At 36.3% G+C, this 57,671-nt stretch carries 33 protein-coding genes and 1 pseudogene (2 of these 34 running past the window's edge); 6 read left to right on the forward strand and 28 right to left on the reverse strand.

Annotated features, from left to right (window positions below):
• Nucleotides 1–425 carry the 3' portion of a nucleotidyltransferase domain-containing protein gene (locus FFWV33_RS15200; RefSeq protein WP_108741696.1) on the forward strand. Its footprint begins 496 nt before the window's first position, so only the last 425 of its 921 coding nucleotides appear in the window; the start codon falls outside the window, past its left edge; it ends in the stop codon at nucleotides 423–425.
• A 719-nt stretch (nucleotides 426–1,144) separates the two neighbouring features.
• Nucleotides 1,145–3,394, forward strand: coding sequence for a beta-glucosidase BglX (gene bglX / locus FFWV33_RS15210; protein ID WP_108741698.1), 2,250 nt, complete (start codon nucleotides 1,145–1,147; stop codon nucleotides 3,392–3,394).
• Nucleotides 3,395–3,499: 105 nt separating this feature from the next.
• Here the strand turns inward: bglX and FFWV33_RS15215 are convergent, their stop codons facing one another.
• From FFWV33_RS15215 to FFWV33_RS15245, 7 genes are all read right to left on the reverse strand, one after another.
• Nucleotides 3,500–3,823 (reverse strand): type II toxin-antitoxin system PemK/MazF family toxin, encoded by a 324-nt coding sequence (locus FFWV33_RS15215; RefSeq protein ID WP_108741699.1) that lies wholly within the window; start codon nucleotides 3,821–3,823, stop codon nucleotides 3,500–3,502.
• On the reverse strand, nucleotides 3,814–4,059 hold the full coding sequence (locus FFWV33_RS15220) for an AbrB/MazE/SpoVT family DNA-binding domain-containing protein (protein ID WP_108741700.1): 246 nt from the start codon (nucleotides 4,057–4,059) through the stop codon (nucleotides 3,814–3,816). Before FFWV33_RS15220 ends, FFWV33_RS15215 begins: the two co-directional genes overlap by 10 nt.
• 402 nt (nucleotides 4,060–4,461) lie before the next feature.
• The gene (locus FFWV33_RS15225) at nucleotides 4,462–7,791 is read right to left on the reverse strand and encodes a tetratricopeptide repeat protein (RefSeq protein ID WP_108741701.1); all 3,330 of its coding nucleotides are present in this window, start codon (nucleotides 7,789–7,791) and stop codon (nucleotides 4,462–4,464) included.
• Nucleotides 7,792–8,100: 309 nt separating this feature from the next.
• A complete protein-coding gene (locus FFWV33_RS15230; protein WP_108741702.1) occupies nucleotides 8,101–9,501 on the reverse strand; it encodes a sulfatase in 1,401 nt (466 codons plus the stop codon).
• Between the two features lie 37 nt (nucleotides 9,502–9,538).
• Nucleotides 9,539–12,061 carry a glycoside hydrolase family 2 TIM barrel-domain containing protein gene (locus tag FFWV33_RS15235; RefSeq protein WP_108741703.1) on the reverse strand — a complete coding sequence of 841 codons (2,523 nt, stop codon included), beginning with the start codon at nucleotides 12,059–12,061 and terminating at the stop codon, nucleotides 9,539–9,541.
• A 95-nt stretch (nucleotides 12,062–12,156) separates the two neighbouring features.
• Nucleotides 12,157–13,956, reverse strand: a complete 1,800-nt coding sequence (locus FFWV33_RS15240) for an arylsulfatase (RefSeq protein WP_245891534.1) — start codon at nucleotides 13,954–13,956, stop codon at nucleotides 12,157–12,159.
• 452 nt (nucleotides 13,957–14,408) lie between these two features.
• The gene (locus tag FFWV33_RS15245) at nucleotides 14,409–15,389 is read right to left on the reverse strand and encodes a ThuA domain-containing protein (RefSeq protein WP_108741704.1); all 981 of its coding nucleotides are present in this window, start codon (nucleotides 15,387–15,389) and stop codon (nucleotides 14,409–14,411) included.
• Nucleotides 15,390–16,086: 697 nt separating this feature from the next.
• Between FFWV33_RS15245 and FFWV33_RS15250 the strand changes: the two genes are divergently transcribed.
• The 4 genes from FFWV33_RS15250 to FFWV33_RS15265 all read left to right on the forward strand — a co-directional run bounded on the left by FFWV33_RS15250 (nucleotide 16,087) and on the right by FFWV33_RS15265 (nucleotide 22,844).
• A complete protein-coding gene (locus FFWV33_RS15250) occupies nucleotides 16,087–17,928 on the forward strand; it encodes a sulfatase family protein (protein ID WP_108741705.1) in 1,842 nt (613 codons plus the stop codon).
• 4 nt (nucleotides 17,929–17,932) lie between these two features.
• Nucleotides 17,933–19,486: a sulfatase family protein gene (locus FFWV33_RS15255; RefSeq protein ID WP_108741706.1), complete on the forward strand. Its 1,554-nt coding sequence runs from the start codon at nucleotides 17,933–17,935 to the stop codon at nucleotides 19,484–19,486.
• 211 nt (nucleotides 19,487–19,697) lie between these two features.
• Nucleotides 19,698–20,960: a glycoside hydrolase family 117 protein gene (locus FFWV33_RS15260; RefSeq protein ID WP_108741707.1), complete on the forward strand. Its 1,263-nt coding sequence runs from the start codon at nucleotides 19,698–19,700 to the stop codon at nucleotides 20,958–20,960.
• A 342-nt stretch (nucleotides 20,961–21,302) separates the two neighbouring features.
• Nucleotides 21,303–22,844, forward strand: coding sequence for a sulfatase-like hydrolase/transferase (locus FFWV33_RS15265; RefSeq protein ID WP_108741708.1), 1,542 nt, complete (start codon nucleotides 21,303–21,305; stop codon nucleotides 22,842–22,844).
• A gap of 446 nt (nucleotides 22,845–23,290) precedes the next feature.
• Here the strand turns inward: FFWV33_RS15265 and FFWV33_RS15270 are convergent, their stop codons facing one another.
• From FFWV33_RS15270 to FFWV33_RS15365, 21 genes and pseudogenes are all read right to left on the reverse strand, one after another.
• On the reverse strand, nucleotides 23,291–24,613 hold the full coding sequence (locus FFWV33_RS15270) for an APC family permease (RefSeq protein ID WP_108741709.1): 1,323 nt from the start codon (nucleotides 24,611–24,613) through the stop codon (nucleotides 23,291–23,293).
• Nucleotides 24,614–25,537: 924 nt separating this feature from the next.
• Nucleotides 25,538–25,984 carry a DUF6896 domain-containing protein gene (locus FFWV33_RS15275; RefSeq protein WP_108741710.1) on the reverse strand — a complete coding sequence of 149 codons (447 nt, stop codon included), beginning with the start codon at nucleotides 25,982–25,984 and terminating at the stop codon, nucleotides 25,538–25,540.
• 322 nt (nucleotides 25,985–26,306) lie between these two features.
• Nucleotides 26,307–27,815, reverse strand: a complete 1,509-nt coding sequence (locus FFWV33_RS15280; RefSeq protein WP_108741711.1) for an alpha-L-fucosidase — start codon at nucleotides 27,813–27,815, stop codon at nucleotides 26,307–26,309.
• Between the two features lie 7 nt (nucleotides 27,816–27,822).
• Nucleotides 27,823–29,334 (reverse strand): sulfatase family protein, encoded by a 1,512-nt coding sequence (locus tag FFWV33_RS15285; RefSeq protein ID WP_108741712.1) that lies wholly within the window; start codon nucleotides 29,332–29,334, stop codon nucleotides 27,823–27,825.
• Between the two features lies 1 nt (nucleotide 29,335).
• A complete protein-coding gene (locus tag FFWV33_RS15290; RefSeq protein WP_108741713.1) occupies nucleotides 29,336–30,673 on the reverse strand; it encodes a family 43 glycosylhydrolase in 1,338 nt (445 codons plus the stop codon).
• Nucleotides 30,674–30,678: 5 nt separating this feature from the next.
• Nucleotides 30,679–31,932: a LamG domain-containing protein gene (locus tag FFWV33_RS15295; protein ID WP_108741714.1), complete on the reverse strand. Its 1,254-nt coding sequence runs from the start codon at nucleotides 31,930–31,932 to the stop codon at nucleotides 30,679–30,681.
• A gap of 44 nt (nucleotides 31,933–31,976) precedes the next feature.
• Nucleotides 31,977–34,514 carry a WD40/YVTN/BNR-like repeat-containing protein gene (locus FFWV33_RS15300; RefSeq protein WP_245891536.1) on the reverse strand — a complete coding sequence of 846 codons (2,538 nt, stop codon included), beginning with the start codon at nucleotides 34,512–34,514 and terminating at the stop codon, nucleotides 31,977–31,979.
• 78 nt (nucleotides 34,515–34,592) lie between these two features.
• Nucleotides 34,593–36,284 (reverse strand): sulfatase-like hydrolase/transferase, encoded by a 1,692-nt coding sequence (locus FFWV33_RS15305; protein ID WP_108741715.1) that lies wholly within the window; start codon nucleotides 36,282–36,284, stop codon nucleotides 34,593–34,595.
• 93 nt (nucleotides 36,285–36,377) lie between these two features.
• Entirely contained in the window at nucleotides 36,378–36,524 is a 147-nt protein-coding gene (locus tag FFWV33_RS19330) for a hypothetical protein (protein ID WP_159086045.1), read from the reverse strand.
• 439 nt (nucleotides 36,525–36,963) lie between these two features.
• Nucleotides 36,964–38,031: a family 16 glycosylhydrolase gene (locus FFWV33_RS15310; RefSeq protein WP_108741716.1), complete on the reverse strand. Its 1,068-nt coding sequence runs from the start codon at nucleotides 38,029–38,031 to the stop codon at nucleotides 36,964–36,966.
• Between the two features lie 438 nt (nucleotides 38,032–38,469).
• Nucleotides 38,470–40,092 (reverse strand): annotated as a pseudogene (locus FFWV33_RS19560) (ThuA domain-containing protein).
• Nucleotides 40,065–42,266, reverse strand: a complete 2,202-nt coding sequence (locus FFWV33_RS15320) for a glycoside hydrolase family 3 C-terminal domain-containing protein (RefSeq protein WP_108741717.1) — start codon at nucleotides 42,264–42,266, stop codon at nucleotides 40,065–40,067. The pseudogene FFWV33_RS19560 and the gene FFWV33_RS15320 overlap by 28 nt, the downstream one beginning before the upstream one ends.
• 92 nt (nucleotides 42,267–42,358) lie before the next feature.
• Nucleotides 42,359–43,882 carry an alpha-L-fucosidase gene (locus tag FFWV33_RS15325; protein WP_245891538.1) on the reverse strand — a complete coding sequence of 508 codons (1,524 nt, stop codon included), beginning with the start codon at nucleotides 43,880–43,882 and terminating at the stop codon, nucleotides 42,359–42,361.
• A 140-nt stretch (nucleotides 43,883–44,022) separates the two neighbouring features.
• Complete coding sequence (locus FFWV33_RS15330) at nucleotides 44,023–45,654, reverse strand: DUF5060 domain-containing protein (RefSeq protein ID WP_108741719.1); 1,632 nt, start codon at nucleotides 45,652–45,654, stop codon at nucleotides 44,023–44,025.
• Between the two features lie 12 nt (nucleotides 45,655–45,666).
• Nucleotides 45,667–47,349: a sulfatase family protein gene (locus tag FFWV33_RS15335; RefSeq protein WP_108741720.1), complete on the reverse strand. Its 1,683-nt coding sequence runs from the start codon at nucleotides 47,347–47,349 to the stop codon at nucleotides 45,667–45,669.
• A 160-nt stretch (nucleotides 47,350–47,509) separates the two neighbouring features.
• Nucleotides 47,510–48,184, reverse strand: a complete 675-nt coding sequence (locus tag FFWV33_RS15340) for a T9SS type A sorting domain-containing protein (RefSeq protein WP_159086046.1) — start codon at nucleotides 48,182–48,184, stop codon at nucleotides 47,510–47,512.
• Between the two features lie 84 nt (nucleotides 48,185–48,268).
• The gene (locus tag FFWV33_RS15345) at nucleotides 48,269–49,123 is read right to left on the reverse strand and encodes a hypothetical protein (protein WP_108741722.1); all 855 of its coding nucleotides are present in this window, start codon (nucleotides 49,121–49,123) and stop codon (nucleotides 48,269–48,271) included.
• A 182-nt stretch (nucleotides 49,124–49,305) separates the two neighbouring features.
• Nucleotides 49,306–50,958 (reverse strand): carbohydrate binding domain-containing protein, encoded by a 1,653-nt coding sequence (locus FFWV33_RS15350; protein WP_159086047.1) that lies wholly within the window; start codon nucleotides 50,956–50,958, stop codon nucleotides 49,306–49,308.
• A gap of 25 nt (nucleotides 50,959–50,983) precedes the next feature.
• Nucleotides 50,984–52,807, reverse strand: coding sequence for a RagB/SusD family nutrient uptake outer membrane protein (locus FFWV33_RS15355; protein WP_108741724.1), 1,824 nt, complete (start codon nucleotides 52,805–52,807; stop codon nucleotides 50,984–50,986).
• A gap of 42 nt (nucleotides 52,808–52,849) precedes the next feature.
• A complete protein-coding gene (locus tag FFWV33_RS15360; protein WP_108741725.1) occupies nucleotides 52,850–55,993 on the reverse strand; it encodes a SusC/RagA family TonB-linked outer membrane protein in 3,144 nt (1,047 codons plus the stop codon).
• 333 nt (nucleotides 55,994–56,326) lie between these two features.
• Nucleotides 56,327–57,671 carry the 3' portion of a hypothetical protein gene (locus FFWV33_RS15365; RefSeq protein ID WP_108741726.1) on the reverse strand. The gene runs 233 nt beyond the window's last position, so only the last 1,345 of its 1,578 coding nucleotides appear in the window; its start codon lies off the right edge, out of view; it ends in the stop codon at nucleotides 56,327–56,329.

Here is a 57,671-nt window from a genome sequence, read left to right on the forward strand (position 1 = left end):
AATCTGATATTGAAATATTAAAAGAATTAAGAGTTGTAAAGAGAAATTACAGAGAAGAAATTCTTGATGAACTACCAACATTGAGCTTCATTAAAAAGATTATACCAATTGCGAAAGCTATCGGAATAATAGAAACTGTAAAAATTGTAGATTCTCTTACATTTCAGAATATTGTAGATAAAGTTATCATCAGGAAAAAATTCAATGCTTATCAAAGATTGAGGTTAGTGGAAGGATATTATTGCTCTCAAAAATTAAACATTCCAGAACTAAAAAAAATAATTAGTAATCCACAGTTTTATGCTTCTAAAATGAAAGACAATGATTTTACTATGAATTTAATTTCGGAAATAAAAAAAAAACCTGCTGGCGCAAGTGTCCCGCTTGTGCCCACAAAAAAAACACAATACAAAAAGTCATTGTAAAAGCTTAAAAAACATTCCTTGAGATTCTTTCAGAATGACAATATTGTGGTAAAACTTTGCGTGATTGCTTCGTTCCTCGCAAAGACAATACTGCAGAAATTCTTTGCGAAACTCTGTGTTATAGCCCAGCTCTTCGAACTGTACTCGCAAAAACAAAACGCTCTAAGAACCGCTGAGCAAATGTCTCCTGACTTTGCACACACAACAGTAGCAAGTCATCAACTGGAAATAAGAAATTGGCCAAACCGTTCCTTGAGATTCTTTCAGAATGACAAGATTGCAGAAATACTTTGCGTGATTGCTTCGTTCCTCGCAATGACCAACTGCTAAAATACTTTGCGAAGCTCTGTGTTTCCTTTGTGAAACTCTGTGTTATAGCCTAGCTCTTCGAAGTGTAGTCGCAACAACAAAATACTCTTAAAACCGCTGTGCAAATGTCTCCTGACTTTGCACACACAACGGTAGCAAGTCTTCAACTGCAAATAAGAAATTGTCCAAACCGTTCCTTGAGATTCTTTCAAAAGGACAAGATTGTAGAAATACTTTGAGTATCTCTATGTTATAGCTCAATAAAGAATAACAAACCACGCGCTACGCAGTATCATTTTTAGCCGCTGAGGCGAACAAAAATTGTATTTAATAAACTATCTTTCAATTCCTAATTAGGTTCAAAAAATTAGAAATATAAGATAACTTGCAGATAAATTAAAACCAAGAAAATGCAACTAAGAAAACAACTAAAAACCTACGGATTAATTACACTATCCATTTTGATTGTTGGCTGTAAATCAGCTAAAACAGATACTCCTACGTCATCCATAACTATCTTAGACCCACAAATTGAAGCTATCCTTCAAAAACTAACGATTGAAGAAAAAGCAGGACAACTTAATTTGATTCCGATGCCAGACCTTCCCACTGAAGTACAACTAAAACAAATTCGAGAAGGAAAAATTGGAAGCATTTTAAAATCAAACGGAACCGCACAAAACTTACGTTTACAAAAAATAGCGGTCGAAGAATCCAAAAGCGGAATTCCGATTCTGTTTCAAGAAGATGTGATTCACGGTTACAAAACCATCGCTCCTATTCCACTGGCCGAAGCCGCAAGTTGGGACATGGAAGCCATTCGAAAATCGGCAGCGGTTGCGGCACGTGAAGCTTCTGCAAGTGGTATTCACCTTACCTATGCACCCATGGTTGATGTGGCCAGAGATCCACGCTGGGGACGCATACTCGAAACTGCGGGTGAAGACCCATATTTGAGTAGCAAAGCTTCTTTTGCAAGAGTAAAAGGTTTTCAAGAATCAGGTCAGCATTCGTTTCAAAATGTACTGGGTTGCGTGAAGCATTTTGCCGGTTATGGCGCTTCGTTAGCAGGACGTGATTATAATATTCAAGATTTTTCGGAAAGAGAATTACGGGAGACCTATTTACCTTCTTTTCAAGCGGCAATTGATGCAGGTGTGGCTAGTTTGATGTGTGCCTATAGTGCCTATGATGGTGTTCCTTTGACCGCCAATACGTTCTTGATGCAAGATGTGTTGCGTGGCGAAATGGGTTATAAAGGTTTAGTCATGACCGATTGGGCGACTATTAATAACTTAGTGAGCACTGGAATTGCCGAAAACGGTGAAATTGCAACAACAATGGCTCTAAAAAACGGAATTGACATGGACATGAGTTCGTATAAATATGTCGCTTTGATTCCAAAATTAGTCAAGGAAGGTAAAATCACTATGACACAAGTAGACAATGCGGTACGTCAGGTTTTGATGCTCAAGAAAAAAGCGGGATTGTTTGATAATCCGTATGCCTATTTTGATGCCGAAAGAGAGAAAAACGAACTGTTATCGGCACAAAACAAAGCGGAAACCAAAGATATTGCTTTAAAAAGTATGGTTTTGTTGAAAAACGAAAATGTATTGCCGATTTCAAATGCTATCAAAAAAATAGCAATCATTGGCCCTTTTGCGAAAGCGAAAAGAGACCTACTAGGTTGGTGGGAATGCAAAGGGAATGCAGATGATGTAACTTCTATTTACGATGGTTTGAAAGCCGAATTTGGGGATAAAATCGAATTTACATACGCCCAAGGGTGTGAGATTGATAGTTTCAAGGTAGCGGGAGAAAAATTTATTCCCGAAGCCATAGAAACGGCTAAAAAAGCCGATATGGTAATTATGGTCTTAGGCGAAGAATTCTGGATGAGTGGCGAAGGTGGCGGAACGGCTTCGTTGCATTTGCCTAGTGCGCAAGAAAAACTAATCGCTGAAATTGCCAAAACCAACAAACCAATTGTATCGGTAATCGTATCGGGACGTCCGTATGTGTTGACGCAAATTGCGCAAAATTCGAATGCTGTATTACAAGCGTGGATGCCAGGAACGATGGGCGGTGAAGCTGTTGCCGAAATTTTATCGGGAAAATTTAATCCTTCGGGGAAATTGCCTGTGACTTTTCCGTTTCACGAAGGGCAAGTGCCTATTTTTTATAATTATCGAAAAACAAGTCACTCTTTCGAATCAGGACCAAAAAACAACCGCTACTCTACCACACACCGTGATGTGCAAAACAAACCGCTGTACCCATTTGGTTTCGGACTCAGCTATACCACCTACCACTATTCGGATATTGAATTGAGCAGTGCAACAATGACTAAAAATGGCAGCCTGCAAGCGACTATCAAAGTGACCAACACTGGCAAAGTTGTAGGTCGCGAGATTGTGCAGCTGTACCTACATGATGAAGTTTGTTCTGTAACCAGACCTTTAAAAGAACTAAAGGATTTCACGATTTTGGACTTAGAGCCTGGTCAAACCAAAACGGCCACTTTCAACATCACTCCCGACAAACTAGAATTCATAGGAATCGATTATAAAAAAACCATCGAACCCGGAAAGTTTACTCTTTTTATCGGTCGCAACTCTGATGATTTGAAGAAAATTGGGTTTGAAGTAGTGAATTAATTTTCACTTTTAAATACTTAAAAAGGTTGATAAAATTTGATTTTATCAGCCTTTTTTGTGTTTATAAGTTAAAAGATACATTTTGAACTTTGGTCGTACATTAAATCAATCCACAAAAGTTTCTTTAATAATTTCTTTCGTTTTTTTTATTTCAGTTTTATTCAACTTTCCTACTAACTTTATAATCCTTACTTTATCAACTGTTCTAATTTGGTCTATTGCAATCATTCCTTTTTGTTCGTTGTGCGTAACAGGGATTCTCGTGGGATACTCTTTCAAACTTGAAGTCATTGGAGCAATTACAATAGTATTTAAGTATTTGTTCATTTCATCTGGAGAAACGATTACACAGGGTCTGGTTTTTTGTATTTCACTTCCCACTGTGGGATCCAGATTTATTAAAACAATTGAATATTGTTTTAATTCCATTCTTCGAAGTTTTCATCATTAAAAACATCGTCTATTAACATTTTATCATCACCTTCTCTGCTCATTTTTTCAAATGCAGCTTCCCAGTTCTGTCGTGGTGTTTCGATTGGCTTTATGATAATACGTCCCATCTCAAGGATGATTTCTACTTTGTCTTTAATATTGTATTTATCTAAAATGGTCTTACTTAAACGTAAACCTTTTGAATTTCCAATTTTGATTATTGCAGTTTCCATAGCCCTCAATTTAATGTTATTACAAAGTAAGCACATTATTTAATGATAATAAAATTTTTGGAGCGTTATTTTAGAATCAATTAGCTTCTAAACAACAATTATCTACTAATATATTTCTGTGATATAAACTTCCATTACATACCATCAATCAACTACGATTCCCCAAAGTTTGTCTCGCTGAAAGCGTCTCTGCAAAGTTTCTGATTATCTCAAAACGTTTCCAAATACCCAAACAATACTCATCCAATCATTATACCTAAAAATAGGCTGATGGAAAAAACCCATCAGCCTACTATTAATTATTTTCTATTCCAATAAACATCCATTCTTTTGATGGCGTCGCTTTTGTTCTGATATCTTAAACTCTGCAATAGACATTCGAATGATTTTAATTATTAAATACTACAACTTTTCAAGTTCTATTTTTGCCCATAAATTACTAGCCAATAATTCAACCGCTTTTTGTAAATCCTCTTTCGCTAGAGTAGATTTACCTAGTCCACGATAACCTAGTCCTCTAATGGTGTAAGAAATAGATTTTTTTACGTTCTCTTTTTCGCGTTCTCCAAAAATCTGAAAGTAGTTGGAATCATCTACTGCGTTTGGATCTAGTTGTTTATTACCAGTTTCAACCAAACTATTGAATATTTCAGTTGCTTTCTTTTTATCACCCAGTTTTAGAAAGCTGAGTCCTTGATAATAGTTCATAAACCCTCTTAAGGCACTTTTTTTCCTAACATCGGGTTTATCTAATAATGTGGCTAATTTAAAATATTTTTCAGTATTAGTTTTATCCTGCAATGCCTCATACGCTAATCCAATTTCGTAATTAATTTGCAAATTTCTATTGCCTGACCTAGCGCTACCTGCTTCTTCTTCAGGAACTTGTGCCAATAAAAAATGTTCTAATGCTTTTTTGTATTCCTTTTTATCGAAAAATTGCATTCCTAAAGTAAGTTGTGCATCAATAATCACTTCTCTAACCATTGAGTTACCCTCTCTAAAACTAAATTCTTTTCCCTTTAAATATTCTACCGAAAGTTCGGGTTTGCCTGCTAAAGTAAGTACTGTAATTTGGCTTATAAATGCATCATCACGTTGTCTAACAACGGCACTATTACCATCAAATATTTTTAACCTTTTGTCAATAGCTGAATTGTTTAATTCATATAATTTATCGAGTTCTGCATAAACAATTGCATCAGTTTTATCCAGTGCTATGGCTTTTTCATAATAAATAATAGCCTTGTCTAAGTTATTTAAATGGCGATAATAACCCCAGCCTAAATTACGGTATGCCATTGCCAATTTAGGCTCATATTTGATGGCTTTTTCCCAATTGGCAATAGCCAAATCCGGCTGTTTATTATATAAAATATTTCCTAAGTAATAGTAGGCTTTACCATCAGAGGGATTGTACTCCAAAGCTTTGTTTATTATTTTTATCGTTTCAAGTCGAAATGGAAATATACCAGATTCTGATAAAGATTGTGCGAGGCTAAAATATTTTTTAGCTTTCGCTTTTTCGCCAAGCGAATCTTCTATAAAACCTAAATAATAATTTACAATTGGATTTTTGCCCTTAAATCGAACTAAAACATCTTGTGCTTCCAACATCAAACCTTCATTAAGATAACCAATGGCTAACTCTAGATAATTTTCATTAAAGTCTCTCAACTTTGTTGTAAGCGACTTTAATTCCTTTGTTGCGGCATCAGATTGACCTGATTCTTTTGCAATTAGATAGGATTCATTTACTAGTCTAAAATTAAGTGGGTCTGATTTTAAAATCAAATCTACAGTTGCCTGTGCTCCTTTGTAGTCTTTCAACTTCCTTTGAATGGATGCTTTTAGGGCAAATGCTTGGTTGTTCTTCGTATTTGTTGAAAGCGACTCCCCTATTTCGTACAAGGCTTTTTTGAAATCGCCTTTTAAACAAGATATTTGCGCCAACTCAAAATAACCCGCAGAATGATAGCCGTAGTCCCAAGTTGCACGATAAAGAGTATCAATGGCTTCTTCATAAAGTCCCAAACCTTTTAAAGTTACGCCTTGTAGATAAAGCGCTTCGCCTGTGGAAGGCCTTGTATAATCATTTGTTAAACGTTTAATTGCTATTGAAAAATGTTTTCTTGCAGCATTGTAATCACCATCTTTCAACAACTGATGACCAATTGCGGTATGTGTTCTAGTATCAGATGGGTCGCGTTTTAAAACTTCATTATAATATTCGCTCGGCGATTTATAAAATTGCTCCATGCGGTTTCCTGCCAAAAAAAGTTCTTCTACCGAAGTCATATCTTCTGGAGAAGTGGGTCTATCCACTGGTGTTGGAAGTTTTTCGATAGGTTTTAACTCTTTTGGTTGATAGCTAATAATGGTTTGATTAGTTGCTAAATCAATCAATTCAGTTGAAAGATCTGTAAACTTATTTAAGTCTTTTATGGTAATAAATTCCTTAAATGATTTTGCTGGCGAAATTTGCACGTCTTTTTGAAGGATAATTTTATTTCCGCTTTTTAAAATGATTCGTGCTTTATCTAGTTTTTGGGTAGAATAATACCCTAATAAAAATTTATTTTCGCCTCTTTGCTCTAGGTTTACTGCAGCATCTATATTTGCATTTTTAAAACCCTCAATATCTCTCACGGGATACCAATATTGTTTCCAGGTTTTTGTTTCATATGGTCTTATCCAAGTATAATCTGGTTGATTATCAGAAAAAGCACCTACCATAATTTCTACATAGGGGCCACTGGTTTCTGTAAGTCTAGCTTCTGTAGCTTGCCCTACAGTACCAGAACCCCATTCCCAAAGTTTGGCTCCTTTAATAATATTATGATCGCCCACATGTATGGTTCCACTCTGTTTTCCATGGTCGTAACCCCCCATAAAATCCTCCTTTAAATCCCAAGAAAAAAAGGAAGCGTTTTCTTTTACATTTTTCCACCAGCTCACATCTACTCCTTTGGTAAAATCTTGGTCTCTAAAAATTTCAGTAGAAATTGGCCATCGTGTAAATTGATTTTTGGCATGAAAGGTTGCCAATTGTACACTTGGCGGAAAAATAGTCTGATAATTTTCATTGGTGCTTGTAGCCACGTTTGCCCAATTTAAAAAACTATTGGTATAAGGCGTCGGATTGTATATTGTTAGTTCCGCTTCAAAATAGGACTTTCCAGGTTTCAGAGTTACAGCAGCCGTCCATCTCATTCGGTGCCTCGGTTCTGTCTCTCCAATAAAAATAGTTTTGCTACCATCTTCATTTTCTGCCATAGAATAATCCATAGGGAGCATTGTTGAAGCACGATGATGATGCAATACACACCATTCTATTCCACCTGATACCCAAGCACCCGTCATTCCAATATTTGCGGGTTTGACTTCGTTATTCTTGTATATAAAATTGTAATTATTAGTTTTATCGGTAGCGTAGTAAATCTTACCACCTATTTCTGGCGTAATACCCATTTCAATAAACTCATTTTCAAGCTTTAAAAGCTTCCATTTATGAAGCTCTTTAGTATGTGAAATAACATCATTTAGAGCATAAGGATAAATAACCCTGCGAGCACCTTGAAAGCTTTCATTTGCAAAGAAAATCGGTGCTTTTTCCCCGGGTGCTACCTTATAGGTTGGGAGTTCCCATGCTTCTTCTGTCATTTTTACTTGTGCACTAATAGATCCTATAGAAGCACAAAAACACAATGTGATAAGTTTACGTAACTGCATAATTTTTGATTTAGTTGACAATACAAACACTATTTAAATAAGAATACGATAATAAACCACTTCATAAGTATAAAAAAAAGTGAAATAAAAGCATCTACTAATTTACAAGATTCCTATTGAAAAAACACACTTTTATTACATAAAATTTTACAGTTATAATTAAATTTCCTCTTCGGCCCATTACCCGAAACTAAATGCTGCTACTTCTTAACAAAAAACACTATTTCTATTAATTTCAATTAAAAATAGATGAAAGTATTTCAGAAAAAAAGGCTGATGGAAAAAACCCCATCAGCCTATTACTATTTATTACTTTCTATTCCAATACACATCCATTCTTTTGATGGCGTCCCCTTCGTATTTACGTCTCAACATCCAGAGCGGACGCTCTAAGGTTTGTTCCCAAGCAAATATTTTTTTGTACATCGCTTTAACTCGTTCTGGATTTTGATCGGCTAGGTTGTTTAATTCTCCTGCATCTTTATCTACATCAAACAACTCTGCTGGACGATCAGGAAAACGCAATAACTTCCAATTTCCGTCACGCATCGCTGAACCGACTTCGCCTTTCCAATACAATTCTTGATGGGGTAAATTGGTGTTTTTACCTAAAACATGAGGTAGCAAATCGACTCCATCAATGTCTTTTAAAGCAGCTACATTACCGCCACCCATTTTGTAGAAAGTAGGCAATAAATCAAAGGTGCAAATTGGTTTTTTGTACACCGTGTTTGCAGGCAAAACTCCAGGCCAACGCATGATAAACGGAACTCGAATTCCGCCTTCTAGCAAAGTGGCTTTCATACCGCTCAAAGGCAAGTTGTCAGCCGTGGTAGAATCTGTTGGTCCACCGTTGTCATTGGTAAAAATAACAATGGTGTTTTTATCCAAACCTAATTTCTTAAGTGTTTCAAATACACGACCACAAGCACGATCTAACGAAAGTGTCATTGCAGCCAATTCTTTGCGTTTTCCAGTTAAATTAGGAAAATTAACCAAATCTTTTTTATCAGATTGTAAGGGTGCATGAACGGCATTAAAAGCCAAATACACAAAGAAAGGATTGTTCTTATTTTCTTTAATAAAATCAATAGAAGCATCAGCCAAAACATCGGTCATGTACTCATCCGACTCTTTAAAATTACCTAAACCTCGCTCCAATCGATTTTCTGTTTTTACTTCACTATCATCTGGATCGTATTTGTAATAACTACGAGCACCCCCTCTAAAACCAACAAAAGTATCAAAACCACGGTTCATAGGATGAAATTCATCTTTACTTCCCATATGCCATTTTCCAAAAACAGCGGTTTTATACCCCAATTCTTTCATGTAGTTTCCCATTGTTTTTTGGTCTAATGGCAAACCCATATCATCATCAGACAAACAGGATTTGACCATATATCCGGGAACGTTATTTTCTTCAAAACCAAAACGTTCTTGGTATTTACCTGTCAACAATCCCGCACGAGATGGGCCACAAACTGCTGCCGTAACGTAGGCTTGCTCAAATTTGACTCCTTGTTTGGCCAATTCATCCAAATAAGGCGTTTTCATTATTTTGCTCCCTTGGAAACCAAAATCAGAATAACCTGCATCATCAGATACAATCAAGACAATATTTGGTTTGGTTTGTGCAGTAACTACAGTAGCAAAAAGACCTAACAAAAGGGCCAAAACGGTAGTTAACTTGTATTTTATTAAGTTCATAGTGCTATTTTTAAATTTGGTATTAGACAAACTAAATTTATTTTATTTCAACTGTAATGTTATTGCTTTTTAATGTTTTCGAACTGGCTTTTATTCGAACAGTACCTCCTTTTTTCAAGGACTGAATCAATAACAAAGCACGTCCTTTGTCGGTTGTTAATTTATTCGATTGGTAGTCTTGAATGTTGCTATTCGAACCATTATCTACTCCCAAAACTTTGGCATTTCCGTCTACTTCGAACGTAAGGTCAACGTTTTCCGTTTTCACTTCTACTCCTTTTTCGTCAACCAATTGTGCAATAATGTGCGCCACATCATACCCATCTGCTGATAAAGAAGTAGCATCTGTTGTCAAACGAATACTATAGGGAGCTGCACTTGTTTCAAGATTTGCAACTACTTCTGCACCATCAAAACCACCTTTTACAGTCAATGTACCTTTTTCGAAAGGAACAACCCAACGCAGAATTCGATCTGGATTGTCACTCAAACTTCTACTTCCAAGAGATTTTCCATTTAGAAACAATTCGGCCACATGTAAATTTGTTGGCACTTCGACCAAAACAAGTTCTCTTGGAGTATAATTCCAATGCATATTTGCTTTGCTATTGTCCCAATTCAATGCTTTTTTCGAATCTGAAATCGCTTTTTTACTCAATTCATCCATTTTGAAAGCAGAACCTTTCAATGGCATTGTTCCAATCGCTACACTTGGTTTATTTACCCAAATGCTTTTGAAATAATTAAAACCTTGCTTTTTAAATCCAGCGAAATCCAAGATGTCTCCATCCCAACCTTTTTGCGGCCATTTGTCTGTCGATTCCCCCATGTAGTCAATTCCTGTCCACATGTACATACTAAACACCATTGGGTTTTCGATAATCGAATTCCAATCTTGCCAAGTACCCGAATTTTCAGAACCTGTCATCATTTTGTTTGGGTAATTCCTTTTGGTCCAATCGTATTGATTGGTTTGGTAACTAAAACCTACCACGTCTAAAGCATCACCATAACCCGAAGCCAAACTAGCAACCGGAATGATTAAATTGGCGGTTACAGGACGAGTTGTATCTAAATCTTTGACCCATTTGGACAATCTTTGCGCAGTTTCTGCCAATTTATACTTTCTATTTGGCAAAGCATCATAACGTGCTTTCATCTCTTCTTTGGTCAATTTCGGAATCTGGTTCCAGTAATTTCCTGCTCCTGGATCCCATAAACCACTCACCTCTTTGTATCCTGGATAGGTCCATTCGATCTCGTTACCAATACTCCATTCGAAGATAGACGGATGATTTCTATCTCTCAAAATAGTGCGCTTCAAATCGCTTTCTCCCCATTTTTGAAAATGTTCGGTATAGCCACGAGTCATGTACTGCACACTTTTTTCTTCCATATTGTGCTGTTTGTCTTTTGGATTGTCCATTTCGTCAAAAATCTCGTTCTGAACCAAGAATCCCATTTCGTCACACAAATCCAAAAATTCTTCCGAAAATGGATTGTGAGAAGTTCTGATTGCGTTTACTCCAGCTTCTTTCAAGCTTAAAAAACGACGTCTCCAAACTCCTTTTGGCACCGCAGCACCAACCAAACCAGCATCATGATGCAAGCAAACTCCTTTTACATCGGTTGCTTTTCCGTTTAAGAAAAAACCGTTGTCTTTGTCAAAAACAATAGATCGTATTCCAAATGGCGTAGTATATTCGTCTATTACTTTTCCTTTTACAAGGATGCTCGTTACTGCTTTGTATCTGTTTGGCGTATCTGTAGACCATAATTTCGGATTAGTAATGGCTACATTTTGAGCAACCGTTACTTCTTTTCCAGATCCAACTTTTACCTCTTTTGTTTCTGTTTTCACTAATGTTCCATTGGCCTCATAAATCTTGGTAGACAAGGTCAAGTTTTGACTTTGCTTGTAGTCGTTCTTCACCTTTGTTTCAATAGCTACTTTGGCGTTTTCTGCAGTTACGTCTGGAGTTGTTACAAACGTTCCCCAAATCGGAATATGCAATTTATCCGTTGTAATCAATTTTACATTTCTATAAATTCCGCTTCCCGTGTACCAGCGACTGTCTGCGTAGCGCGAATGATCTACGAGTACCGAAATCACATTCTTGGTTCCGTCCTTTTTTAAATACTTACTTAAATCGAAATAAACCGGAGAATAACCATATGGATTTTCGCCCAAATAGGTTCCATTGATCCAAAAAGTCGCATTGTTGTACACTCCATCAAAAAGGATGTACACATTTCCGTTTTTGCTATTAGCCGGTGTGTCAAAATGTTTTTGATACCAAGCAATTCCACCTGGTAAATAACCCGTACAACCTTCTAGTTTTTTATCGAAAGAAGCTTCGACGCTGTAATCATGTGGAAGTCGAACATCACGCCAAGCGGCATCTTGTAACGGAATCGCTTTACTAATCTGATTGTTTTCTTGCAACTGAAATTTCCAATCAAAATTAAAGTCTTGCTCTCTTTGTTGCGATTGGACTGCCGTACAGACTAGTAGAAACGCTGCAATTAAGTGTAAGGATAAGGTAAATCGTTTTTTCATGGTTTTAATATTCTGTATGTAGTTTAATTTGTTTTAGTTTGAACTTGTATTGTTTTTTGTTTTATTCGAATAAGAAACTGCTTTTCGAAAAAAAATTATTTGACCAGCGATATGTAGGAATAGTACACGCCGTAGGTTTCTTTTTTATCAATAAAATCATTCGTCAAAAATGTTTTTCCTTTTTCTAAATGCACCTTGAACAGCACTTCAACATCTTCTTTACCAATATTTTTTTCGAACATTTGGTTGGCAATGCTTATTCGGACTTTTTGAGGAGCTATAGTTTTATACTCGAATAAATTTTTAGGATTGACTGCTGGAATTCCCAAAATAGTTCCGGGACATTCTTTTGGCCAGCGTCGGCACGAAATCAGATAATCTCCTTCTTTTTCGACAAAAATAGCATGAGTATTGTTCTTGTTTTTTAGTCCCTCTGCAATTTGTTCTGGTTTCCAAATACCCGAATCTTCCCCAATGGCATGCTGAATCGTTAATTTTATTTCTTCCTGAGCAGGATTCCCCACCGTACTAACAGGCAATTCATTGTACTCCGGATTTTTTTTGGACTCAACTAAGAAAGCTGTATTTTGTGCTAAAAGAGTGGTTACAATTGCTGGATATTTTGCCGCAAGATTGGTCAATTGTTTCGGGTCTTTTTCGATATCATACAAATCAGTTCCATTGAGCAACCTCCAATTGTCTTTTATAATACAAGTTTGATCCACATCCATCGGCGGACGCCAATCTTGTCTGTGGTGAATAAAAGCGGTTTTACGTTCCATTGTCTTTTTGGATCCCAACAAAAGCGGTGAAAAATCCACTCCATCCAAAGGCATTTTTTTAGGAACAGTCAATTGACACAAACTAGCCAAAGTAGGAATCAAATCTACATGCGCCGCAAGGCTATTGATGTCTTTACCGCCTTCAATTTTCCCGTTTGGCCAACGTATAAAAAACGGAACCCGATGTCCTCCCTCTAGTTTATCTCCTTTTATGCCTCTGTATCCTTTATTATAACCCAATTTTCCGTCGGAACTGTACCCAAAACGGGTTCCGTTGTCGGTCATGTAAATCACGATGGTATTGTCTGCGAGTTTTTTATCTATCAAAAACTGATTCAATTTCCCGAAATTCTCGTCCAAATTGGCAATCATTCCGTACAAATTGGCACTTATAATTTCTTTGCCTTCTAGGTGTTTGTAGGGAGCTGCATATTTTTCGGCTACAATCAATGGGTCGTGAGGCGCATTGGTAGGAAGGTAGATAAAGAAAGGCTTATCTTCATTTTTATCAATGTATTTCATCGTTTCTTCAAACCACACATCCGTGCAATATCCGTTGAATTGTTTGGGTTGGTTGTTGACATAATACACATCATTAAAATAACTGTTTCCCCAATAATCAGAAAGTTCACCCACGCCACCAGCCAAATGATTTATTGCAACTTCAAAACCGCTATCTGTTGGACGAGTTGGATAATTATCCCCCAAATGCCATTTACCAAACATAGCAGTATGGTAGCCGTTTTGCTGAAAAACATCGGCCATAGTTTGTGCATCACCAGATAAGCCATCTCTACCTTTGAAGGTGGCCCAAGTACCATTGTTTATCGGGTATCTTCCGGTCATGATTGCTCCTCGCGTAGGGGTACACAAAGGCGTCACATGAAAATCGGTCATTCGAACAGATTCGTTATAAAAGGCATCAATATTGGGCGTTTTCAACCAAGGATTTCCATGGCAGCCCAAATCGCCAATGCCTTGATCGTCGGTGAGAATCAAAATAACATTGGGTCTTTTTGTTTTTTGTGCGAATGCAATTCCGCAACTCAAACTCAAAACGCTTACAATTAAAATTTTTCTTAAATGGGTCATATTGGTACTTCTACTAATCATTTTTTAGAATCAATTGGTAAAGGTGCTTCTTTAACAGCAGTTTTATGATTACATATGTTTTTAGTACTGAAACATATGTGTTATCGCAACTTTTGTCTAGATACAAAACTTGACAAAACTCACTTAAACAATTCACTAACAATCAATTATCTTAATTTTTATCAAAAAAAAAATCATTGACACTTTATTTTTCCTAAATAAATCCTATACACGAGTATTGAGAACATACCACCTGCCTTCAATCCTACAGAACTATTACTTTTATAGACTAAAATTAGACTTAAATAATAAAAATAAAATAATGTATTATTTTGTTGTCAATATGTGAAATAATTACATTAAACAACTCATTATTAAATAGGTAAAAACAAACAAAAGAAGTTTATATCTAAAATAGAACAATGGAAAGAAAAAGAATAATTATGGAAGTTTTCACTTAAATAAGGGTTTCGTTATTTAGTAATAGCGGTAAATTTTCTACTGGTAGCATTTTCTGCAGATGGAAAATCGGTAGGAATAGGAATCGTAACTTTAGCTGTAGCTGCCCACTCTACTCCTCTTAAAAATGAAGTTATAAATCCAACACCTTCAAATGAATAATCATCATGTCCAAGAGTGGTATGAAAAACACGTCCTTTACCATATTTCAACACCATCAATATAGGTTCATTACGATCCGTAGGTGCTTTATCTGATTGGTCTTTACCCGTTGCAAGAATAGTCATATTGGTTCCAGGACCTCTCAGTTTTGCATAACATTCGTCTTTGGCTGTTAGCCAACTGGTGGGCATTCCTTGAGTTATAGGATGATTAGGTACACGAAGAGTCACAGGAAAAACATGTTGTTTGCCATGCGCACCACAATTTCCTGCGGTAGTATCTCTGACCAACTTATTTTCTTTGTCATAATAAACATAGGGACCATCTTTTTCATTTCGATCTCCCCATCCACCAAGTCCAATCATTTCATTATAAGCTTTCCATTTCGGGAAACAATTATCAGCGGCGTGTACGGTTACAAATCCACCTCCTTTTTTAATAAATTTTTCAAAATCTTTTTGAGTACTTTCACTCCAATTTGCTGCATTCCACCCAAAATTTGAAATAACTACATCGTATTTTTTAAAACTGGGTGCAAAAGAGGGATCTTCCTTTGGTTCTTTAAGAGCAACCGAATTGAAATTGCCAGCCATGGGCAAGTATGTCTTTTCTCTTTCAGATTTCCATAGGTATTGTGTACGTTGAATATCTACAACAAATAACCCTGTTTCTTCCAAATACTGTTTCATCATAATAGTAGACTTTGGCCAAACATCATGGTTGTTTTGTCCATCAATTATAAGAACTTTTATTTTTGCTTGAACACATAAACTAGTTAGAAGCACTAGTACTAATAGTAGCGATTGTGGGAATCTTAAAGATTGAAACCTCATAAGTGAGTTATTTATTTTATTCATTTCTTATTTATTAATGTCTTTTTTTTTCTAGAAGTACTGCTAATTATTAACTTCAATATTCTTATTTATTTCATTGCTAAAAACCGTTAAAATTAGGCATTTTCAACCTAGAATTTCCTTGGCAACCTATCTTCGCCAATGAGAATCAAAATGACATCTGGTTTTTTTGTTTTTTGAGCGAATGCAATTCCGCAACTCAAACTCAAAAGGTTAACAAATAACATTTTTTGTTAGATGGGTCATATTGCAACTTCTAGTAATCCTGTTTGTATAATGAATTGGTAAAGATGCTCCTTTAACTTCAATTTTATGATTACATATGTTTTAAGTACTGAAACATATGTGCAATCTTAACTTTCGTCTAGATATAAAACTTGACAAAATTATTTTAAACAATTCACAAACAAATCATTACCTTAGTTCTTATCGAAAACCAATGAAACACACCTACACTATACTTTTCCAAAATAAACCATATATACTAGTATTGAGAACATACCGCCTGCCTTCAATCCTACAGAACTATTAATTTTATAAACTGAAATTAGGACCTACTTTTTGATCGAATGCAAAAAATTGCCATCACCAAAAAAGTTAATACTCATAAAAGAACAGTGAACTAGAATAAATTTCTATCCAACAAGTAACAGCATTATTTAAAAAAATAAAAAAAATGAATAGATCGATCCGATTATTTTTGATAGCCAATCTTTTTACGATTACAGTCGCAAAAGCACAACAACCTAATATTGTTTGGATCGTCTCTGAAGACAATTCCAAACACTATATGAAACTTTTTGACGAGCACGGAGTTGCAACGCCAAATGTAGAAAGTCTTGCCAAGGACGGAATCGTATTTGATCGTGCATTTTCTAATGCAGCCGTCTGTAGTGCTGCTCGCTCGACTTTGATATTGAGTACTTTTGGACCTAAGATGGCAACCCACTACCACCGTGCCGAAGGAAAAGTAACCTTGGTTAATGGTCAAGATATGTTTCCTGCCTTTTTGAGAAAAGCGGGATATTATACTGCAAATAATGCCAAAGAAGATTATAATATCAAAAAACCAGAGGATGTTTGGGACGATTCATCCAAAAAAGCCACTTGGACTAATAGAAAAACAGGACAGCCTTTCTTCTATGTCTATAATATTGAAACTACCCACGAAGGAAGAATGCATTTCACAAAAGAGACAATGAATTCGACCAAAACAATTACAAATCCTGCTACTGTTTTTGTACAACCAAATCACCCACAAACGGAGCTTTTTAAATATTCGAATGCCTATTATCGTGACAAAATAGTGCAAATGGATACGGAAGTTGGCGAAGTAATCGAAAAACTGAAAAAAGACGGCTTGTATGACAATACTATCATTTTCTATTATGGCGATCATGGTGGTGTTTTACCTCAAAGTAAAGGCTACTTGAACGAAACAGGATTGCACGTGCCTCTTGTGGTGCATGTTCCAGAAAAATACAAAAATTTGAGTCCGTTGGCATCTGGAACCAGAACCAATGCTTTTGTGAGTTTTGTTGATTTTGGTGCAACGGTTTTAAATCTTGCTGGTGTTGAGATTCCGAAAGTAATGGATGGGAAACCATTTTTAGGAAAAAATATTACTACCAAAACTTTAGACAAAAAAGACGAAACCTATGGATATGCAGATCGTTTTGATGAGAAATACGATATGGTGCGCTCGGTGCGAAAAGGAAACTTAAAATACATTCGAAATTTTGAACCTTTCAATGTTAATGGTTTGATGAACGAATACCGTTACAAACAATTGGCGTATCAAGAATGGGAAACTTTATACAAACAAGGAAAATTGAACAAAGATCAGTCTAAGTTTTTCGAAATAAAGGCAGTCGAAGAATTTTATGACGTCGTGATAGACCCTTTCGAACTACATAATTTAGCGAGCCTTCCTGAGCATCAATCTAATTTGAAAAAAATGCGTAAAGATTTGAATTGCTGGATGGAATCGATGCCCGATTTATCTCTTTATCCTGAATTTTATTTAATAGAAAATGCCATCCAAAATCCGATTGCATTTGGAAAAGAACATAAAAAAGAAATTCAAAAATACATCGACATTGCCAATTTAGAAGTGCTAGATTTCGACAAAGCAGCGCCAAAAATCGAAAAGTTTTTGAAATCAAAAGACCAATGGGAACGTTATTGGGCTATGATTGCAGCGACTTCATTTGGAGACCAAGCCAAATCCTTAACGGATGCCGTTCAATCAGCAATGGACTCTGAAACAGAAAACATCAATAAATTGAGAGCAGTCGAATTTTTATCAATTGTGGCACACCAAAACACAACGAAAAGCTTAGCTAATATAGTCTATGCCGCCAAAAGCGATACCGAGGCTTTACTGATTTTGAATGCTGTAGTTTTATTAAAAGATTATTACCAAAAACAACCCGTTGCAATTGATGTGACTAAAATGGATAAAAAAGTAGCGGCAAACGATCAAGTACAAAGACGACTAGCGTATCTGAAAAAATAAAAATATGAATACTAAAAAATATTTCACGGTTGCATTGGCTGCTTTCCAACTTGTTTCTTTTGGGACAATGGCACAAAAAACCAAGAATAAAAAACCAAACGTTTTGATTATTTTCACCGATGATCATCGCTTTTCTGGTATTCATGAGTTGGCCGGAATGGATGTAAAAACACCAAACCTAGATGCTTTGGTCAAAGACGGTGTTGCCTTCAACAATGCTTACCTCATGGGGGCGTTTACAGGTGCTACCTGCGTGGCTAGTAGGGCGATGTTGCTTACAGGTAGAAACGTTTTTGAACTTGACGGTATAGGACATGACGTTCCAGCAACCCATACTACTTTTGGAGAAGCTTTTCAAAAACAAGGCTATAACACTGAGGTAATTGGAAAATGGCACCAAGATGGCGAAACGCTGAAACGCAGTTTTACATCGGGAGAAAAAATTATGGGTCGAGGTTTGTATTTGGTCGATCACTTTAGAATGCCTTTCTATGATTGGGACAAAGCCGGAAAATTTAGTCCGCAAGATGCCTATTGGTTAGTGTATGATGAAAACGGAAAAGTGGTACGACAAGACATTCCCAAAAATGCCGTTCGTGGACCAATCGGGACTGAAAAAAATGGCCCACACACCTCTGAAGTTATTGGAGAAGCCGCAGTAGATTATTTTAAAAATTACAAAAGTAAAAATCCGTTTTTGATGTATTTGGCTTTTCATGCACCGCATGATCCACGCCAAGCGCCACAAGCGTATCGTGATATGTATCCTGTAGACCAGATGAAATTGACACCTTCGTACATGCTACAACACCCATTCGATAACGGACATATGTTCTTGCGTGATGAGGAATTGGCGGCATGGCCAAGAACTCCAGACGTTTCCAAACAACAACTATCCGATTATTATGCTATCATCACTCATTTGGATGCGCAAATCGGAAAAGTAATTGCTGGTTTAAAAGCAAGCGGACAATACGAGAACACCCTAATTGTTATGTCGGGAGATAGCGGTCTTGCCGTTGGAAACCACGGTTTGATGGGAAAACAAAACATCTATGACGAAGACGGCGTACATGTTCCGCTAATTTTTGCAGGTAATTTAATCAAAACCAAAGGCGTTCGTAACGATGCTTTTGCGTATAATTTTGATATATTTCCGACCATTTGTGACTTTGCCAAAATTCCGATTCCGAGTTCGGTTACAGGCAAAAGTCTAATGCCGATTCTAAACAATGAAGCCAAAGAAGTTCGCAATTCTACGTATCATGCTTACAGACAATTTCAAAGAGCCTACCGCAAAGGCTATTACAAATTGATCGAATATGTACGAGCCAAAGATTACGATAAAAAAGAAGGAGAATCTATAGCGGGTTCAAGAGTAACACAATTATTCAATTTTAAAACAGATCCTTGGGAAACACAAGATTTGTCTTTTTTTCCAAAAAACAAAGCCTTAATTGAACAAATGCGAAAAGAGATGAAAGAGCAAGCGGTTCTTTTGGGCGATAAAAAAGAAAATGTATCTGGAGAAAAATATGATTTCTGGGATTTTTACTAGAGCATTGGCTTAAAAAAAAAGGTAGACACTAATTGCACCAATTTGCACGAATAATAATTTTTGAAGATTACACGAATTCTTAAAAAATGAGAAATTTTGAGTAATTCAATTACGTTTTTAACGCTTCGCGATCTGGCAAATAAAACTTTAAACGCAAATAACTCGGACTTTTACTAATCGAAACAACAACAAATAACAAATATACAAACCAATGAAAAATCTAACACTAGCAGCAGCTTGTGGTGCTTTACTAGCGCTTACCTCCTGCTCAACAACCAAAACCAAAACAGCAGACGGTTTTCCGTTTATTCTCCCAACAGAGAAGCCCAATAGAGTACTGAGTAAAGCTTTAGAACGAAATTATGATAATTACATGGGCCCAACTCCAGAGTCCAACGAGTTATATTCCCAATTTAGATATACCGAATTAAAAGGACTAGATTACAGCAATCACGACGGAACAATTACCCGCCGTGATCCTTCCAAAGTGATTTTTGCCAACGGAAAATATTATGTTTGGTACACCCACAGGCAAACCCCAACGCCACCGCAAGGCGCTGATAAATCTACAGATGTTATTCCGTCTGCAGATTGGGATTTATCCGATATTTGGTACGCAACTAGCGAAGATGGTTTTACCTGGAAAGAGCAAGGTGTTGCCGTGCCTCGTCCCCCAAAACCAGAAGTGGGATGGCGTTCTGTAGCGACTTCTGACATTTTGGTTTACAAAGGAAAATACTATTTATACTACCAAGGCTTTATGCAAACCAGCGGAAAACGTGGCGATGACTGCCCTGTAGCGGTTTCCTACGCCGATTCACCAGATGGGCCATGGACACCCTACAACAAAATCGTAATTCCAAATGGTAAAGAAGGCGAATGGGACCAATTTTCCATCCACGATCCATATCCCTTGGTGCACAACGGAAAAGTATACTTGTATTACAAATCCGATTTTAACCAAAAACCAAATCTAGTGCGCATGCAAGGACTTGCAATTGCCGATAATCCACTTGGGCCATTTACCAAAAACCCAACCAATCCGGTAATGAATTCTGGTCACGAAACCACTATGTTTCCGTTCAAAGAAGGTATAGCAGCGCTTGTAATTCGTGATGGAAATGAGCATTTTACGGTACAATACGCCAAAGACGGAATCAATTTTGATATTGCAGCCATCACTACATTAATGCCAGACGCAGCCGGACCGTATATTCCGGATGCTTTTACCGATACCAAAGATGGTCGCGGTATCACTTGGGGAATCTCACATGTCACCAATATTGGCAATCGAGAAACCAATCACGCGCTTCTCGTTCGTTTTGACTGCGATCTTAGCCAAGACCTACATGATCCCGAAATGAAACGCACAAACATCAATTACAAACCCGAATTTCTATACACGCACGGCCTAAACGGAAATCAGAAAAAGCGAATTGCCGAAGAAAACCAAAAAGTAAAAAATTCTAAATAATAAGAAAAGCATTTGGGCATGACCCGTAAAAAAACGGGTCGGGCTCTACGTTCCCGCTTTTTTTATCCGCCGCGGCGGATAAAAAAGAGCTACACTTTGATCCCTCATGCAATAACTACTTCGCGAGATAATTGTTCTCCAAAGAAAAACCTCAAAGCGCAAGAGTAGTTCAAGCGACAAGTATATCGTTTTCAAAAAACAGTAGTTACCCATTTGGTTACCACTGTTTTTTTTTGCACTTCAAAAAAGTAAAATCATATCAGATACATCCAGAATCATTTGTTTCGAATAAATCTTATAAAATCAGTTATTTTTGAATGTATCTTTAAATAACTCCTTGGCATGAAATTTTCAAAATCCTATACACTTCTTTTATTGGTTTTCAACATTGGAATCCTTGCCGCTCAAAATAAGAATCAAAAACCCAATATAATCTTTTTGCTAACTGATGATCAAACTAGCATATCTGTGGGTTGCTATGGCAACAATCAAGTACAAACCCCACACATGGACGGATTGGCCAAAGAGGGCGTTCTCTTTGCCAATCACTACAATACAACAGCGATTTGCATGGCGAGTAGGGTAAGTATTTTAACTGGTATGTATGAGTACAAAACAGGAGTAAATTTTATGCATGGTGATTTAACCACCGATAAACTCGAAAAAACATATCCCGTTTTACTTCAAAATGCAGGTTACTTCACTGGTTTTGCAGGTAAAGTAGGTTTTGAAATGACAGAAGCTGAAACAGATAAAATTAAAGATAAACTACCACTCGGTTATTTTGACGTTTGGGGTGGTGGCCCAGGGCAAACTTTTTATCAGACAGCCAAAAATCCAACCATTGCTAAATATGCAAAAGAATACCCTCATGCGACCCGTGCCTACGGAGCTTGGGCAGCTGACTTTATCAAAACAGCAACCAATCAAGACAAGCCATTTTGCATGTCTATTAGTTTCAAAGCACCGCATCTTCCCTTTACAACCGACAAATATTTTGACTATGTCTACAAAGGAAAAACGTTTACAAAACCAGCAAATTACGGTGAAGCCTTCGCTACTTACTTACCCGCACAAGCCAAGTCTGGTCGTGAATACAAAGATTATAGCTTTTGGAGAGATTCTGAAGAATCGTACCAAAAAGCCATAAGCAAGTACAATCAACTTATTTTTGAAGTGGATTATACTATTGGCGAAATTAGAAAGTCATTAAAACAATACGGTGCTGACGAAAATACCATAATCATTTTTACTAGTGACAACGGCTATAGCTGTGGGGCACACAATCTCGGAGGAAAAGAATTGCCTTATGAAGAAGCATCAAAATCCCCTTTTATAATCTATGATCCTCGTGCTCCAAAAAACGAAAAAGGAATCAAAAGAGAAACCGTTACTGCCAATATTGACATCGCACCGACCATTTTATCCTATGCTGGCTTACCGATTCCAAAAAATATGGATGGAGAAAATTTATTACCCTTAATAAAAAATCCAGCAGGTATTAAACGCGAATTTATCACCCTAACCAATATGTGGGGTAATGACGAAATTCAAGAAATGTCTGTCGTTTCCAAAGATTGGAAATACATTTATTGGCAATATGGAAGCGAAATTATGAAACCCGCAGAAGAATTGTATTATGTAGGCAAAGACCGATTGGAATTATACAACCATTCGAAAGATCCAGTATATCTAAAAAAGTTAGCCGAAATGCGAACAATCTATGACCAGCACTACGACCATTTAGCCAAAAATATAGTGCATTACAACGATTATGAAAAGTACATTGTTTTGTTTGATCGAAAAGCCAACACTGCATCCAAAAAACCGTTTTTAACAGGTACCTATGATGAATTAGCAAAAAAAGGAAAAGGGAATGAATAAGAGTATAACCCTTCAAAAATATCAATCCAATGAAAAAGCGTTTCCAATAATTTAAGAAGCCGATGTTCTGAAAGCCATCACAACAGAATTAGAATTTGAAGGGAAAAACTAATTAACAACAATCAACTGAACATAGCGTTTATTTATGTTAGATAAAAGAAACTTAAACAGCCGATTTTATATTAAAATCACACAACAACATTAAGATAATATTCCAACTTTGGCGTTAAAAAAAAACATCCTGAAGATCGGTTTTTATGATTCAAAAGATTTATAAATTAATCTATAAAATTCATAATTAACTGCTACCCTATCAGCTTGCATCGTGAATGCTACTATATATGGGGGAAACTTTCTGATTGGGCTATAACTTCTTGTTTATTTCAACTTAATAGAAATTACCAACTTAGTATTATTTATTTACAAATAAGTTATTTAAGACTATTCTACGAACTTTTACCCTTCATTTCATTCTTTTTTGAATAGACCCATGCTCCAACTGCCAAGATTAGGTAAAGTATGATAATGGCCATCATCTGCTCCCATTTCGTAGTAAATTCATAATATAGGATAAGTATCGCACCAATTCCTAAACAAACAATAGATAATGCGGTTAGAAAGGTAGATGATGCTGTTTTATCTCTAATTTTAAAGTTTGCAACAGCCATCAATAATGATACTAAAAGGAAAGTTATACTTCCAAATTCAAGTATCAATTCAAGTCCGCCAATTAAAATTAAAACACTCGCCATCACCGCCATACCAACAATTGCATTTTGTGGGCTATTATTCTTTCTAATAGCTAACCAATGTGGAAAATAACCATCACTTGCAATTACCGACATTTGCCTTGATGCACCAAAAATTGTTCCGCTTATAGCACTACTTGTCGCCAATATAGCACCCAAAATAACAAGATTTGTCCCTAATTTTCCAAGTACATTTCCTGCACCTGAGGCAAGTGCATATTCCTTATTTTTTATAATTTCTTCTGTTGGTATAGCAAACAAAGCACCTAAAGAAATCACAACGTATATTAAAATAGCTAAACTGATTGCCGAATAAATAGCTCTCGGAATATTCTTTTCAGGATTCGTCATTTCATTTACTGCATTTATAATTAATTGAAAACCTTCATAAGCCACAAATGTTAAAGAGGCGACAATTAATACTGAAAAAATATTAGATTTTTCGGCGTCTAATGCCATGTTGTCTATAAATGTTCCAAAACTGCTTGTTCCGTGTTGCATTAGTACCACTGAAATAATAGTTAGTACTACCAATTTGGTGTAAACCATCAAATCTTCGATTTTACCCATTCCGTTAACGCTCCAGATGTTTATCAATGTAAAAACACCTATTACTGCAATTGCAATTCCTTTTCTAATCCAAATATTATTTGCAAAATCAGTACTACTGATGGCATAGGATGAAAATGTATAAGCGTATAATGCTAATGTGCTGATGTACCCAAAAATGATAAACCATCCAATTGCAGAAGCTGAAAAATGAGAATTGGGATAGATTTTTTTAAAAAAGGAATAAGTTGCTCCTTCATCTCGGTAGTACAAACCTAATTTGACATAAGAATATGCGGCCAATGCAGCGATTAATCCACCTATCACAATTGCAATTGGGGTCAAACTCCCTATCATGGATACCGAAATCCCAAGGATCGTAAAAATTCCACCACCTACCATTCCACCCAAAGCGATGGCAATCAATTCTGCTAATCCTAAATTTTTGTTTCTTATTCGATGTTGCGTCATTCTTCTTTTCTATACTTTTTTCTAATAAGTCACGACATTTCACTACTCCAAGAAGTGCCAAAGTTCGTAATCGAGATCTTTATGCTAAGATAAAGTTTCTTGAGAAAGTAAAAGGTAAATTTACCAGATATTTGCGCATTTTTGACCGAGTTAGCACGAGCGTCCCGTACGTGTCAACAATCTAAAGCACAACAATTTTTAAGATGTTTTGGTTATTGTTACCACCATTTTTAGCACTACTACATTTCCAATCTATAGGGTTTGTTATGAATTAATTTGTACATGACAATTGTTTCGGGTACGAGCTATACGCTCACGTTAGTGTTTGAGTTCAATTACGCTCGCGGCAGCTAGAGAAACGAGCACGAGTTAGCCTAGTTATAAGTTTAACAAACCACTTTTGACTATACTTTTATTCAACTACAGTAACCGCAATTTTTGTCTCGCTGAAAGTGTCTCAGCAAAGGTGCTCCCCTATCTAGAGACGCTTTCAGCGAGACAAACTAGATGGGTTTGCTTTATGGTTAGAAACCAGATAATACATTTTTTTTAATTCTCTAAGTTTACAGTTCCCGTACAATCATCATATCCCTAGCGCTTGACTACGTTGACTTCTTGCTTTGATTTTGGAAACCGGTCGTAGCGTTTGCAACGCGGTTTATTTTCTATATGACTTTACTATTTACGCTATCATAATAAGTACGAACAACTATAAAACTAATTCTCAATCACAAAAAATCTTAACTTGTATTAATGAGCCGCGTTGCAAACGCTACGTTTTTTTGGTCATAAGGTAAATAGGTACTCGACGCAGTCAAGCACCAGATTGAGGGATACACGAGCGTTAGTTGGGGCGGTTCCGTATAACCACGGTTTCATTGTTGGCTTTTCAAGCCAACGAAACCTTAGCTGTTTGGCGACGTATTATTCTTTTTTCAGTATTATTGTTTTAAGAGGAAATTCATCAATATTAATCAAAATCCCTGTCTTAAATAATTTTTCAAGTAATTCGTTCATATATTTTTCAGAATTAATTACTTCATAAATAGATTTTAAGGATTCGCTGGTTTGTAAAAACTTATATAAATAGAAATTATCAATTGCTCCATAATTTCCGTTTCTATTAATTTTTATATGCAGATATTGATTTGTTTCTTTATTTTCAAAATCACAAGCGTCGCCGTGAAACCAATATGTCCAATTATCTTTTAAATTACCTCTTCGAAGATTATTTTGTTTACTAATTAGTTTGTCAAATATGCGTTCAGAATTTAAATCAAGGTTAAATTCCAACGCTAAAACTTTTATCATTTCGTTCGCTTTCTTTTCAAAAGTTTGAATTACTTCAATGAGTAGTTTTAATTCTTGCATATATGATTTTTGTTCAACATCTTCGTTTTGCTCGGCTATGTCGCCTAACTAGCAAGTATGCGCAAGTTTATGCGTTTTTATTTAATTTTCAAAACAAAATTAGGTTTTTTCTTTCGAATTTATTCACTTCTAAAAATTCAAAATTATAAAAACAACTTATCCAAATTTAGCCCTGATCACGGCGACATCCTTTATGGCTTTTTTCGGCCATAAAGATATAGCCTCGAGCAGGACTAGTTGTCCTTATGAAAACCAATCGTTCTGCTCCTAAATAAAAAAACACCAACCGAATCGATTGGTGTTTTTGGAATACTGTAACTATTTATTGTTTGAATTCGATTTTGATTCCGATTACGCGCCAGTTGGGTAATTGGGTTGGTTTGGAGATAACCAAAGCATCTTTTTCTACTTTCCACTTTAGTTTTTCTTTGCTTCCTAGAATCGAAATGTTAGCGATTTTTTTGTCGTTCAATTTAGAGTTTATCCCCAATGACTTGATGCGAACATCTTTGGTGGGTTGCTCCAAACAGAAGGCGTACAAAATGTTCTCTCCTTTGGTTGTAAAACGAATATCGTCTTCGGCATATTTGATATTTTTTTCGTTGAACTTGGCTGTTTTAACCGTTACGGCTTTTACTGGTCTTTCTCCAAAAACCTTCCACGGTCGAGTGCCGTAGATTCCTTCGCCATTGGTGGCAATCCAAGTCCCTATTTCGTCTAGCGCTTTTAGTAAATCGCCTTCAATATCTCCTTCTGGCGTTTGTACGATATTGATCAATAGGTTTCCGTTTTTACTCACAATGTCGCACAACATTTGCAAGGTGTAAGTCGCCGTTTTGTATTCCTGACCTGTTTTGTAATACCAATCCCCGATAGAGGTATCGGTCTGCCAAGGATACGGACTGATTTCGTCCATGACGCCGCGTTCCATATCTTCGACCCATTTTCCTTTTGAGTCTTCTTTACAGTTATAAATCGCCTCTAGTTTTCCGTTATTGGCTTCTAGATTGGTGTTGTAAAAATTGGCAATCATGGCTCTACCCACGTCTCCAAACGGCAATTTACTATCTGAATACAATAGATCGGGTTTGTAGGTATTGACCAACTCATTGATGCGTGCCAACCATTCTTGTTGCGATTCTGGGTCGGTTGTCATCCATTCTTTGTCATCTGGAGCTAATTTTTTATGGTATAAATCTACATATTTGGGGTCGTTTCCGTCATACGGAATTCCAGCCATTGGTCCTTTTTTATCGGCTCCTTTATTGGTTTGCCACCAAGTGTAACTCGCTCCCAAATGCTCTGAAACTCCAAATTTCAATCCTTCTTTTTTGGCGGCATCTTGCCATAATTTTACGATGTCTTTTTTTGGTCCCATTTTCACGGAGTTCCAATCATGCAATTTGGAATCCCATAAAAAGAAGTTGTCGTGGTGCGTACCCATACTCACAAAATATTTGGCTCCAGCTTTTTTGTAGAGTGCCATCAATTGTTCTGGGTTAAATTTTTCTGCTTTCCACAAACCGATAATGTCTTTGTACCCAAATTTTGAAGGATGCCCGTAGTGCTCCAGATGGTACTTATAATCTGGACTGCCTTCTTGGTACATTTTCTTGGCATACCAATCGCCTTGTCTCGGCACGGCTTGCGGTCCCCAGTGCGACCAGATTCCGAATTTTGCATCTCTAAACCATTCTGGAAATTGGTATTTTTCTAATGATTCGTCAGTAGCTTTAAAAGGCCCTGGTGCAATAGCAGTTTGCGCTTGGCCACTTAATGAAGCGCTCAAAAATAGTACTAGCGCCCATTGGGTAAGTGTTCTTTTTTTCATGATTTGGTTAAATTTTTGTCGGTTTATTTCCGTCTCTAGCGGCGTTGAAAGCTGCAAAAAGTTGCTCTACTTTAGCTTTGTATTTTGGGTCATTAATTAAGTTTCCATTTTCTTTTTCTTCGACATTATCGACAAGGTTGAACAAAGCATGCGGCGTTCTTGTAGTATCTGATTTGTCTTTTTTATCGAAAGCAATAATCAATTTCCAACCATCTTCGATAATCACCCCTTCTTTGGAAGTTCCCGATTGCGTCATGATAAAGGGATGCACAGGAGCTTTACTTTTTCCTAAAAATAATGGCAATAAGTTAGCCGAATCAATTAATTGGTTTTCAGGTATTTTTTGGTTGGTAATTGCCGCCAAAGTTGCCATCACATCCAATCCTAAAACAGGAGTCGTATTGATGGTTTTGGGTTTGATTTGTCCTGGCCACCAAGCTATAAAAGGCACTCTGTGTCCGCCTTCATAAGGTTGGTTTTTACTCCCTCGGTAAATATCGCTGGATTGGTGCCCTGCTTGCTTATCTTCTTTGACTTGCAAGCCTCCGTTGTCTGAGGTAAAGATGATGATGGTATTGTGATAAACACCTTTTTTCTTCAAGCTTTGTACTAGCATTTCTACTTGCACATCGAGCTCTTTGACCACATCCAAATGCGAACTTGGTGTAGTTCCTGCAATTTTTTTACCATTCAAACTCTCAGATGGTGTGTGTGGCAAATGCACCGCAAGCGCACAGTAGTACATAAAAAAAGGTTTGTCTTTTGAGCTGTTTTCTATAAAATTTACTGCTTTTCCAATCAACTTTGGCCCCATATGGTGTGGATCCCAATTGGAATCTCCCAGACCTTCGTCTTTGTCAAGGGTCACTCCTATCTTGGTCATATTCTCTTGAGAAATGAAGGTGATTTTCGAATCTTTTTGAAAAGGAGCCCATTTTTCATTTTCGAAAGCCAAATAAGGCACATCTTGAATTCCAGATGGGAACATATAGCTGTAATCAAAACCATTTTGCTTAGGACCATTGCCTGCAATTTGGTTTACATCTACATCCATAGCAATTTTTACGCGGTTGCCTCTGTAGATTTTGGTATTGTCATTTTTTTCATAATAATCAGAACCAAAGCCCCATTTTCCGAAGAAGGCGGTGCTGTATCCCGCATTTTTCATCACTTTACCCAAGGTCAAATCATCGGGTTTAATGGGTGATTCTGCATAAGGACTCCAAACACCCCAAGGCGCATAACTACGATAGCAGTTTTTTCCGGCCATGATGGCAGCACGCGTAGGCGCACATAAGGCAGCCGGCGTATGCGCATCTGTAAAAGTCATTCCTTCCTTGGCCAATTGGTCAATCGCTGGGGTTTCGACAATAATATCGTTTGAATGCATTTTTCGATAATAAGAAATATCTCCAACCCCAATATCATCGGCTAATACAACAATGACATTTGGTTTCTTTTGTGCAGCAACACCTAATGATAGTGTTACTGCTAGGGTAATAAATAAGTTGTTTTTCATTTTATTTTTCTATTAATAACCAATTCAAATTGACAATTTTATCTGCGCCGTTTTCGGATTTAAAGACTACTACCAAATCTTGTAGTCCTGTAATAGGCTCAAGTAATTTAGTTTCTATAGTTTGCCACGTATTCCACCCTCCGGTATATTTTACTGGGAAATCGGCAATCATCTTTCCTTTTACATCTTTTAAATGGATCTCAAAATTTCCAAAACGTTGTCCGCTGGCAACTCGAGCTTTAATTTTTTTGGCAGCACCATCACCAAAATCTACTCCTTTAAATTTCACAGAACTCATATGCTTAGTGTCTGATACCATCCAACCAATAGGTTCATTTCCTCCAACAAAAGAAGTCTGCGCTTTTTCGATTTCGTCATAACGATCAATTTGTATAGTATCTCCAATTTTTGGATTCCCAATACCTCTTAAAGTTGGTTTAACTTTTTTTATCGAACCATCTTCTTTAAATTCCATATAATCGGCTTGAATAGAGCGCAACTTGTTATGTCCGCTAATGGCCCACCAATGGTAGAATAAAATCCATTTTCCGTTGTAATTCACCACAGAGTGATGGTTGGTACCATTGCTAATATTATCCATTATTTTACCTCGATATTCAAACGGTCCCATAGGACTACTACTTGTTGCATAACCAATGGTATATCCCTCATCTGGAAATACATGCGCAAAGGTGAAGTAGTACATACCATTATATTTAAACGGAAAAGATCCTTCTTTGTAACCCGCAGGCAATCCTTCTATCTTAATAGGTTTACCTTCAATTTCTTTCATATTGTCCTTGAGTTGAGCAACAAATAATTCTTTGCCACCACCAAAATACAAATAGGCTTTCCCGTCATCGTCCAATAATAATCCAGGATCAATTCCAGAAACCCCTTCGATATACTTTTTCTCCCATTTGAAAGGACCTGTTGGACTTTTTGAAATTCCAACTCCAATTCGTCTAAATGCTGATTTATCGGCAGGTTCTGCAGGATAATAGTAATAATATAAATCTCCTTTTTTTATACAATCAGGAGCCCACATGCCATAAGAATCTTTCTTGCCCCAAGGCACTTGATTTTGATCTAACACCACTCCGTAATCCTTCCATGTACTTCCGTTTTCCAACGAAAAAATATGATAATCTGGCATGCAAAATCGTGGAGCTTCAATCCCTTCTTTCGGCACTACATCATGCGAAGGATAGAGATATAATTTGCCGTCAAAAACTCTAGCAGTTGGATCAGCTGTAAATATTTTGGTCACTAGTGGATTTTGCGCTACCAAACCTTGGACTGATAAAAACAGCGCTGTACTTATTGAAAATAATTTCATCCTGATTAGTTTAATTTAAATATAAAAGCATCCGATTGAAAAGCATCTTTATCATTGGCAGCTTTTAATGGTCGAATAAAAATTTGTACGGTATACGATTCATTGCTTTGAAAATGAGTGCCCAAAGCCAACTCCACATCTTTTCGTCCAAAACCTGCGTAGGCAGGAAACACTTTGTTTTCGATCACTTTATTGGCACTGTTTTTTACTGCCAAGTGAATTTCTCTATCTGTTTTTGCTTTAAAGTCAATCGGGAAAAAAATTGATTTGGCATTTTTGATATGCATTGGTTTTTCGATAAAACGAATGGCTTCACTAAACATAAAAAAGTCTTTCTTGATTGCTGTTTTACTTCCTTTTTTATTCAAGAAAGGATCTAGATAATCACTATCTACATCTACCAAAATATAGGAACGAACCCAGTCGTAATAGCAAGTATTCTTAGAAGGATCGGCCAATTCGGCGTCATTTGGCAACTCAATCCAAGGGTAAGGATAGGTTTCCGAAACCATATTCATTTGCATGGGTTTATCAAATGATTTCTCCTTAATAGTACTATTGAAGTTCATGTGCTTTGGTGCGTCATTATTGTAATAAAAGCTCACTTGGTTTTCGTCTTTCCACCAACCGCCGTATACATTGAAATCTTCGGATGCTAGTTTGTCTGATCTAAATTTCACTTGAGGAGCACGCAAATCTTGTTTCTTTTTGTCGCATCCTGTATACCAATAATGTCCATTTGAATTCATTCCGTTGGCAAAGTGATCGCCTTTAAAATCTCCAACACGACCAATACATTCCTGAATATCCAGTTCCAAACCGTAATTGTCACCACAAGGCAAATCGCCTTTAAATGATTTACCAGTAGAAAACCAAAAAGTCGTTGACATGGTGGTTTTGGCAGCTTTGAATTTACATTCGTAATAGCCAAAATATGCTTCTTTGTTTTTCGAAATTACTGCACCGCCCGATATATTGAAAGTTTGACCGTTGACGATGGTGTCTTTTGCCATTTTTTTTCCTTGAATCATCATGTATCCGTCACCTACACTCACTTGTGATGGCATGAATAATCCCGGCGCACGACCTTTCCAGGTAGGATGGTAATCGTACCATTTGGAAGCGTCTAATTTGTTACCGTTGAACTCATCTGAATATTGTTCATTCACCACCCATCTTTTACCCACAGGTGGTTCTGGCGGTTGAGCGTAATTGATAAAGGATAGCAATAGTAAGGTTAAATAATAAGGTGCTTTCATTGATTAAGGTGCTATTGGTTGTTTTATTTTTGAGCTTATAATTCTTATTTAATTGTCGCTTTGGCCCAGCCGCTTCCTTTCAAAGCGCACCATAAAACAGCAGCGTCTTCTGGATCTGGTTTTAAGTCAATCACACTATCGGGTTGTCCTAAATTTTTGTTGATTTTAGTCCAGGTTTTTCCAGCATCTTTAGACAAGTAGGCTCCAGGATTCAAACTAGTTACTCCCTTGTTTTCGTCTTGGCTTGCCACTGCAACGGTAATAATATTCGAATCTACTGGAGAAACTTCGGTTTGCCATACATAGGGCATATCAAAAATCTTGTCCCAATCTTTTCCGTTATTTTTACTTTTCCAAACGCCACCTTCTTCTTGTGTGCCTCGTGCACGACCGCAGGAAATAAACATTTCGTTGGTTTTTTTATCAATAAAAAGATTGTTGACCGCAATAATGTCGTTTGGTGTTTTTGCTTTTTCCCAGTTTTCGCCTTTATCAACCGATTTATACAAGCCACCATCAATTTTTCCATCAGCAGACTGCACCAAAGTGGCATACAAAATATTTGGATTTACAGGATCCATAACCAAACGTCTCACATTGATGGCTTCTTTTGAAGCGCCTACAGTTGGCAATCCTTTGTTGATTCGAGTCCAAGTCAAACCGCTATCGGTACTTCTAAAAATTCCATGTTCACTAAATGGTGCTTTTGGACCTCCAACTTCAGAAATTGGAGACGCAATAGTGTTGAAATAAATATTCGATGGTGTTTTGTAATCAATCAGCAAAGACGATTGCAGAACATTGTTTGAAATATTCCCACCTGCTTTGAAAGCGATTGCAACATCATTCCATGTTTTTCCGCCATCGGTAGATTTTCTCAAAGCACCACGATGGTCTTGACGGAACATAATAATATAAATGGTATTAGGGTCGTTTGGATGCACCGCTACCGAAGCAATTGATGTCGCTCCTTTTTCATTCAACTGCCCTTCTATTTGTTGTACAGCAACTGCGTTTTTGTCTGGATAATTATCTAAACTAGCATTTTGCCACAAGCCGTGTTCGCCACTGCTGAAGAATTTTCGACCTTTGACACCAGTGTCCAATAACATAAAACGACCTGGTAAATTACTGCCGCCACGACCTACCCAATGATCACTTCCGGGCTTGGTTTCATTATCATCTACCTGAATCCACGTTTTTCCGCCATCGTTGGAACGTAAGATTTGCTGTTCGATACAAACAAAAAGTTCGCCTTTGTTATTAATTTGCATGAAACGATTCCCTGAAACCTCCGGTTTATGATCCATTTCTTTTTGTAAATGGCCGTAAGTTGTGTTGACACCAACTGGATTGTTGCGGGATTGCCAGTAGGCATCGTCTTTCCCTTTTATCCAATCCACTCCTGTGCGTGCGGTTGCAATCCAATTTTTTCCACCGTCAGCAGTTTTCCAAACATCTCCAGGGCCAAACGCTTTGTCGTGTTTAACGTTATGCGAAATGTATACTTCATTTTTGTTTAATGGATTCACTACAATTCGATTGAAAGTACTGAACATTTGCGTAGGCAATTCTGGATGTTTTTCTTTTATTTCTTTTTCTGGTTTATCAAACCAAAAAGACATCGTTTTCCAATAGCCTCTTTGTGCATCATAACTCGAAATTTTGTTATAATCTAAAGCAATGTTTCCTGAGATGGAAGTCCAATTTTGACCACCATCAGTACTTTGAAAAATACCGCCTTTGGCTTTGATTGTTTTTCCGTCTTCTTCATAAAAAGTTTGTTCCAATTCGTATAAAACATACTCTTTGGTTTTTGGATTAAAGTAGAAAGTCAAATCTCTCGGATGATTATTCGGCAAACCTTTGGCACTCATTTGCCAAGATTCTCCTTGATCGGTACTGCTATACACACCAAAACTAGTTGCCATTACCAAATTTTTGGAGTTGGTAGGATCCACAATAATGCGTCCGATATCCAAAGTTGGAGGCAAACCGTCGGTGATTTTTTTCCATGTTTTTCCTTTGTCTGTACTTTTCAAAATATTTCCGTAAGAAGCATATTTGGCAACTTCACCTTTTGGATTGTTTAAACTTCTATGGTTTGCTTTTACATTCCAAAAATCACCTCCACCTGCATACCAATTGTTATCATTGGATGGGTCAACAGTCAAAACGGCATACCTTCCTTTACTCGGAAAATCGTCTATTTGTTCCCAGTTGCGAGCTAAATCGGTGGTTTTGAATAATTCGCCACGAACGCTAATGGAGTAACCAAAATTCTCCGATTGATGCGAGAACACAATATCTTGCACACGACGCATATCACGCCCAGTACCGTCGTTGTCTTTGATGGTTTGCCATGTTTTTCCGTTGTCCCAAGATCCGTAGCTATTGTACATATCTGGAGACATAAACATGACATTGGTATTGGTAGGATGGATGGCACCAATATTCTTCGCAATAACCAGACATTCCTGGTCCAAACTGTTGCCATTCGACCGAATTGCTAGAAATAACTCTTTCGGATTGTAATTTTTTAAAATATTTTTTATCCAGCTGACTGTAGCCTTTACAGCCAAGTAAAATCAGTAATAGAAGGGTGCTTTTTTCCATTTTCTAAAAATAATGTGATGTGAATTTGAGTTGTTGACTAGATATTACTCTTCGCCACCATCCTCTTTATTTTTCTTATTGCCTTTCTTAGGTCCTTTTTTGGTAGCGTTATTTTTTTCCATTTCGTCAATTTTTAACTGATCTTTTGCTGATAAAGGTCCATTTGGAGCTTCCGCAAATTTGTTAAAACGAGGTAAAATGGCCTCCAATTTTGCTTTTTCTTGTCTTTGTTCTGCAGTGGCTTTCGACCAATCGGTAATTTGTGGAAAACTGATTAAGTCGGTTGGGTTTTTCGATACATCATACCATTTATTTCGTCCGTCTTTAAGCACTGTATTTCCTCTAATTAACTGCATCGGTCCACTGTAAGCGTACAACCAATCGCGGTGCGTTTTTTTGTTAGTTGTTAAAAAAGGAACCAAACTTTCGCCATTGATTTCGTAGTCTTTTGGTAATGTTACGCCTGTGATTTCTGCAATAGTTGGTAGCACATCTGAAATATTTACCAAAACTTCTTGTTTCCCTTTTTTGGTCATTTTCATTCCTGGCGCATAGACGATAAAGGGGACATGACATCCTTTTTGAACATCAGGACTGTTTTTTCCATATCCACTCGTTCCATTGTCTGCACAAAAGATAAAAATGGTGTTGTTTTCGATTTTTAACTCCTTCATTTTTTTCAAATACAAAGAAACTTGGTAGTCCAAATAATTGACGTGATTATGAATTCCAGGCCCAGTTACTGTTCCGTGGGTATCATAAACACCTTTTTCACCTGTTACATTAGGTTGTGTTCTGTTGTATTTGGTTCCGTCCCATTTTACGATTGGTGTTCCTGGCCATTTGTTTTTTTCTGATGGATTCAAAAAGTCCATCGCATCATGTCCTAAATGTGAAGTGTGGTAAACAAAGAATGGTCTGTTCTCTTTGGTTTTTCGTTCCATAAAGTCCAAAATAAAATCCAATTCTACATCTGGACCGTACGTACTGTTTCCGTATTGTTTTTTGGATTCGGCAGTATTTGGCCACCATTGAAATTTCTCTTTCGTCTTGGGTTGGTTCATCAACATTACGTGCGGTCTCCAGTACCAACTAGATTGCGCGTAAGAAGAAACAGCTTGTCCATTATTTCTATTGATTAATGTTTTTTTGCCATCATTTTTCTGCTCTGCCAATTCAAAATCGGTAAACGGATTTTCAGTGTTCAAAGAAGTACTTTCTCCGGGAGTGAAAACACCTTCGTCAAAATCAAATTTTTCGATCTCGGCATTTCGCATCTGCGTTTTTCCAGCCCACATAGAAGCATACCCTCCTTTTTTGGCGATCGTTCCGATGGTATTTGCGGAGCTAGAATATAAATTATAGGTAGTTAACTTTCCTTTTTCGTTGGTAAATTTTCCGATATGTTTGTTGTCCCACCATTTATGTAAGTGTGCATAGCGACCCGTCATCATCATGGCACGACTAGGCGAACAAACCACAGCCGCCCAAGCAGATGAAATATAACAACCTTCATTGGCCATTTTATCTAGTACTGGAGTGCTTGCTCTGTACTGTAGATCTGTAGTATTACCACCAGATGGAGGACTCCAAACATCTGACTTGTAAATAGGTAATTCTCTGGCGCTAATATCATCAGCGAACAATAGAATAATATTTGGTTTTTGGGTGTTGCTCTTTTGGGCAAAACCTGTAACTGTCGAAACAGCGACTACTAATGATAAAATGATTTTCATTACTGATTTATTGTTTTATTACTTTAATTTTTTGAGAACTCTTATCTGTTTCTAAGACTAAGAAATAACCTCCTGGGTTTAAATGCCCTAGAGTCAAATCAATTTTTTGATTGGTAACTGCTGGCATTTTAAATTCAAATCAATCGTACTCAATTGCGCATAGGCAACATTGTAAAAAGTAGTACTGCCCAAACTTGCGATGACTGTAAACGTGGTGAAGTAGTTTTTTTTCGAAATCATTTTGGTTGGTTAATGGTGGTTGTTTATCTAACAAATGTAAAATAAAGGTAATTTTCACCCTTGAACATATGTTTTAGACTCTATCACTAATGGTTTTATTGGCTGTTCTATCTAGGTTCTTACAATTCTCTTGGTGATGTTACTGTAAAAAACTAAAACAGCCTAAGTACTTGGCTGTACTTAGGCTGTTATGTTTTAATGTAGTTTTATATGACTGTCCACTTTGAATACTAAAAAAATTAGCACGCAGGTTTTATAGGCTTAAGCAGATCAGTACTGATTTTTCTGCGGAAATCTCTAAAAAATCTGCGTGCCTTTTATAATTAAAGACCTAATAACAGCTAGTCATAACATTTTATTTTCGAATCATTGTTGTCCGATAAAAAAAGAAGCCAAATTAATGGCTTCTTTTTTTATCGGACAATGCTTTTAAATATAATTAATTACAAGTAGAGGTGCCTAAATTTTGATTTGGTCTGTAAACACGAATCCAGTCTATGTACATCTTAGTTCTTGCGCCATTGGTAATGTTCTGGTTGAAAAACTCATTCATGTCAGCAAATCGCCATGTTTGTGCTGCTTGACTAATAATCATATGCAAAGCTTTTTTCATTCCTGAACAATCTGTGTAGCCGTTCGGGTCAATATCGGTGCCTGTTACGGTTCTTACTTTTACTCCATCTACATAATATTCTAGATTAGTAGCATTAACCCATTTTACCCCAAAAATATGGAAAGCGGTATTCCATTTTACATCATCAGTAGCATTGCAACCCGCCCCTGTTTTTCTTATCATCCAGGTCTCCAATTGGGGTTGATAATCTTTTCTAACACCTGCAATATCTTTAAAAGTATGATGGCTTAAATGTAATTTATCTCCAAAATATGGTTTTGACCCTAATTTATCTCCATAAGATTCAAGGTTGTCAATTTCTTCTCTAGAATCAGTACTTAACATCCACACGGCATTGGCTAAGTGAGAATCACTTATTCTTACTCTGGCCTCTTGGTAAAGTGGGAATGTTGCTTTAGCTTTAGATGTAACCATTCCGCATTCTAAGGTATTCCCCACTTTTGTTGCTTGAAGAATTATACATTTTTCTCCAGTTGGTGCTGTTCCAAGTGAAGACCCACTAGCGACCCATTTTGTTGGTGCTGGTCCTGTCCAACTATTAATGTAAGAGTCTTTCCAGTCTGTTGTAAACGCAGGATCAGTTTTGCTTGAATAATTAAATTCGTTCGAGAGCTCAGGTATTAAAACCCAAGTGCCCATGCCGTTTTGGGAACGATTTAACACATTGGAGTTGTTGTTGGTAATTGCGATAAATAAATTAGCGTCTGCAGGTTTAGGACAATTTGTAGAAAGAATGGATTTGTTGGTAAGGTTTTGAGAAATTAAATTGTCGTCAAATATTGACGCTGATTCCAATAATGTGCTTTCTTCCTTATTAGTACAGCTTAGTATTAAGCTGGATAAAGCGATAAAAGATAATAATGTTGCCTTCATAAAATAAATATGGTTTTGATTATTTAATGAAGCAAATTAAGAGAATAAATTACTTTTTTGTCGTTTTTTTGACTAGACAAAAACTGTACTTGTGGAGGTTGTTGTATATATTTGTTTTGGAAATCTTTGGTTTTATAGGGGTAAAATAGACAGAATTCTTTATTCGTCTAGATTGTGATTAATTCAGGATGTAGTTTTTAGGATTTTTTTTTGATCATTAGAATTTCGTTTTGTTAAATTCAAAAGTAATTAGATTTATTATTTAGCAACTGGATAAAATTCGATACAACAAAACAAAAAATATATTTTTTAGTACATCGAATTCTCAAGAAAGTACTCGGAAACAAGCTAAACTAGGTTAAAACCTCGTCAAGCCTTGTAAAATAAAGAAAAAATAACGTTCCGATTATTTTTATCGGACAACAATGTTTTCGAATATTAGAAATTTTTTAACTTGGAAGGAAACTTTGTTATTGGTTCTATTCGAATATTTTTGTAGAACACTTCTGCTGCTTCCGATTGAATTTGAATTTTACCTTTATCGGCCGGAATAGTTTTTCCACGCACATCATAGCGTGCGTTGTTCAAACGGTTGACCACATGACCGTTTACCAAATGGATACTTTAAGTCCCTAAGCAATAAATTTCGAGTGTGTTCCATTCTCCAGCTGGATTCTCATAATTACCCAACTTTATAGTACGACCTGATTTATAAGTTAGACCATATTTGATGGGTACATTTGCTGCTTTTGGATTGTACGTGAAGTCCGATTTACCACCTGCATTCTCTTTCCCCACAGAAGGTACATCTCCATATACTTGTCCCAAAGCGATGAAATCACCACAATCTCCATCTTGCACTTGGTATTCTAGACTGTGCATCCACACCTTCCAAAAGGTTCCATGAGGCCCTTTGGCATGGTACAAAATCCCACTGTCTTTTTTGTCTTTCAAACGAGGTTCCCATTTCTTATCACCCCATTTGAATTGGGTGGTTAAATGATAATCACCGTATTCATTTTTGGTAGTTAACCCACCATAAATTTCGCCCGAAATTTTCAAAATATTCTCACCATTTTCTTGAATTACAGAAAATACTTTTTTGGGATCATTGTTCAAGCCCATTGGTTTTCCTGTGTTTACATTTTCTGATTTTTCGAAATCAATATCTACCGAAGGGTGAACTGCTCCCATCCAAACATCCCATTTAGCTAAGGTTGGTTCAAGTAGATTTTCTCCACCTTTGGCAATCACAACATTAGTTTCACCCAAAGCCCAACGGATTCCTTCTTGCAAATGTTTTAAGAAATTAGCATATACATACGATTCATCGGTATGACCCATCGCTGTATAAAAAACACGACCACCCTCGTAAGTATGGTACCATGAAATAGGATGTGAAGCTCCCATTGTACCGCCTTTATAACTTTTTTCGTCCGCAGATAATAATACGTTTACATGGGCACCAACTGGTTTTTTAAAATTATACCATTCGTCAAACTTCTCAAAACTAGCAGGGTAATGTGTCGTTGCAGGATGCGGATTGTTTGCGTTTTTATTGACAACTACTTTTTGTTGCTTAGGGTGTGATAAGAATTGCGCTCCAATCATTTCGGCATAAAAAGGCCATTCGTACTCCGTATCTGTAGCCGAATGAACACCTACAAAACTACCGCCATTATTGATGTATTTCTCAAAAGCTTTCTCTTGTTCGGTATTCAAAATATCTCCAGTAGTGTTTAAAAACAACACCATTTGAAATTTTGAAAGCGTCTCTGTACTAAACAAATTAGCGTCTTCGCTAAACTGCATCTTCCAGCCTTGTTCGTCGGCCATTTTTTGCAAAGCAGCAATCCCTTTTGGAATAGAGGTATGTCTAAATCCAGCGGTTTTTGAGAATATTAAAATAGATTTACTGTCAGTAAACTTGCTTGCACTAGCATTTGTTTTATTGGCTGTTTTACAACTATAAATCAAAAAACTGCTTATTGTTAGCAGTACAACTACATATTTATTAATTATATGGAACATAATTATATTTTTACATTCATTTTTATACATGGATTCGCCCCTAAATCAATACTTCTTTGCGAAGGTAAACAACCTCCTACATACAAAGAATAATTGCCTTTTCGCACCATTGATTTTCCGTTTTGATCAACTTGGTTAAATGTGCTTTTGTTTAAAGCGAAGGTCACTGTTTTGGTTTCGCCTGCTTTCAAAAGGGCTCTTTTAAAGGATTTTAAATCATAAATAGGATCTCCTTTTCCTGCCAATGGCGAACTGATGTACAACTGAATCACCTCTTCAGAATCAGTTTTTCCTGTATTGCTAACATCAACAGTTACGGTGAAATCTTTATTGATTTTAAGATTTTTATATTCGAAAGTAGTATAAGATAATCCAAATCCAAATGGATACAATGGCTCCTCGGTCATGTATTTATAGGTACGCCCAGTCATATTGTAATCATCAAAAGCGGGTAATTGCGTTTCTGATTTTGGGAAAGTGATAGGTAGTTTTCCTGAGGGTGCAACGTCTCCAAACAAAACATCTGCAACGGCATTTCCGCCTTCTTCACCTGGATACCACACGAACAAAATAGCATCGGCAATGTCATGGATTTCTGGAATAGCAATCGGGCTACCACCTGTTAGTACCAATACCAACGGCTTTTTGCTTCCTTTCTTTAATTTTTTTAAGTAATCAATTTGGTTTTGAGGCAAACGCAATGACTTTTTATCTCCTTTGTCATCTGATGCAATAGCCTCTCCTTCTTCTCCCTCCAATAATCCTGAAATTCCCATTACTGCAATACAGACATCTGAGTTTTTAGCTTCACCAGTAGACCAATCAATTGGATTATTATTTTTCGAAAAAGGCATGACTCCCATTTTATAATTGATGCTCGTTCCTGGGCTCACTTTACCAACTATTCCGTCCAAAATGGTTTGGGTACTGCTTGATACCCCATAATAATTTCCGAGTAAAACCTCTTCGCTAGATGCGTTTGGCCCAACGACATAAACAGTTCTGGTTTTTTTATTAATAGGAAGTACGTTATTACTATTTTTTAAAAGCACAATCGATTTTTGGGCCGCTTCACGAGCTAGTTTTCGATGAGGCTCAGAATCGACTACCGAGGCATCAATTTTATCATAAGGATTACTACCAATAGGATCAAACATTCCCAATTTGAAACGGGTAGCTAAGCTTTCTTTCAATCGAATATCAATCAAATCTTGTGTTACCAAACCTTGATTCAGTGCACTTTTTAAAACTTTATATACATTTCCGCAATTGATATTGGTTCCGTTAATCAAAGCCAAAGCAGCTGACTCTTCAGGTGTTTTTGTAATTTTATGAAACTGATGAAAATCTTGAATGGCACCACAATCAGAAACAATGTATCCTTTGAAACCCCATTCTTTTTTTAGAATTTCTTGCAATAAATACGGACTACCAGAACAAGCTTCGCCTAACGTTCTATTGTATGCGCCCATCACTCCTTCGACTTTTGCTTCCTGCACTAAGGCTTTAAAAGCGGGTAAATAGGTTTCGAATAAATCTTTCTTGGACACTACTGCATTAAATTCATGTCTCGATTCCTCAGGACCCGAATGCACTGCATAATGTTTGGCACAAGCGGCAGCTTTCATGTATTTTGGGTTATCCCCTTGTAATCCTTTTACAAATGCAACACCAATACGACTGGTCAAATAAGGATCTTCGCCGTAGGTTTCTTGACCACGACCCCAACGGGGATCTCTAAATATATTAACATTTGGCGACCAAAAAGTCAAACCTGCATAACGGCTGCGATTATCAATTTTGATAGCTTCATTGTATTTTGCTCGAGCTTCGTCTGAAATTGCATTGGCTACTCGTTGAATTAACCCATCATCAAAAGTAGCTCCCAAACCAATGGCTTGTGGAAAAACGGTTGCTCTACCATTTCTAGCAATTCCGTGCAGCGCTTCGTTCCACCAATTGTATTCTGGGATTCCTAATCTTGGGATAGCGGGGCAGACATCTAACATTTGAGAGACTTTCTCTTCCAAGCTCATCGCATCAACCAAAGCATCAATGCGTTGTTCATTGGTTAAATTACTATTTTCCCATTTAAAAACTGCCTTACTTGGTGCGCTTGTTTGGTTCTGTGCTTTTACTTCATTCGAAATAAAAAAAGAACAAACGGTCACAATTGACAAAATTGGTCTTGAATAATACTTCATTTTGTTGGTTTGGTTCGTTAATTTACATTTAAATCTTGTAAACAACAAAAGCACATTAGTCAAAATGTGCTTTTGTTTTCAATAGGTATTTCTTAATGTGTAATTGCGATGGTATAAGCAAAATCTCCAGGTTTAACACTTGGCATTTTTACTTTCAAACCTTTGTCGGTTTGTTCCCACTGAATTTTCTCTTTACTTCCTAATACACTAATATTTTTGATTTTTAAATCTTTGGCATAAGTAGCATTTTTAGCTAATGTTTCAATATTTACATAACCGTCTGCTGGCCAGTCCAAAACAATGGCATACAACTTATTGTCTTTTTCAGTAAAACGAATGTCTTTTGATGATAAACCTTCATTGTTTCCTTCAGAGTGGTGTCCCTTTTTAACTTCTGTTGGTCCTTCTCCAAACGTTTTCCAGTAATGTGTATCATAAACTGCTTCTCCGTTCATATCCAACCAACCTCCGATTTGAAGTAAAATATCTTTTTGGTCTTGCGGAATCGTTCCGTCAGATTTTGGTCCAACGTTTAATAACAAGCAACCATTTTTCGAAATAATATCAACTAAATCATCTACAATTTCGTTAGCCGTTTTAGACTCCCAGTTGCTTACATAACTCCAAGAATTTTTTCCGATTGAAGTATCTGTTTGCCAAGGCAGTTTTCTAATCCCTGGTAGTTTTCCTCTTTCAAGGTCATAAACCACTGTACCTTCAGGAAAAGCTTCATGCGAAAAGTTTTTGTCTTGCAAAACAACTTCTTTACCCCATTCGATTCCTTTGTTGTAATAATAAGCTGCTAATTTTGGTCTTTGATCAGCAAATTCTGGAATATCTAGCATAAAATCAAACCATAGAATGTCTGGTTTGTATACATCGATTATCTCCTTAGTACGTCTCCACCACAAATCTTTAAATTCAGCTGTTGGTGGTTGGTTGATATCTTTTCCTTTTTTCGAATATAAATCAGAAAATTGAGGGTCTGTAGTATCAAATTTATCTTTCTTGTTATAGTATGACCAGTTGAAAGCAAAGTGAGAAGATGCTCCCATGATCATTCCTTCTTCACGTCCTGCCTTAAATAATTCGCCAAGAATATCTCTTTTAGGTCCCATATCTACTGCGTTCCATCTGGTAACAGTCGATTTGTACATTGCAAAACCATCATGGTGTTCAGCCACAGGAATTACATATTTGGCTCCTGATTTTTTAAACAAATCTATCCATTCTTTCGCATTGAATTTTTCTCCCTTAAACATCGGAATAAAATCTTTGTAACCAAATTTCTTTTGGTCACCCCATACTTCTTTATGATGAAAGTATTCTTTTGCAGGTCCTTTCAAATCTGGTTTCAATTGTGCCGAAAATTTAATTGAGTCCATGTACATATTACGTGGATACCATTCGGATCCGTACTCAGGTACAGAATACGCTCCCCAGTGAATAAAAATTCCAAATTTGGCTTTGTTAAACCAAGCAGGGTCTTTGTAGTTTGCTTTTATAGATTCCCAATTGGCTTCGTACTTGGGTTTGCCAGTAACGGCTACATTTGAGGAACCCGTCTGGGTAGATTTACATGATGCAACAAGCAGCACAGCCGCTATTGGAATCATTAAGTTGAGTTTTTTTAAATTCATCTTGGTTCAGAATTAATTGATTGTATTATTTTACTTTGCGAAATTCGTTTTCTATCATTCAACCTAGTACAACGTATGTCTAAAATCATAACTTAAATGATTCTGTACAGTTATTACTAGACTTTTTTGGCCTTTAATCTAGATATAAGTATCGAATCGGCTTGATTAGACCAAGGTGAGATGAACTTTTCTCCTTTTATATTATCCGTTTCGGAAGTTAACTCACCCGTTATTACATTAAACCATTGCATCGTACGATCACCATGTTCCGGTTTTAAGTGCCAAGCATTGAAGCCGTAGTTTTCTTTGTTGACATACATTAAAGTGATACTTCCATCCTCTGAAGTTAAATTATAAGCAGATCCGTTTTTTTGAGGAGTCGCTTTCATTTTACCGAAATCAACCATGGTAAATAATTTTTCCATGTGTTTGAAATATTCAAAATGAGGTTTAATAAAATCAGCAGGCTGCTCATATGGATTGTAAATTATAGCATTCCATGACGTTCCTTGCCAATAGTATGTAGTGTATACTCCCGCAAATAGACACATATAATTGCGTCGTAAACAATGTTCAGCATTGACATAATCTCCCGTAAAAACTTCATAAGGAGATTCCTCATACCCACCATGTTCAATATTAAAAACTGGTTTTTTGAACTTGTTCTTTGCCTCAAGCATTTTATTATACAAATTATCTGACCAATCTTGGGTGGAGATAAAATCTACATTTTCTGGGTATTTGGAGCAAAATTTAAAATCATGAACCGATAATAGTCTGTTGAACTTGTCGTTACTTCTAGCTCTTACAATTCGATCATTGATATACTTTTCATCCGCACGTCCATAAAAAAGTGCTTCTTTGGAAATATCCCATACCACATTAGGAAAGGCTTGGTATCTTTTGATCACATAATCAAAATACATATTATCAGCATCGGTATTCATGTCTGGCCACTTAACCATTTTGTTCCAAACATAAATCATTAAATGCGACGCAATTCTTTTGTCATGCATCAAACTAATTGTTCGATCTAGCTTTTTAAAAAACTCAGGATTTAGTGCGCTGAAATCAGGTTTTTTATTATTTCCTAAAAAAGGATAAATATCATCAGGTCCTCCAAATTCGTGTTCGGGATGCTCTTTTAATTTTGGATCTTTTTTCCAACTTACATCATAAGAGAAGACATTCATTACTACTTGGTTGAGCCCATTATCTTTAATAAGGTTTAATAAATGGTCTGATTTTGGGGTTGCTTTATCATTTTTATAATCCAAAGCATACAACCAATCACATTCAAAAGCTAGTAAAAAATAAGGTGTTCCGTCTTGGTAGAAAAAGTTTTGAGGCTTGTCCTTATTAATCACAATGCCTCCATGATTGTCTGCTTTATTTTTGGTGACATTTACATTTCCTTTTTTATTATCTAATGCTTTATCATCTGCAAAAGTCACATAGGTCCACTCCCCTTCTAAGGAACTTGAAAAGCGGATTACCCATTCATTGTTTCCATTATAAAAACCGGGAACCTCTTGCTTTGTTCCGTTTTGATGTGTGAAAAATGCACCAAAACGAGCCGTAAAAGGTGATTTTGAATTCGATTTAGTAGTAATCGTAATATCTACCACCTCCCATTTCGGAATGGATGTAGCTACGTTTGAATTATACTTAACTGTGGTAATTTGACTATTGCTTTGCACTGCAAATAGCAGCGCAAGAGCAATAACCATTTTTGATACTATCTTCATATCTTGACTAAATTAATCATTCCAGTGTTCATCAATTACTTTTTGAATGTGTGGGAATTTCGCCCCATCTTCTTCTTTCAATTCTTTTCTTTTTTCAAGTAATTGTTGCTTTAAATTATATATAACATCTTTGTAAGCAGGATCATTATAAGCGTTGTTCATTTCCTCAGGATCTTTTGATAAGTCATAAAATTCCCAAGCGGCTGGTGTATCCATTTCAAAAAGATTACCCCAACTTTTTTTGTTCCATTCTGCTTTTGGATCTTTAGTATCTACCCAAAATTTTCCGTAAAAAAAGATCAGTTTATATTTTTTAGTTCGAAGACCAAAATGCGCTGGATTTGCGTGTGCATGCGCCATGTGCATCCAGTACCTGTAATAGGTTGATTGCTGCCAACCTGCAGGCTCTTTACCTGTTTCAAGAATCGTTTTAAAACTATGCCCTTGCATTTGTTTTGGTGCTTTACCTCCTGCTAATTCAATTAAAGTAGGTGCAAAATCGGTGTTGTTAATGATGGCATTGGTACGTTGGCCCGCTTTAATTTTTTCTGGATACCTTACAAAAAATGGCATACGCATGGATTCTTCATACATCCATCTCTTGTCAATATAATCGTGTTCGCCTAGCATAAATCCTTGATCACCTGTATAGACAATTATTGTATTTTCATATAGTCCCTCTTTTTTCAAGAATTCAACTAAACGAGCTACGTTATCATCCACACCTTTTACACAACGTAAATAACGTTTTAAGTACTCTTGGTAAGTTGCGTGCGTGTATGCATTTGGAGACATATCATCACGTATTTTTTTAGCTGGATCAAAATTAGGGTCTGAATTTTTAAGTGAACTCTTGTTCCATAACATCATCCCTTGGCTTCTGATTGTATTTCGTTTAGAAACGGATGACCCTATAACGTGAATCAACGAATCATTTGCTCCTCTAGTGGCAATTGATCCATTGTTACCGTTGTAATACATACTTGCAGGTTCTGGAATTTCAGTATCCTCTAGATACTCTTTGTAACGAGGTGCATACTCAAAATTATCATGTGGTGCTTTGAATTGGTGGAATAAAACAAACGGTTTATTTTTGTCTCTCTTATTTTTTAACCAATTGATCGAAATATCTGTAATCACATCAGAACTATGTCCTTTGTACTGTTTCCCAATTTTGTCTCCTGCATCTGGATTTTCATAAGGTGTCCCCGTTTCGGTTAAATAGGGATCAAAATAAGATCCTTGACCACCGTGCTGGGTTAACACATTATAGTAGTCAAAATTAGGTTGATCATGCAAATGCCATTTCCCAACCAATGCTGTTTGGTATCCTAATTTTTTCAATTCGATAGGTAAATATTGTCTATCCATTGGCAGTTCACCTTCTAGATCTAGCACACCATTGGCTTGGCTGTATTGACCAGACATGATAGACGCCCTACTTGGCGTACAAATAGAATTGTTAACAAAGCAATTATCAAAAATAATTCCTTCATTGGCAATTTTATCCAACGTTGGAGTTGGATTCAATTTTGCCAAGCGACTTCCATAAATTCCAAAGGCTTGGGTAGTGTGATCATCAGACATGATGTAGATGATGTTTGGTTTTTGGTTTGTCTTAGTACTCTTTTGTGCAAATGAAGTTGCAGAGGCAACTACGAAAAGGGCAACTGTTGCAATTGTTTTATGAATCATTTTCTTTTGATTTTTATTGAATGATAAAGATCTATATTTAGAAGTAAAAGGACTACCACATATGATTTTTATAAGGAAATAAAGGGGTTTAAAGGATTAAAATTAACAAAAAGAGCGGCCTATTTAGACCGCTCCTTGATTGAACTAGACAAACTAATGATTATTTTTTAATGATTTTTGCTGTTTTACCATTATCCGTTTTTAAGATGTATGTACCATTATTCAAATCTGAAATATTAATTTCATTTGTATTGGTAAAAGTTTTAACAACTTTACCTAACAAATCATACACTTTGGCACTACTAATTTCTTCACTATTACCAAGAGTTACAATTCCTGTTGTTGGATTTGGATACACTTCTACTGTATTAAGCTCAACTGATCGCGTACTTAAAGTAGCAGTATTACTCACATTAATATTGTATTTTTCAGTTGATGTAGTTCCTTGTGCACCTGCTGAAAAAATTTGGAGCACATAGCCGGATACCTCTTCAGTTGCAGTATATTGAAATGTACTAGAATTTGAACTTAGATCCAATTCTTTAAAACCGTTTTGATAAAGCGCATTTTTGAAAACTGCAGGACTTGATGCTGGCTGATAAAATCTAAATACGACTCTAGCTAGTTGACCAGTTGGTGTTGTATTACCTGGTGCAATTGGCAAATTGGTATACGTAACTCCAATAGTCAGTGGCGTATTTGTTGGAAGGGTATTTACAGGAACTGTTGAAGCTAAAAAAGCATCCACTGTTTTCCCATTGATAGTCACAGACATAGTCTGAGCAAAAGAAAATGTTGTTGCCACTAAGGCACCTAATAAAAGTAATTTTTTCATCATAATGTAATTTAAGTTGTAAATAAAAAATTTGTTAGAAATAAAATAAAGCCATTTCCCAAAGCAGAAAATGGCTCTAAGCTGTTATTTAGTAATTATTAAAGTTGTTTGAACATTCTTAAGCTCTGGAGTAAACGAAGCATCATTACCTTTGATCATTCGAAGCTGATAAAAGTAATTTTTGATAGGTGCTTTGTATTGGTCATCCTTTGCATTTGGATCATGACTAGCCAATTCATCTGATGGCCAAATTATGTTATTAGCTTCAATACTAGTTGGAGGATTTATAGTAATGGTAGTACTTACATTTGTTCCTGCTGGCAATACTCTTTTGTTAGAATATAGACCGTGCCACACATCACTAAATGGATTTGTAATCGTCCAAAGGGTGAACTTTAATCCATCCACTGCAATATCTGTTTCTGAGGAGTAAGTAATTGGTATTTCAAGTTTTTCGGCTGCTTTCAAGGTAATCTCTGCCGCTTTAAATCCAAGAGCATCCGGTACAGAATTAGAACCTCCTATAATAATTTCATATTCTGCAGAAGCTTTTGCCCAAGCATCATTATCATTTTGAAAACCAACTCGCATTACATATACTGTACCTGGAGCTAAACTAGACGACGGTGGTAAAGATGGAATTTTCCAATCCTTTCCAGCCATACCAGCATGCTTATTAATTGATTCTGGAATAGTAACACCTGCTTTCCATATGTATTTATTCCCTGCTTTTTCTGAAATTGAAAATTGAACAGTTGTTTTGGCATTGTATTTTTTACCATGTCCATCATCACCAGAATCAAATTTAGCTGCCAATGCATAGGTTTCGCCCGATTCGATTTTTGCCGGTGGAGCACTCAGCCAGGTACTTGTTGGAGCCGTTTGCGCCAAGGCAAGTCCTGAAATTAATAGTGTTGTAAATAAGTACGATTTCTTCATAATGGTTTATAATTTTGATTAGTTAGTTTCAAAACTATAAATCCAAGCCCCTTTTTATCCGTACATATGTTTTTTTGGGTATGACATATGGTTTTTTCAGGTGTTTTAAACGATATAGGGCTGTTTGTGTCTAGTTGAACTAGACGCAAACAGCCCTATTAAAATAATAAGTGTTTACTATTTTATGGTCTCACAGACTTAACAGCAATATAAAAGTTATCGTAATAAACAGTACCATCCCCAGGGTTTAATTGAATATAAAAGGATTGACCACTTACATCTGAACTTGGTACATAATCGATTTCGTAGGTTTTCCATTGATCATTATCTGCAGCATTATAGGTGGAACTAGGTCCATTTATTTGTACTTGCGGATATATTAAGAATATTTTATCACCGCTCACAGATCCTCCTGATTTTACAAAACGGCTATAACGAATGGTATAAGTTGTTCCTGCAACAAGGTTAAAAACTTTTGAAGTTCCATTTCCTGTACTTTGGAAACGTGCTCTTTCTGATCCCTGTGCAACTGCTTTTATGCTTGATGTTCCAGTTAGCTTTTGCTCTGTAGAATACGATATTGTTCCACTGTTATTATTACTTGCTACCCAAGTTGCACCAAAAAGATCTTCAAAACCACCTGCATCAGTTCCTAAAAAGTTAGGGTCAAAAACAGTTACGGCTTTATCTGTAAAAGGTACTAAATTGCGATCATCGCTTGACTTTATTGATCCACCTGCATAAGAAATAGTGACTTTGTCGGCAGGATATAATTTACCAACATTGATATTTACAACCGACTCATTTACGGCATCCAAATTTACTGAAGTCACAGGAAAAACAACTCCATTTACTTTGACTGTAAAAAAGCTCTTTTGATCTGCAAAGCCAGGCTCAATAGACGTACTCATTGGCACTTGTATAATACTTGTTACCAACGATTTTATGGCACCACTTTGAAAATAGGGCTGATCAGATTGAATTACTCTAAAACTAATCGGAATCTCATAAATTGTACTACTACCATTAATATTGTCAGAAGCCGATCTAGTTGCAGTAAGTGTTCCTCGGTATATTCCTAGCTTTTTAAATTGCAATGATAAATTCTCATTCTGAGACGAAAATACTTGCTTTCCTTCTGCATCAGTAAATTTCCAGGTACGCCCATCTGGTCTAGAAGTATTTGGTACTGTTGCGCTAATATCTTGCAACTGTACAGCTTCACCTGCTTTGATATCTATAAAAGCACCCGCAACTGTATGATCTACAACAGTTCCTTTTTGAGTAAGTATCATTTTTGGTACTACCGTATCATATACATCTACTATAATTTCGATCTCCAAAACGTACTTTCCAGCCCATGGGCCTTCTGTTTGCAAAACTGCCACAATATCACCACCTTCATTGTTTATCGGGTAAGGAACTATAGGTTTTTCATCTCTTCTAAAGGTAACCATTTCGTTAAAAACATCAAACATCTTAATTTTTGTAATGATGTTTCCTTTATTAAACAAGACATTTATAGTTTTGTCTTCTGTTTTTGTTTGTCCAGGATTTTTAATGTATTTATCATACGTCTTTGCACTTTGTGCGATCGGTCCAGTTAATATTTCGTTACCTTCTTCTATTTCCCAAGTATGGAAAATAGCACCTTGAGAAATATCCTGAAAAGTAGCATAATCCCCTACTACAGCACTTTTATTCAATCCTTTACCATAGGTGCTGTAAAAACCAGCATCAGAAAAAGTGCTAGGTACAACATAGTCGCGATTACCACAACCTATTGCCACAAACAGTAGCAATAGAGGAGCTGTTATTTTTATTATTTTTTTCATGTCTTTAGTTTTATTTGAGCAATTCTTATTTATAAAGATTTGCATTAGAATTAATTTCAGAAAGCGGTATCGGCAAGTAACCCACTAGGTCCAGATTATAATTTACTGCTGCTAATTCAAACTCATTTAAATCTGAAGCTTCAATATTTTGACCTGTTGTATTCGAGTCGGGTACATCACCTGTATCATAAATTACACATCTATATCGAATAGGATGCTTTCCATTTCCATTTGCTATTAGGTTATAATTATCATATCTCAAGGTTGCCAATTTTTGAAAACGTGCTTTTGTAATTCCCCAACGTCTCAAATCTAACATTCTCATGTCTCCATTTTCGAAAGAAAGTTCCAATGGTCTTTCTGTATGTCTTAAATGTTCTGTAAGTGAGGTATTGGTATAAGTGATTTCATCAAATGATGTTTTACCATCATTAAACTCTGCATTTTCTAGTGCCGTAGCTTTTCCTAATAACACAACATGAGAACGTTTTCTTACTTTATTAATATATTTTATAGCAGTAGCCAAATCTCCACTTTCGATCTTGCATTCAGCATACATTAAAAACACATCCGCCAAACGAATCAAACGAACATTAACCGCAGATCGTCCTGCTATTCCTGTAGAGGTATTCGTTTCATCCTTAGTTTGAATATCCCAATTGGTTCCTTTTCTCCAATAACAAAATTGCTGTCTTCCAAATTTTGCTAACTCTGCCGTTGTATTGGCTCCATAATAACCAAAATCTGAATTGGTATCGTCTGGCAAGGCTATTGAATATGATGTTCTTTCGCTAAAACGTCTATTGCGCGTTACTCCGTAAACATCTGTAATTCCGGTATTTTTTGGATCCAATAAATCAACAGGATCATTTTTGTATTTCATAATCAACCAAGAAGCAGGAAATGATCCATTATATCCTCCAGCACCAATTTGACGCCCCAAAGAACTAGAAAGGAGTTGGTCTGAACTAATTTGATCGGCCTTCAAAGCAGTAGTATAGTTCACCTCTAGGATAGATTCATTATTAAATTCGTCCTTGGTTGTAAAGTTGCTTCCAATAGAAGGCATAAGCGAATAACCATAATTATCGATTACGTTTTTAAAATATTCTGCAGCTTTGTCAAACTCGCCTTGATACAAATAACTTTTACCCAATAAGGCTTCACAAGTACCTGCAGAAAAATGCCCCGTATTGGTTGCAGTTGTATTTGGTGTTGCAGCAGCAACTTCCAAAAGTTTAGTTTTTGCTACCTCCAAATCATCTCTGTAAAACTTCAATACTTCGGCCGCTGGTGCTAAGGGTTGTTGGTATTGTGTTTTGTCTTTTGGTACAAAATCAAACAGAATAACTGATCCTTTATTGAACGAATTGTGCAACATAAAATAGTACCATCCTCTCAAAGCACGAGCTTCTGCATAAATTCTTGTAGCAACTAGCTCACTGGCTGATCCTGCTTCTCCAAAAGTACCTTGCAACCTGTCATAAGCTTCAATAACTTGATTGGCTCTAAAAACACCTTGATATAGCGCACCCCATTTCTTATTAGGTAAAGTACTGGTGTTATTAAAAAGTTGTTGGTAGTACTCAAATTTTCCAGATAACGGTCTTAGGTAACTTGGATAAGCGATATCACTTCTTTCATTTTCATCCACCATACTTACGCAATCCTCATCTTTAAAAGATTGGTAGGCCGCATTAAGCCCTCCTTCAAGATCTGCAGTAGTTTTCCAAAACTCGCTGGCTGGCAATTGATTTGGGTTTTTTTGATCCAAAAAATCATCTTGACAAGAGTGTAGCAAAAAAGCCAACCCTAGTAAAATAATTAATTTATTTTTTATATTTTTCATGATATATTATTTTTTTTGTAACATTTACGTCAATTAATTCGATTAAAATTGAAGTTGTAATCCACCATTAAACTGTGCTACAGTTGGGTAATTCCCTCTATCCAAACCTCTTGTACTCAAACCATTATTCCCAACCTCAGGATCATAACCTGTATATTTGGTCAATGTCAAAGGATTTTGAGCCGTTATATAAAATCTAACTTTGGTGAAACTAGTTTTACTAAGCGTCTTTTTTGGAATCGAATAACCAAAAGTTAAATTTTTCAATCGTATATATGATCCATCTTCTAAGAAATAATCTGAATTTCCTCTATAGCTAGACGTATTAACACCTCTATTAGCTGGAACTTCAGTATTTGTATTTTGAGGATTCCAAGCGTACAAAATATCTTGATGTGTCAACGATTGGTATGCATAAGCTTTGGTACCATTCATTATTTTTGATCCGTATACGCCATACCATTGCATGGACATATCAAAACTTCTATAATTAAGAGATAAGTTAAAACCCATTTCGAATTTTGGTAATGAACTACCAAAGTAACGTCTATCAGCCTCTGTGATGTAACCATCACCTTTATCAGCTTTTCCGTCATTATCTGTGTCAATAGTTGGTTGATCTACATACCTCAAATCACCAACCTGAACATTTGCATTAGGAACAAGCGCTAAATAGTCTGCCAATTCGGACGCATTTTTAATAACACCATAAGAATCAAGTAAAAAATAAGCTCCTGCTTCATATCCTGGAGTAATTACAGTAACTAGATCATTGGCATTTGTTCTATTACTAATATAACTGTTGTCGAGGTTAATAAATGGATTTTCTGGTGGCGTAGTGGTTACTGTATTTTTGTTTTTTGTAAAAGTAACCCCAGCATTACCGTTTAATTTTTTCGAATTGAATTTATAATTTAAAGAGTGCTCTACCCCAACGTTTTTCATGTTTCCGATATTAAAGACTGCATCTTTATTTTGTCCCGAAACCCCAGTTGATGGTGGCAATACTACTGCAAATAATAAATTTTCTTTTTTACTTTCGTAAATATCTGTAGTTAATGTTAGTTTATTTTTAAAGAAACCTAAGTCATATCCAAAGTTCAACTCTTTTGATGTTTCCCAACCCACTTCTTCATTTGCATAACGCAATTGAGTTGTACCATAGGCAATCGATTCTGAATTGCCTGCTCCAAAAAAGTAATCTTGTCTTGGCCCAACAGTAGATTGATAAGTGTAGTCTGAAAAACGAAAACGGTCATTACCTGTTACCCCATAACTCGTTCTAAATTTGAAAGAATTAACAATGTTTTTGTATCCTTTCCAGAAATCTTCATCTGATACATTCCAACCAACAGACACAGATGGAAAATAACCCACACGATTACCTGATCTAAATTGAGAAGAAGCATCTCTACGCAAACTAGAACTAAACAAATATTTCCCTTTATAATTGTATTGTACTCTACCCATAAAACCCATTAGTGTAAGAGTATAATCTCTATCACCCGATCCTACAATGGAGTTACCTATATAATTATCAAATACTGTAATAAGTGCATTTGCATTTTGTTGTTTGGTAGCATAAAAACTAGTGAAATTAGTTTCTTCTGCAGATCCTACAAATACTGCACTTATATTGTGCTTGCCAAAACTCTCTTTGTAACTTGCAATAAACTCCCCTGTTAACTTTGAATAGGTTTCGCTTGTTGTAGTATTTGATGAAATTGGATTTTCTGGTACCAATAATCCATTACTTCTAAAAATATCTAATTTTGGAATGATTCTAATTCTTTTAAAGTCATTGTACGTTGCACCACCACGGGCTGTAAAACTCAAACTCTTATTAACTTTATAATCAACTTGAATGTTCCCAATGGTGCTATTACCATTTTTATTATCGGTAATTTTTAGGTTTCTTGCTACAGAGGCAAGACGTTCTCCTTCAATTCCATCATCCACACCTTCAACAATTTCAACATTAGGTTCTAATGATTGTTGGTAGGAATGATAACGTAAAATTTGTAAATTCAATCCATTGTTACCCAATTGGTTCTCATCTCTTCTAAAACTTACACCAGTATTAATTTTCCAGTTCCCCTTAGTAAAAGAGGTGTTAGATCGAATGTTAAAACGGGTAAATCCAGAATTGATCAAAATACCGTCTTGCTTAAATAAGCTAGAGTTAAGACTATAAGTCAAATCTTCTTTACCACCCGATACATTTAAACTATGATTTTGAATAGCGGCATTGTTTTGTAAAATTGTTTGCGAAATATCTGTATTGTTAGACAATTGTGATTTGTTTCTCTCAATATTATTAGCAATACTTCCTAGTGTGTTAGCTGGATTTGCCATCTCGTTTTGTACCAATTGTACATATGACTCTTGCTCTGGAGATAAAGAATAATTTCTTGAGGTAATGTGCTGAATACCATACTCGCTGTTAACGCGCACAGTCATACTACCTTTTTTTCCTTGTTTGGTCGTAATTAATATAACTCCACCTGCAGCACGAACTCCATAAATAGAAGCCGACGAAACATCCTTCAATACCTCAACAGATTCGATCTCGCTATTACTTAGACCTGGATCGCTATCAAACGGAATTCCATCAACAACAAAAAGCGGTTTATTTTGTCCTTCTAAAACAGAACTAAAACCACGAATCACAATATTGGATTGTGAACCAGGTGCTCCAGATCCAGATACAACATTCAAACCTGCCACTTGACCTTGGAGTGCATTTCCTAAGTCAGAGGTTGTTTGTCTTGTTAGCGCTTCTGCAGATATTTTGGTTACTGCTCCTGTAATTTCCTTTTTCTTTTGTGTTCCATACCCAATGATTACGATATCATCTAGTTCGTTAACATTTGTTTTTAAATCAATGTTAAGCGTAGTTCTGCTGTTTAATTTTGCATGCTGCGTAATAAAACCAATGTAACTAAAAGCTAAAATATCTGTCTCTTTGGCTTCGATTTTAAACTTTCCGTCAAAATCAGTTACAGTACTTTTGTTTTTACTTCCTTTAATTATTACACTAACTCCTGGCAAAGGACCTCCATCTCCGGTGACCTTCCCTGTCACCATTTGTACTTTTTGCGCTTGGACAAATCCAAAACTAGCAAATAACAATAGCGTCATTAACTTAGTTTTGAAACTCCAATTCATAAATAAATTAAATTTCATAATTGTTTGGTTATTTAAAGTTGTTAGCAAAGGTTTAAATTTTATATACTTTTGACCAAACCATATGATTTTATGGGGGTAACATATGTGTATTTCTGTTAAAATGTGTTAATTTTTATAAGAAAAGAAGTCGGTTAACCATTAATTTACCTATTTCTAGGTTTTACATTATAAATATTTTTCGCAAATAAATACTCGTATTTTATCCGATTCTATAATTTATTTAACCAAAAAATACGTTTAATTACAGTATTCAAAAACAAATTTTCACCAAAAAAAGAGCTCGATCAATGATCGAGCTCTTTTGTATTAAACCAAATTTAAGAAATGTATTTATGGTCTAACTTCTTTTTCTACCAAATAAACATCATCAATATAAACCGTAGCAGAAGTTGTTTTTGGAGTATTTGCTATAAGCCTAATATACAAGCTAGAAATTGAAGCTTGTGTAAAAGTAATATCTCTTTGCTGAGTTTCCCATGCATCTACAAGTCTCGGACTTCTGATGATTCCCGAAAACTGAGGACTATATCCAGCTATAAATGCAATACCTGTTTGAGCGGGAGCGTCTGTCCCTAACGCACCACTCACGATATAAGATTTGAATCGCATAATATAGGTTTTTGATGTGCTCAAAACTACAGCCGTTTTCAAAGGAGCACTAAGTTCTACTTTTGACTTACCGCTAGTTAATGTTAATTTTAAACTTGATGTTCCGGTTGCTGCTTTCTCTGTACTAATACTAAATGGAGAATCACTAGTAGCCGTAGGTGTAAAAATAGTTCCGTCTTCAAATCCTGCAAACGGATCACCTAGTAAGTTCACATCGTGCATTTTTACAATTTTATCTGCAAAAGCTTGTGGCGATCTGTCATCAACTGATTTTAAAGTACCCAATCCATCGTATGAAATCGTAATCACATCTGGGCGATAAATCTTGTCTTTTAGTTTTAGATCTAATATACTTCCATTGGTAGTATTAACAGTAATAGACTGAATCGGAAAAACAATATTGTTCACCTTTACGGTAAAATGTGATTTTTGATCGGCCGTCATAGTATCAAACTCTCCATTGAAGGGTATCCGAATCGTTTCATCTTCTTGCTCTGCTATTGTTCCTGTAAAAACAAATGGTTGAGTTGATGCGATTACCCTAAAGGTTGCAGGAATATTGTAAACATCATTATCTGTTGGGATATTGTTACCCGTTCTATTTACAGTGAAGGTTCCTTTAAAATCTCCCAATCTATTAAAAGTAATACTTGATACCAATGCTGTACCAGTTGCAGTCCCTATTTTCCAGGTACGAGCTGTTGGCTCTCCTTGTGTTGTAAGATCTGTAAATTCAAGTTTACTACCTGCTTCCAATACGATAACGTCTGACGCATTCTCAAACGAAACAATAGCACCATTTTGCTTAATTTGCATTTTTGGAACAATCGTATCATATACTTTGACGCTGAAAGTAGTATCAATCACCCATTCGTTTCCGATTTTTTTGGCAGGAAACACAAACCCTTTACCTCTAAAAGCAACAGAATCTTTAAAAGTATTGAACAACCTTACTTTTTGAATACCTGGTTTTTTAAACAATACCGAAACCGTTTTTTCTGTTGTTTCTTGTACAGCGGGTTGAATTATATACTTATCATATTTTTTTTCTTTAAGAGCGATAGGC

The sequence above is a fragment of the Flavobacterium faecale genome (genome assembly GCF_003076455.1).
In the GTDB taxonomy this organism is placed as follows: Bacteria; Bacteroidota; Bacteroidia; order Flavobacteriales; family Flavobacteriaceae; genus Flavobacterium; species Flavobacterium faecale.

What these genes read in the sequence shown, in the direction of transcription:
- FFWV33_RS15345 (WP_108741722.1), bottom strand. Translation starts at nt 49,123, where the DNA reads ATGAAGAAATCGTACTTATTTACAACACTATTAATTTCAGGACTTGCC.
- FFWV33_RS15335 (WP_108741720.1), bottom strand. Translation starts at nt 47,349, where the DNA reads ATGATTCATAAAACAATTGCAACAGTTGCCCTTTTCGTAGTTGCCTCT.
- FFWV33_RS15350 (WP_159086047.1), bottom strand. Translation starts at nt 50,958, where the DNA reads ATGAAAAAAATAATAAAAATAACAGCTCCTCTATTGCTACTGTTTGTG.
- FFWV33_RS15310 (WP_108741716.1), bottom strand. Translation starts at nt 38,031, where the DNA reads ATGAAGGCAACATTATTATCTTTTATCGCTTTATCCAGCTTAATACTA.
- FFWV33_RS19330 (WP_159086045.1), bottom strand. Translation starts at nt 36,524, where the DNA reads ATGATTTCGAAAAAAAACTACTTCACCACGTTTACAGTCATCGCAAGT.
- FFWV33_RS15240 (WP_245891534.1), bottom strand. Translation starts at nt 13,956, where the DNA reads ATGATTAGTAGAAGTACCAATATGACCCATTTAAGAAAAATTTTAATT.
- FFWV33_RS15255 (WP_108741706.1), top strand. Translation starts at nt 17,933, where the DNA reads ATGAATACTAAAAAATATTTCACGGTTGCATTGGCTGCTTTCCAACTT.
- FFWV33_RS15250 (WP_108741705.1), top strand. Translation starts at nt 16,087, where the DNA reads ATGAATAGATCGATCCGATTATTTTTGATAGCCAATCTTTTTACGATT.
- FFWV33_RS15305 (WP_108741715.1), bottom strand. Translation starts at nt 36,284, where the DNA reads ATGAAAATCATTTTATCATTAGTAGTCGCTGTTTCGACAGTTACAGGT.
- FFWV33_RS15270 (WP_108741709.1), bottom strand. Translation starts at nt 24,613, where the DNA reads ATGACGCAACATCGAATAAGAAACAAAAATTTAGGATTAGCAGAATTG.
- FFWV33_RS15325 (WP_245891538.1), bottom strand. Translation starts at nt 43,882, where the DNA reads ATGATTCCAATAGCGGCTGTGCTGCTTGTTGCATCATGTAAATCTACC.
- FFWV33_RS15355 (WP_108741724.1), bottom strand. Translation starts at nt 52,807, where the DNA reads ATGAAAAATATAAAAAATAAATTAATTATTTTACTAGGGTTGGCTTTT.
- FFWV33_RS15330 (WP_108741719.1), bottom strand. Translation starts at nt 45,654, where the DNA reads ATGAAGATAGTATCAAAAATGGTTATTGCTCTTGCGCTGCTATTTGCA.
- bglX (WP_108741698.1), top strand. Translation starts at nt 1,145, where the DNA reads ATGCAACTAAGAAAACAACTAAAAACCTACGGATTAATTACACTATCC.
- FFWV33_RS15215 (WP_108741699.1), bottom strand. Translation starts at nt 3,823, where the DNA reads ATGGAATTAAAACAATATTCAATTGTTTTAATAAATCTGGATCCCACA.
- FFWV33_RS15320 (WP_108741717.1), bottom strand. Translation starts at nt 42,266, where the DNA reads ATGAAGTATTATTCAAGACCAATTTTGTCAATTGTGACCGTTTGTTCT.
- FFWV33_RS15225 (WP_108741701.1), bottom strand. Translation starts at nt 7,791, where the DNA reads ATGCAGTTACGTAAACTTATCACATTGTGTTTTTGTGCTTCTATAGGA.
- FFWV33_RS15260 (WP_108741707.1), top strand. Translation starts at nt 19,698, where the DNA reads ATGAAAAATCTAACACTAGCAGCAGCTTGTGGTGCTTTACTAGCGCTT.
- FFWV33_RS15235 (WP_108741703.1), bottom strand. Translation starts at nt 12,061, where the DNA reads ATGAAAAAACGATTTACCTTATCCTTACACTTAATTGCAGCGTTTCTA.
- FFWV33_RS15245 (WP_108741704.1), bottom strand. Translation starts at nt 15,389, where the DNA reads ATGAGGTTTCAATCTTTAAGATTCCCACAATCGCTACTATTAGTACTA.
- FFWV33_RS15290 (WP_108741713.1), bottom strand. Translation starts at nt 30,673, where the DNA reads ATGAAATTATTTTCAATAAGTACAGCGCTGTTTTTATCAGTCCAAGGT.
- FFWV33_RS15265 (WP_108741708.1), top strand. Translation starts at nt 21,303, where the DNA reads ATGAAATTTTCAAAATCCTATACACTTCTTTTATTGGTTTTCAACATT.
- FFWV33_RS15230 (WP_108741702.1), bottom strand. Translation starts at nt 9,501, where the DNA reads ATGAACTTAATAAAATACAAGTTAACTACCGTTTTGGCCCTTTTGTTA.
- FFWV33_RS15295 (WP_108741714.1), bottom strand. Translation starts at nt 31,932, where the DNA reads ATGAAAGCACCTTATTATTTAACCTTACTATTGCTATCCTTTATCAAT.
- FFWV33_RS15280 (WP_108741711.1), bottom strand. Translation starts at nt 27,815, where the DNA reads ATGAAAAAAAGAACACTTACCCAATGGGCGCTAGTACTATTTTTGAGC.
- FFWV33_RS15220 (WP_108741700.1), bottom strand. Translation starts at nt 4,059, where the DNA reads ATGGAAACTGCAATAATCAAAATTGGAAATTCAAAAGGTTTACGTTTA.
- FFWV33_RS15285 (WP_108741712.1), bottom strand. Translation starts at nt 29,334, where the DNA reads ATGAAAAACAACTTATTTATTACCCTAGCAGTAACACTATCATTAGGT.
- FFWV33_RS15360 (WP_108741725.1), bottom strand. Translation starts at nt 55,993, where the DNA reads ATGAAATTTAATTTATTTATGAATTGGAGTTTCAAAACTAAGTTAATG.
- FFWV33_RS15275 (WP_108741710.1), bottom strand. Translation starts at nt 25,984, where the DNA reads ATGCAAGAATTAAAACTACTCATTGAAGTAATTCAAACTTTTGAAAAG.
- FFWV33_RS15340 (WP_159086046.1), bottom strand. Translation starts at nt 48,184, where the DNA reads ATGAAAAAATTACTTTTATTAGGTGCCTTAGTGGCAACAACATTTTCT.